The sequence below is a fragment of the Pseudomonas sp. TWP3-1 genome (genome assembly GCF_049896625.1).
GTDB lineage: Bacteria > Pseudomonadota > Gammaproteobacteria > Pseudomonadales > Pseudomonadaceae > Aquipseudomonas.
The window spans coordinates 1-57175 of the sequence record NZ_JAFCUQ010000005.1 but is presented as its reverse complement, the minus strand read 5'-3'; the positions used below and the strand labels follow the sequence as shown (position 1 = coordinate 57175).

Here is a 57175-nt window from a genome sequence, read left to right as displayed (position 1 = left end):
ACAAATGCACGCCCGGCGCCAGGCCCTGGCCGAGGGCGACCAGTGCGCCTCCAAGGTTTTCCCAGGCATCGCTGTCGGTGACCCCGGCCGGCAGCATCGAACCGGTGAAGCACACGCGGGCATGCAGGCCGAGCAATTGAAAACTCATGGCTGCCGCGCTGTACGCCAAGGTGTCGGTGCCGTGCAGGATCAGCACGCTGTCGCAGCCCTGCACATCCACCGCATCGACCACCGCTTCACGCAGTTGCTGCCAATAGGCCGGTGTCATGTTGGCGCTGTCGATCAGCGGCGACATCTCACGGAAACGCCACTGCGGCAGCACCAGCTCAGGCTGGCTGTGCAGGTAATCGCGCATCCGCGCTTCGAAACCGGAGGCCGGGGCCAGGCCGTTGGCGCTGGCCTGCATGCCGATGGTGCCGCCGGTGTAGAGCACCATGACGTGCTGAGCGGCAGGGTAGGTCGAGGAATTCATGGGGAGTTCTCCTGAACGATGACAGCGTGCGGTCGAGCATGACGCCGACCACACGCTGTGTCACGCCGGGCGCGTGGAGTGCGCCCGGTTTTTACCCGATCAGCGTTGCGCTGCGGGTACGCCTTGCGGCTGTTTTTCAGTCTTGGTGACAGCCGGCGGATTGGCTGGCCAGGCTTTCAGATCCAGGTCCAGATCCGGGAACTTGCTCGAATCAAACACCGGGGTCTTGATGCCCGCTGCGCGCTGGTCATCGTAGTCACGCAGGATGCGCATGCCGACCTTGAACAGCATGAACAGCGCGATCAGGTTGACGAACGCCAGCATGGTCATCGTGATGTCGGCGAACGCGAACACGGTGCCGAGGTTTTCGATGGCGCCCCAGAAGATCAACACCAGTACCAATGCGCGGTAGCCGATCAGCGCCTTGCGGTTTTCACCGATCAGGAAGCGCAGGTTGCTCTCGCCCAGGTAGTAGTTGTAGAGGATTGAGGTAAACACGAACAACGCCAGTGCGACCGAGATGAACATGCGGCCCCAGTCACCGACCACGGCGGCCAGCGAGTTCTGGGTCAAGGCAATGCCGTCGCCTTCGAAGCCCGGGGTGTAGAAACCCGAGAGCAGGATCAGCAACGCGGTGCAGGTGCAGATCACGAAGGTGTCGAGGAACACGCTGAACGCCTGAACCACGCCTTGCGCAACCGGGTGTTCAACCGAAGCCACGGCGGCCACGTTTGGCGCACTGCCCAGACCCGCTTCGTTGGCGAACACGCCACGCTTCACGCCCATCACGATGGCGCTGCCGATCAGACCGCCGAACGCCGGGTCGAGACCGAAGGCGCTTTTGACGATCGTCATCAACATGGCCGGCACGTGGTCGAATTGCAGCACGATCACGTAAACGGTCACGCCGATGTAGACCAGGGTTTTCACCGGCACCAGCAGGTCAGCGACCTTGGCGATGCGCTTGATCCCGCCGATGAACACCAGGCCCAGCAACACCGCCAGACCGAGGCCGGTGTAGGTAGTGTCGAGACCGAAGGCGTTGTTCAGCGAGTGCGTCACGGCGTGAGCTTGCAGGCCGTTGAAGGCGAAACCGAAGGTCACCAGCAACAGGAACGCCATGACCATACCCAACCAGCGCTTCTGCAGACCGTGCTGGATGTAGTAGGACGGGCCGCCACGGTAGGTGCCGTCGGCATCCGTACGTTTGTAGAGCTGGCCGAGGGAGCATTCGAAGAAGCTGCTGGACATGCCGACCAGTGCGGTCACCCACATCCAGAACACCGCACCTGGCCCACCGAGGGTCACGGCGATGCCGACACCGGCGATGTTGCCTGCACCGACGCGGCCGGCGAGGCTGAGCATCAGGGCCTGGAACGAGCTGAGTTGCCCGGCGCTGCTTTTCAGGCTGTCGCGGAACACCGCGAACATGTGGAAGAAGTGGCGCAATTGAACGAAACGCGAGCGAATCGTGAAGTAGCTACCGAGCCCGACAATGAGCACGATCAGTACTTTCCCTGAGAGGAAGTCGTTGATGACTTCGAGCATGGATTTTTCCTCGCTGTTTTTTGTGTAAGCAAATTCTGGATGTTCAGAAACATCGCGTTACACCGGTCTGCGCGCGGCACGACAGGCGAGGCGAGGGTTTCGTCCCGGATCCATTTCGCGGGTTTGTTATTAGTTCGGGTTTCGCATGGGTTGTGGCCTCGTTACCGACGACCGCTCACGCGAAGAGGGGCGGCACTATACCGATCAGTGCGGCGCCCGTCTGCACGGTAGTGGTGCAAGCGACGAAACGAGGTGCTGCAAAATCAACAGATCGCAGCCTTCGGCAGCCTCTACAGGTGTACGTCAAACTCTGTAGGAGCTGCCGAAGGCTGCGATCTTGGCGGTATCAAAAACACAAGTCATTCAGAGGCATATCCCGCAAACAAGTTAAAAAAAAGGGCTTGGAGACTGAGTCCCCAAGCCCTCAAAAGGTGAGAGGTGTCTAGTCCCTCGACCTGGTGAGCGGTGCTACCAATAACGCGTCGGCTCAGGCTTTGAGCGGAACCAGACGCGGAGCAATCATGTTTTCCGGGCGCAGGATGTCGGCGAGCATGGCTTCGTCGAGCAGGCCTTCTTCGCGCACCAGTTCCAGCACGCCGCGGCCGCTGGCCAGAGCGAGGCCGGCGATACGCGTGGCGTTTTTGTAGCCGATGTACGGGTTCAGTGCGGTAACCAGACCAATCGAGTGTTCGACCAGTTCGCGGCAGCGCGCTTCGTTGGCGGTGATGCCGACGATGCAGTGCTCACGCAGCATGTCCATGGCGCGTTGCAGCAGACGGATCGAGTCGAAGATCTTGAAGGCGATCAGCGGCTCCATCACGTTCAATTGCAGTTGGCCGCCTTCGGCCGCCATGGTCAGGGCCAGGTCGTTACCGATGACCTGGAACGCCACCTGGTTCACGGCTTCCGGGATAACCGGGTTGACCTTGCCAGGCATGATCGAGCTGCCGGGCTGACGTGCCGGCAGGTTGATTTCGTTGATGCCGGTGCGCGGGCCGCTGGACAGCAGACGCAGGTCGTTGCAGATCTTCGACAGCTTGACCGCGGTGCGCTTGAGCATGCCGGAGAACAGCACGAAGGCGCCCATGTCGGAAGTGGCTTCGATCAGGTCGGCCGCTGGCACCAGCGGTTGACCGCTGATCAGTGCCAGACGCTCGACAGCCAGTGCCTGATAGCGCGGGTCGGCGTTGATGCCGGTGCCGATCGCGGTACCGCCCAGGTTGACTTCAGTCAGCAGTTCCGGGGCCAGCGTCTTCAGACGGGCCAGGTCTTCGCCCATGGTGGTAGCGAAAGCACGGAATTCCTGGCCGAGGGTCATCGGCACGGCGTCTTGCAGCTGGGTACGACCCATCTTCAGGACGTGGTTGAATTCTTGACCCTTGGCTGCGAATGCCTGAATCAGGCTGTCGAGGCTGGCCAGCAGCGCGTCGTGACCCAGCAGCAGACCCAGACGGATCGCGGTCGGGTAGGCGTCGTTGGTCGACTGCGCCATGTTCACGTCGTCGTTCGGGTGCAGGTACTGGTATTCGCCTTTCTGGTGACCCATGGCCTCCAGTGCGATGTTGGCGATCACTTCGTTGGCATTCATGTTGGTCGAAGTGCCAGCGCCGCCCTGAATCATGTCCACCACGAACTCTTCGTGGAAATCGCCGCGGATCAAACGTGCACAGGCTTCGCTGATGGCAGCGTGTTTGGCTTCGCTCAGGTGACCCAGCTCACGGTTGGCGTCAGCGGCGGCCTGTTTGACCATCGCCAGGCCAACAACCAGTTTCGGGTAATGCGAAATCGGAACGCCCGAGAGGCGGAAGTTGTTCACCGCTCGCAGGGTCTGGATGCCGTAATACGCTTGAGCCGGTACTTCGAGGGCGCCAAGCAGGTCGTTTTCTGTGCGGAATGATGCAGCGGAGGACATGATGGAAATCATCTCGATATGGACCCGGTCTGTGCCGGAACGCTGCGAATGCTAGGCTTGTGGGAAATTTTGGGCCAATGCTGTTAAGCGCTGCCCTATGCATATTCGGCATAATGCCCGTGTGACGCCGCGTGTGCGGCAGACGTGTGACCTGTTTTGGTGCGTGTCCGGGAGGACAGGATGAATCTGGAAAGCAAATGGCTCGAGGACTTCAGTGCTCTGGCCGCCACCCGCAGCTTCTCGCAAGCAGCGGAGCGCCGCTTCGTGACGCAACCGGCGTTCAGTCGGCGCATTCGTAGTCTAGAAGCGGCGCTGGGGCTGACGCTGGTCAATCGCTCGCGCACGCCGATCGAACTGACGGCGGCGGGGCAGTTGTTTCTGGTGACCGCGCGCACCGTGGTCGAACAGCTCGGTGAAGTGCTGCGGCATCTGCATCATCTGGAGGGCGGGCAGGGCGAGGTGATTCAAGTGGCGGCGGCGCACTCGCTGGCATTGGGCTTCTTTCCGCGCTGGATCGCACAACTGCGCAACGACGGACTGAACATCGCCACGCGGTTGGTGGCAACCAACGTAGGCGATGCGGTCCACGCGCTGCGTGAAGGTGGCTGCGATCTGATGCTGGCCTTCTACGACCCGGACGCAGCGATGCAGATGGACCCGGAGATCTTTCCGTCGCTGCATCTGGGCCAGACCGAAATGCTTCCGGTGTGCGCGGCGGACGCCGATGGCAAGCCGTTGTTCGATCTCGAAGGCGAGCACAGTGTGCCGCTGCTGGCTTACAGCGCCGGGGCGTTTCTCGGTCGTTCGGTCAACGGTTTGCTACGCCAGCGTGGACTGCGCTTTACCACCATCTATGAAACCGCGATGGCCGACAGCCTTAAGAGCATGGCGCTTGAAGGTCTCGGCATCGCCTGGGTGCCACAACTGAGCGTGCGCAATGAACTCGCCCGTGGCGAACTGGTGGTCTGTGGCGGTCCGCAATGGCATGTGCCGCTGGAGATTCGCCTGTATCGCTGCGCGCTGGTGCGCAAGGCCAATGTGCGGTTGTTGTGGCGCAAGTTGGAGGGCGGTGCGGCGAGCGGTAATAACTGAGTGAAAGAAAGCAGAGGCGCAAGTTGTTTCTCGCCTCTGCCTGGCCGCTGGAAGAGCGCTCAGTCGCTGTTGACCAAAAGGGCTGTGTTTCCAGGTACCCCAGACAGCCTTTCTGGCTTTTTCTGTGGTTAACCCGGATGGGTACAGGTTGTCAGGGTAATTGTGATGTGGATTGGATGATCAGAAGTGCCACGGGTGTAAATCAGTTTCAGTCATCATCATCATCATCATCGGGACGTGGCGTACTTGTTCTGATGATTGGCCCGTTGAGATAGTTACGAATGTTCTGTCTGTTTTTATCGCTAAAACGGTTGGCATTACCACGTAATGGTGAGGATTCAGCAGTCATGACCGTTTCGCTCCACCAACCGTTGTACAGAACCTCGCTGTCTGCATGGGTTGCACCGAACATGTGGCCTGCTTCGTGAGCAGGGGTCATGTCACTTGTTATTGAAGCTATACCCGCATAGCCCTTGAATTGGGCGATACCCAGTATGCTTTGGTTTATATTATTGCGGGTCAGCAATAAATACTTGTTGAATCGTGTGTGCGAGTCATGCAGGAGTTGGGGGCCAAAATTGTTGTTTAACTTTTCTTTCCAGGCGGCCAAAGTAACAGTGGAAGAGATGTTTTTATAATCACAGTCACTCAAGGCCTTTGCTTCTGACGGAGCGAACATATTGACTGTTAATTTACGGTTGGAGCAGTTCTGGATTTCGTCGGCAAACCAGGAGAAATGGGTTTCGTACAATTTTTGTCTGCTGTAGTTCGATAAGTCCTCATGCATGAAGACATTCAGTGTTAAAGGCTGGTTGGCCATGTTCAAATCCTTTTGATGATTTCAATTAGCTTGGTAGTTGTGGGCAGGTCTGATGGTTTCGACTATTCTGCCATTGGGTTTTTGGAAGTGTTTTCAATATAGATTTGTTGGCTGTGCAATATCAGCATCCTTGTGTTTACTATTTGATTCCCTGTGTTTTAAATGTGGGGTTGCTTTATATCATTTGGTTTTTATTGATGCTCTGAGAATGTTTTGAATTTTATTGCATGACGTCATACGGAAGTTTAAGTACGCTCCTCCATTCAATGTGTAGACCATGCTTCACGCATGAAAAATCGAAGAAATATTCTTGAACCTCGAGTCAGCAAAATGTGTAGTTCCGGGCACAAGACAGATGGTCGTGACGGGGGCTGTTTATTGCTTTCATTGCGGTATACTGCGCGGCCTTCGGCCGGTTCGCCCGGCCATTTTTCCTACAACAAGCCACGCATTTCTGCGTGGCTTGTCGTTTTTGACGCGCCTGCGGGCGCCCAGAGAGAAGAGGCACGACGATGAGTGCACTGGTTGGCGTGATCATGGGCTCCAAGTCCGATTGGTCCACCCTTAGCCACACCGCCGATATGCTGGAAAAGCTCGGCATCCCTTACGAGGTGAAAGTGGTCTCTGCCCACCGCACCCCGGATCTGCTGTTCCAGTACGCCGAAGAGGCCGAAAGCCGTGGCATCGAGGTGATCATCGCCGGTGCCGGTGGCGCGGCCCACTTGCCAGGCATGTGTGCGGCCAAGACCCACCTGCCGGTGCTGGGCGTGCCGGTGCAGTCGTCGATGCTCTCGGGCGTTGATTCGCTGCTGTCCATTGTGCAGATGCCAGCAGGCATTCCGGTCGCTACTCTGGCCATCGGCAAGGCCGGAGCGATCAATGCTGCGCTGCTCTCGGCGAGCATCCTCGGCGCCAAGCATCCACAATTCCACGCGGTGCTGAAAACCTTCCGTGCCGAGCAGACAGACAGCGTCCTGGACAATCCAGACCCACGTATTGCCTGAGGTTGTTGAGATGAAGATCGGTGTAATCGGTGGCGGCCAGTTAGGTCGCATGTTGGCCTTGGCGGGCACTCCGCTGGGCATGAACTTCGCTTTCCTCGACCCGGCGCCGGACGCTTGCGCGGCCGCATTGGGCGAACACCTGCGCGCCGATTACGGCGATCAGGATCATCTGCGCCAGCTCGCCGATGAAGTTGATCTGGTGACCTTCGAATTCGAAAGCGTTCCGGCTGAAACCGTGGCATTCCTCTCGCAATTCGTCCCGGTCTACCCGAGCGCCGAAGCCCTGCGCATCGCGCGTGATCGCTGGTTCGAGAAGAGCATGTTCAAGGATCTGGGGATTCCGACCCCGGCATTTGCTGACATTCAGTCGCAAGCCGATCTGGATGCCGCAGTCGCTGCAATCGGTCTGCCGGCCGTGCTGAAAACCCGCACCCTGGGTTACGACGGCAAGGGTCAGAAAGTCCTGCGCAAGCCGGAAGATGTGGTCGGCACCTTCGCCGAGCTGGGCAGCGTTGCCTGCCTGCTGGAAGGCTTCGTGCCGTTCACTGGTGAAGTGTCGCTGATTGCTGTGCGTGCTCGCGATGGCGAAACGAAGTTCTATCCGTTAGTGCACAACACTCACGATAGCGGCATTCTCAAACTGTCGGTCGCCAGCACCGATCACCCGTTGCAGGCCCTGGCCGAAGACTATTCCAGCCGCGTGCTCAAGCAGCTGGATTACGTCGGCGTGATGGCGTTCGAGTTCTTTGAAGTCGACGGTGGCCTCAAGGCCAACGAAATCGCCCCGCGCGTGCATAACTCCGGGCACTGGACCACCGAAGGTGCCGAGTGCAGTCAGTTCGAAAACCATCTGCGGGCCGTTGCCGGTCTGCCGCTGGGTTCGACAGCCAAGGTTGGCGAAAGCGCGATGCTCAATTTCATCGGTGCAGTTCCACCGGTTGAAAAAGTCATCGCGATTGAAGATTGCCATTTGCACCACTACGGCAAGGCCTTCAAGGCAGGACGCAAGGTCGGTCACGCTAACCTGCGCTGCGCCGACATGGCGACCCTCAAGCAGCAGATCAGCAAGGTCCAGGCGCTGATCGCCGAGTAAAACAGTTTCATGTGGCAGCGGCGGAACCATTACGGGCCGCCGTTCTCTCATGGCAGGATGCCAAAGTCTGACTAGGCTTTGGCATATCTACCAAATCAGAGGGAAATGCCATGGGAATTATCGGAACCATCTTTATCGGCTTGATCGTCGGCCTGCTGGCTCGGTTCCTGAAACCGGGCGATGACAGCATGGGCTGGATCATGACCATCCTGCTCGGTATCGGCGGTTCGCTGGCGGCCACTTACGGCGGCCAGGCTCTGGGCATCTATCGCGCGGGCGAAGGCGCAGGTTTCCTCGGCGCGCTGGTCGGTGCGGTCGTGTTGCTGGTGATCTACGGCCTGATCAAAAAGAACTGATCCAAAGCGTCAAAGCCCTCTCGGCCAATCGGTTCGGGAGGGCTAGAATGCTCGGCGTTGTGCATACCCTTCTATATACCGAGCCCCCTCATGCGCCGTCTTTTATTGACTCTCCTTTTGCTGGGCAGCGGTCTGGCCCACGCCGGCGAATTGCCGGAAACCGACTGGCTCGACCTGATGCCCAAGTCGGATCAGAAAGCCCTCGAGGCCATGCCTGAAATCGACCACGACTCCCCGGAAGCTACCGGCACCTTCACCGAGAAGGGCGGGATGAAGCAGGCCAAAGGTCTGCCGGCGGTGATGTATTCCACCAAAACCGTGGCGTCGATGAACGACAAACACATCCGCATCGGTGGTTATCCGGTGCCGCTGGAATCCGACGCCAAAGGTCGCAGCACGCTGTTCTTCCTCGTACCGTATCCGGGCGCGTGCATCCACGTGCCACCACCGCCGCCGAATCAACTGGTGCTGGTGCGGTATCCGAAAGGTTTGAAGCTGGACGACATCTACACGCCGTTATGGGTGACAGGCACTCTGAAGGTCGAGAAGGTCAGCAATGATCTGGCCGATGCGGCGTATGCCCTGGATGCCGATAAAGTGCGGGTGGTTGAAGAATCTGATCTCTAACACGTACCGAACAAATCTAGAGTGAACCCCTCGCCACAAAGGCGCACTCCTACATTGGATTTGCGCTGTGGCCTAGAGCGGTTTCGAACCGATGCTGACGCCCATCGTGTGACTGGCGCCGGACGCCAGGCTCACTACATCACCCATCACATTCGCCGTCTCGATACACAACATCCGCTGCCAGCCGTCCTCGGCCATATCACTGAGTGCAGCGGCGCGGTCGATCCACGGATTCCAGATCACCGCCGTGCGCGAACCGGTGGTGGTCAGCACAATCTGCCGCTCCCACGCCGGATCGACGATGCTCAACTGCGGCGGCGCATTCAGATAGATGCGGTCGGTCTCCCCGGCAAAGCGCAGATCACCTTGCTGGGTATGCGTGTTCCAGTCGTCCAGCGTTTCGATGTAATCCAGACCATCCACACCTTCGACGCGCACATTGCGCACATCGCTGACGGCGAAGTAAGTGTGCAGCGCCTGACTGAGGCTGACGGTTTCGCTGCCACGGTTATGGCTGCTCAGGCTGATGTGCAACTGATCATCGAGACGCAACGTCAGCGTCAGATCCACCTGATGCGGCCAGCCGGGAAAACCGCCTTCAGGGTACGGCAGCTTGAATTCGACCTTCAGGCCATCGCCTTCAGCCTCGATGCCACCCAACTCCCAGTCCATCGCCCGGACAAAACCGTGAGCGCCAGCAGGTTCTGCGCTGGTGCGCATCGCCTGAACGCTTTCGGGGTTGCGCGCGAAGATGCCGAACCACGGCCAGCACACCGGCACGCCGGCGCGGATGCTCTTGCCGGTCTTGAACTCGGCCTTGTCGTTGAGCCAGATCAGCGGCGGCTGGCCGTCGACCTGATAACTGAGAATGTGCGCGCCTTGCTGGGCCACCAGCACTTCTGCCTGACCGTGGCGAATGCGCCAGCAGTTCAGTTCATCGAGTTTCACGGCTTCAACATTGGGCGTGCTCATGGGACGGCTCTCGATCAGACACTTGGACGACTATCGACCGCAGAACGGCCGCGATGTTTAACGCGCGCGCGGCGGAACCGACCGGGTGCGACCGCTGCCATCAATGGCGACGAACACAAACACCGCTTCGGTGACCTTGCGCCACTCGCTGGACAGCGGATCGTCGCTCCACACCTCGACCATCATCTGGATCGAGCTGCGGCCGATTTCCAGGGTCTGGGTATAAAAGGACAATTGCGCGCCAACGGCGACCGGCACCAGGAACGCCATGCGGTCAATCGCAACGGTGGCGACGCGGCCACCGGCCACGCGGCTGGCCATGGCCGTGCCGGCCAGATCCATCTGCGCTACCAGCCAGCCGCCGAAAATATCGCCAAAGCCGTTGGTTTCGCGCGGGAGTGCGGTGATTTGCAGGGCCAGGTCGCCTTGCGGGATCGGATCTTCTTGTTCGAGCTCTATCATGCCGGGGGTGCCTCTGACCCGTGACTCTTCTTTGGTGCTGCTGGTGGTAGCCGTCTTCGGGAAAAACGATTCAGCACCGAACATACTACGTTCGTCACGTTTTCCATAAGGCGCCTGAGAGGGAAACTCTGCGAAACCGACTGACGTCTCCAGCGACGTTTTCGCACAGCAACCCCTTACAAACCGGTGCAGGTTGCGAGTATATCGGTCGGTAGACTCCGCGACGACCGTCCGGTTCTCATTTCGACCGTCAATTACGCGCCTCTATGTGCTTTTTCGAACAATTTGCTATGGTGCCGAACCTGCCCGAGCCACAGCCAGCGTTGTTGTGGCGGCAGATCCGACTATAAGAGAAGACCTCGCCATGACCTCAGCGCCTTCGAGCCTCGCGCAGCCCGACCAACCCGCACGACCGTTGACCCGCAATGACTACAAGACTCTGTCGCTATCGGCCTTGGGGGGCGCGCTGGAGTTTTACGATTTCATCATCTTCGTGTTCTTCGCCACTGTAGTCGGCAAGCTGTTCTTCCCGGCCGACATGCCGGAGTGGCTGCGCCTGATGCAGACCTTCGGCATCTTCGCCGCCGGTTACCTCGCGCGGCCGCTGGGCGGCATTGTCATGGCGCACTTCGGCGACCTGCTGGGGCGCAAGAAAATGTTCACCCTGAGCATTTTCATGATGGCCGTGCCGACCCTGATCATGGGGCTGCTGCCGACTTACGCACAGATCGGCATGTGGGCGCCGATCCTGCTGCTGGTGATGCGCGTGATCCAGGGCGCGGCGATTGGCGGTGAAGTACCGGGCGCGTGGGTCTTCGTTTCCGAACACGTTCCGCAAAGGCACATGGGCTACGCCTGCGGCACCCTCACCAGCGGTTTGACTGCCGGCATCCTGCTCGGCTCGCTGGTCGCCACCGCGATCAACAGCATTTATACGCCAGTGGAAGTCTCGGACTACGCCTGGCGGATTCCATTCCTGCTCGGCGGCGTGTTCGGTCTTTTCTCGGTCTACCTGCGCCGCTGGCTGCACGAAACCCCGGTGTTCGCCGAACTGCAACAGCGCAAGGCGCTGGCTGAGGAAGTGCCGTTGCGCGCGGTGTTGCGCGATCATCGCGGGGCGATTGCAATCTCGATGCTGCTGACCTGGCTGCTGTCGGCCGGGATCGTCGTGGTGATCCTGATGACTCCGACCGTGCTGCAGACGGTCTATCACTTCTCGCCGACCATGGCGTTGCAATCCAACAGCCTGGCCATTGTGTTCCTGAGTATTGGCTGCATTATCTCCGGCGCACTGGCCGATCGCTTCGGCGCCGGTCGAGTGTTCGTTTTCGGTTGCCTTGGTCTGTTGATCAGCTCGTGGACCTTCTATCACAGCCTCGCCGATCACCCGGACTGGCTGTTCCCGCTGTATGCGCTGACCGGGTTCCTGGTCGGCACCATCGGCGCGGTGCCGTACGTGATGGTCAAAGCATTCCCGCCAGTCGTGCGTTTCAGCGGCTTGTCGTTTTCCTACAACGTCGCCTACGCGATCTTCGGCGGCCTGACTCCTATGGTCGTCAGCCTGCTGCTCAAAGAAAGCCCGATGGGACCTGCTTACTATGTGGCAGTGCTCTGCGGCATGGGGATTCTGGTGGGGGCGTGGCTGTGGAATAAGGGGCGCTGATCCGGAAATTATCGGCAGCTGTACCGGCCCAATCGCTAGCAGGCTAGCTCCCACATGGGAATGCATCTCCATGTGGGAGCTAGCCTGCTAGCGATTAGGGTCGAATGAATCATCCTGTAAAAACTCCGAATGCTGGCCTTTCATCCAATTGTCATATTTCAGCCATAGAGTGTTCACACGGCCTGCTGATACTTGGCCCCGACTTAACACACCCTATCTGCTAGGAGTAAGGCATGAAACTGAAGCGTTTGATGGCGGCAATGACTTTTGTCGCTGCTGGCGTTGCGACTGCCAACGCGGTTGCCGCTGTTGACCCTGCGATCCCGAGCTACACCAAGACCACTGGTGTGTCGGGCAACCTGTCCAGCGTCGGCTCCGATACTCTGGCTAACCTCATGACCCTGTGGGCTGAGAACTACAAAAAAGAATACCCGAACGTAAACATCCAGATTCAGGCCGCCGGTTCGTCGACCGCGCCACCTGCGTTGACTGAAGGCACCGCTAACCTGGGCCCGATGAGCCGCAAGATGAAGGACAACGAGCTGCAGGCTTTCGAAACCAAATACGGCTACAAGCCAACTGCAATCCCGGTTGCCGTGGATGCCTTGGCTGTATTCGTTCACAAGGACAACCCGATCCAGCACCTGACCATGGAACAGGTTGACGCGATCTTCTCGTCCACTCGTCTGTGCGGCGCAAAAGCCGACGTGAAAACCTGGGGCGACCTGGGTGTGACCGGCGACCTGGCCAACAAGCCGGTGCAACTGTTCGGTCGTAACTCGGTATCCGGCACTTATGGCTACTTCAAGGAAGAAGCCCTGTGCAAAGGTGACTACAAGCCTAACGTCAACGAACAACCAGGCTCGGCTTCGGTTGTGCAGTCGATCAGCTCTTCGCTGAACGGCGTTGGTTACTCGGGCATCGGCTACAAGACCGCTAGCGTGAAAACCGTTGCTCTGGCCAAGAAAGGCAGCACCGAGTTCATCGAAGACACCGAAGAAAACGCCCTGAACGGCAAGTACCCGCTGTCGCGTTTCCTCTACGTATACGTCAACAAAGCCCCGAACAAGCCTCTGGCCCCGCTGGAAGCCGAGTTCGTGAAGCTGATTCTGTCCAAGCAGGGTCAGGAAGTTGTGGTCAAAGACGGCTACATCCCACTGCCAGCCAAGGTTGCTGCAAAAGCACTGGCTGACCTGGGTCTGCAGGAAGGCGGCGCTGTCGCAAAGAAGTAACACCTTAGGTTCGGGCTAAGCCCCGAACCTGCAGGAACCCTGCAGGAGCTGTCGAGATTCACTCGACAGCTCCTGCACAGGTCCTGAAAACCTTCGAATTCTTCTGATCCTCCTCCAGTCCCGCTGGCGGTGGATTTGCTGCGTCACTGCATTGTCATCTTTCTGTCATACAGGATCGCTAGGGTGAGCGCATGAATGATCTGGCCAATTCCCAAATGACTAATAATCCTCCCAAGCGCATTGATTTCAATACGCCTGAGCTGCAACGCAAGCGCCGTATCCGTGCGCTCAAGGATCGCTTCACTCGCTGGTACGTCCTCGTCGGCGGTCTGGCGGTGCTGGCAGCGATCACGCTGATCTTCTTCTTCCTCGCCTACGTGGTTGCGCCGCTGTTCAAAGGTGCCGACCTGAGCGCGCAAGACGCGATCACCCCGGCCTGGATGCAGGACGCCGGCAAGCCGCTGATGATCTCGCTCGAAGAGCAGAATCAGGTGGCCATGCGCGTTTCCGACAAGGGCCAGGCATTGTTCTTCGACATCGACAGTGGCGCTGAATTAAGGCGCGTCGATCTGCCATTGCCGGCAGGCGCCAGCGTGACCTCCATCGGGGAAGACCAGCCAGGTCATCCGCTGGTCGCCGTGGGTCTGTCCAACGGCCAGGCGCTGGTGTTCCGCCACACCTACAAAGTCAGCTACCCCGATGGCAAGAAAACCATCAGCCCTGCTATCGAGTATCCGTATGGCGAAGCGCCGATTGCGTTGAATGAAAGCGGCGGTGCGCTGGAGCACGTCAGCGTCAACGCCACCGACACAACGCTGATGCTCGTCGGCTCCAGCGGTTCGCAGCTCAACGTGCTGTCGCTGACCAGCGAAGAAAACCTGATGACCGGCGAAGTCACCAACGAGCAGAAGCGTATCGATCTGCCGCAGATGACAGAGCCGGTGAAAAACATCTTCGTCGACCCGCGTCAGCAGTGGCTGTACGTGGTCAACGGGCGTGCTCAGGCCGACGTGTTCAGCCTGCGCGACAAGAGCCTCAACGGTCGCTACAAACTGCTGGAAAACGGCGACGCCGAAGTCACCGCCACCACGCAACTGGTCGGTGGTATTTCGCTGATCGTCGGTGACTCCACCGGTGGTCTCGCGCAGTGGTTCATGGCCCGCGACCCGGATGGCGAGCTGCGCCTGAAGCAGATTCGTACCTTCCAGATGGGCAAGTCGCCGATCGTTGAAATCTCTGCCGAAGAACGTCGCAAGGGCTTCCTCGCCCTCGACGCCAGCGGCAAGCTCGGCGTGTTCCACAGTACCGCGCACCGTACTTTGCTGGTCGATCAAGTGGTCGAAGGGCAGGGTGTGTTCGGTCTGTCGCCGCGCGCCAACCGCGTGATCGTCGAGGCCGGCGGCAAGCTGCAACCGCTGCTTTTGGAAAACCCGCACCCTGAAGTGTCGTGGAGTGCGCTGTGGAGCAAGGTCTGGTACGAGAACTACGACGAGCCTAAATACGTCTGGCAATCGACCGCGGCCAACACAGATTTCGAACCGAAACTGAGCCTGTCGCCACTGACCTTCGGCACCCTGAAAGCTGCGTTCTACGCGATGCTGCTGGCGGCGCCACTGGCGGTTGCCGCTGCGATCTACACCGCGTACTTCATGGCTCCGGGCATGCGCCGCAAGGTCAAGCCGGTGATCGAGCTGATGGAAGCGATGCCGACGGTGATCCTCGGTTTCTTCGCCGGTCTGTTCCTGGCGCCGTATGTGGAAGGGCATCTGCCGGGCATCTTCAGCCTGCTGATGCTGCTACCGATTGGCATCCTGGTCGCAGGCTTCGCTTTCAGCCGCCTGCCTGAGTCGATCCGTCTGCGCGTCCCGGATGGTTGGGAAAGTGCGTTGCTGATCCCGGTGATTCTGTTCGTCGGTTGGCTGTCGCTGTACATGAGCCCGTTCATGGAGAACTGGTTCTTCGGCGGCGACATGCGCATGTGGATCTCCCACGATCTGGGCATTACCTACGACCAGCGCAACGCTCTGGTAGTCGGTCTGGCCATGGGTTTTGCGGTGATCCCGAACATCTACTCGATTGCTGAAGACGCCGTGTTCAGCGTGCCGCGCGGCCTGACCCTGGGTTCGCTGGCACTGGGTGCCACGCCATGGCAGACCATGACTCGCGTGGTCATTCTGACCGCCAGCCCGGGTATTTTCTCGGCGCTGATGATCGGCATGGGCCGTGCGGTCGGCGAAACCATGATCGTGTTGATGGCCACCGGTAACACCCCGGTCATGGAAATGAACCTGTTCGAAGGCCTGCGCACGCTGGCCGCCAACGTCGCGGTGGAAATGCCCGAGTCGGAAGTCGGCGGCAGCCACTACCGCGTGCTGTTCCTCTCGGCGCTGGTGCTGCTGTTGTTCACCTTCGTCATGAACACCCTCGCGGAGCTGATTCGTCAGCGTCTGCGCAAGAAATACTCGTCGCTTTAAGCAAAGGTAGAAGTCTGTGAAACAGAACTCCCTGAAAGGATGGTTCAAGAGCGGCGCCCCGGGCGTCTGGATCAGCGGTGGCGCGGTGTCCATCGCGGTCATCATGACCATTGGCCTGCTGGCGGTGATTGCCGTGCGCGGTCTGGGTCACTTCTGGCCGGCGGATCTGATCCACGCCAGCTACGACGTGCCGGGCCAGGCCCAGCACCTTGTGGTCGGCGAAGTGGTGCAGAAGGAAGAAGTGCCGCGCGCCCGTCTGAAGAGCGCCGGCCTGCCGGTACCGGACGCCGGCCCGGAATTCATGACCCGCGAGCTGATCAAGGTCGGTAACCGTGACTTGAATGGCAACGACTTCACCTGGATCGTCGGTGACTGGTTGACCAACCAGACCACGCCGCCTGAGCTGATGGCCATCGAACGTCGCGAGTGGGGCAACTTCTACGGCTACCTGGTCAACGTCAAGCAGGACGGCAAGGTCATCGCCGAAGGCGAAGCGGCGTGGCCGGAACTGCAAGCGCGGATCAACCGTGTGAACGATCTCGCCGCGCAGCTCAAGTCGCTGGAAAAAACCGATATTGGCGCGATCAACGCCGGCCTCGAACGCATCCGTCTGCACAGCCGCAAACTGGAACTGGAAGGCAAGCTCGACGCCACCGCTCAGGCGGACATGGAGTCGGAGCGCGCCGAACTCAATGCGCGTTATCAGGACATCGAAGCGCGGCTGGCCGATCTGCATGCGCAGTTCAACCGCGACGCACTGACCGCTCGTGATGCCAACGGCAAAGAGCTGGAAATCAGTCTGGGCAAAGTGGTTCACGCCTACCAGCCGAACGGCATGGGCACGATGACCAAGATCGGCTTCTACTTCAGCAAGATCTGGGAATTCCTCTCGGATGACCCGCGCGAAGCGAATACCGAAGGCGGGATCTTCCCGGCGATTTTCGGCACGGTGATGATGACCCTGATCATGGCGATGATCGTTACCCCGTTCGGCGTGCTGGCGGCGGTGTACCTGCGTGAATATGCCAAGCAGAACACCCTGACCCGGATCATCCGGATTGCGGTGAACAACCTGGCGGGTGTTCCGGCGATTGTTTACGGCGTGTTCGGCCTGGGCTTCTTCGTTTACGTGTTGGGCGGCTCGGTTGACCGCTTGTTCTTCCCTGAAGCGCTGCCGGCACCGACCTTCGGTACGCCGGGTCTGCTCTGGGCATCGCTGACCCTGGCGCTGCTGGCGGTGCCGGTGGTGATCGTCGCGACTGAAGAAGGTCTGGCGCGTATTCCGCGTACCGTGCGTGAAGGCTCGCTGGCGCTTGGCGCAACCAAGGCCGAAACCTTGTGGAAGATTGTCATTCCGATGGCCAGTCCGGCGATGATGACCGGCATGATTCTCGCCGTGGCCCGTGCTGCGGGTGAAGTGGCGCCGCTGATGCTGGTGGGTGTGGTGAAACTGGCGCCGTCGCTGCCGGTGGACGGCAACTACCCGTACTTGCACCTCGATCAGAAGATCATGCACCTGGGCTTCCACATCTATGACGTCGGCTTCCAGAGCCCGAACGTCGAGGCGGCACGACCGCTGGTGTATGCCACGGCGCTGTTGCTGGTGCTGGTGATCGCGACGTTGAACCTGTCGGCCGTGTACATCCGCAACCACCTGCGCGAGAAATACAAAGCTTTGGACAGTTAACACAAACCCTGTGGGAGCTGGCTTGCCAGCGATGCAGGCAACTCGGTCTGCCAGTAGCACCGCGGTGATGCCATCGCTGGCAAGCCAGCTCCCACAAGGATCGGCGCAAGCCACAGATTTTTAGTACCCATTGGCCAGGCCAGTGGTTAAACGAACCGGATTTGTTAGCACAGGGGATTTCCCATGCAGCACGAAACACACTCTCACGGCATCAACATGTCCGCCCTGGGTCGCGACAAGCAGAGCCTGAACCTGGCGCAGGAAACCGTGGCCATCGAAGTGCCGGGCCTGAGCCTGTACTACGGCGAGAAACAAGCGCTGTTCGACGTCAGCATGAACATTCCGAAACAGCGCGTGACCGCCTTCATCGGCCCGTCCGGCTGCGGCAAGTCCACGCTGCTGCGCACCTTCAACCGCATGAACGATCTGGTTGACGGCTGCCGGGTCGAAGGCGCGATCAACCTGTACGGCAACAACATCTATCGCAAGGGCGAAGACGTTGCCGAACTGCGTCGTCGTGTCGGCATGGTGTTCCAGAAGCCCAACCCGTTCCCGAAAACCATCTACGAAAACGTGGTTTACGGCCTGCGCATTCAGGGCATCAACAAGAAGCGCATCCTCGACGAAGCGGTCGAGTGGGCGTTGAAAGGCGCGGCGCTGTGGGACGAGGTCAAAGACCGTCTGCACGAGTCGGCACTCGGCCTTTCCGGTGGTCAGCAGCAACGTTTGGTGATTGCGCGCACCATCGCCGTCGAGCCGGAAGTGCTGCTGCTCGACGAACCGTGCTCGGCCCTTGACCCGATCTCGACCCTGAAAGTCGAAGAACTGATCTACGAGCTGAAATCCAAGTTCACCATCGTCATCGTGACCCACAACATGCAGCAAGCTGCGCGGGTTTCGGACTACACGGCGTTCATGTACATGGGCAAACTGGTGGAATTCGGCGACACCGACACGCTGTTCACCAATCCGGCCAAGAAGCAGACCGAAGACTACATCACCGGTCGTTACGGCTAGCAGATGCTGGTTGTCGCTCACTGAATTGACGCTGCGGCCCGCCGCACCTTACCGGACGCTCCAAGGACGCCAAGATGATTAGTAAAGAAGGTCTTACCCACCACATTTCCGCGCAATTCAACGCCGAGCTGGAAGAGGTGCGCAGCCACCTCCTGGCCATGGGCGGTCTGGTGGAAAAGCAGGTCAACGACGCAGTCACCGCACTGATCGAGGCCGATTCGGGCCTGGCTCAGCAAGTGCGTGAGATCGACGATCAGATCAACCAGATGGAACGCAACATCGACGAAGAATGCCTGCGCATTCTCGCTCGTCGGCAGCCAGCGGCGTCCGACCTGCGTCTGATCATCAGCATTTCCAAGTCGGTAATCGACCTTGAGCGCATTGGCGACGAAGCGACCAAGATCGCCCGCCGTGCGATTCAGTTGTGCGAAGAAGGCGAAGCGCCGCGTGGTTACGTCGAGGTTCGCCACATCGGCGACCAGGTGCGCAACATGGTTCGCGATGCGCTCGATGCGTTTGCGCGTTTCGACGCCGACCTGGCATTGTCGGTGGCGCAGTACGACAAGATCATCGACCGTGAGTACAAGACCGCTTTGCGTGAGCTGGCGACCTACATGATGGAAGACCCGCGCTCTATCTCGCGGGTCTTGAGCATTATCTGGGTGTTGCGTTCGCTGGAGCGCATCGGCGATCACGCGCGTAACATCTCGGAACTGGTGATCTATCTGGTGCGCGGCACCGACGTGCGCCACATGGGCCTCAAGCGCATGAAGGAAGAAGTTGAAGGCACAAGTGGCGAAACCGCTAATGTTCCGGGCGAAGTTGACGATAAGTAAGATTGCCTGAGAAAAGCGCCCGGCCCTTTGGCCGGGCGTTTTTGTTTCCGGTGCTTTTCAATCAATCGAATTAAAAAGCAGCACCCGCGAACGAAAAGTCCCGGCGTGACTGAAGAGTTTTGGCAATGTGCCATCAGCCAGCGTTATGCTTGCCGGGATTTTAATAGGGGTGTTGGATGAGCAAGATCAGTGTGTTGGTCGTGGACGATGCTTCGTTCATTCGTGACCTGGTGAAAAAGTGCCTGCGTAATTACTTCCCGGGGATCCGCACCGAGGACGCCGTCAACGGTAAAAAGGCTCAGGCCATGCTGGCCAAGGAAGCGTTCGACCTGGTCCTGTGCGACTGGGAAATGCCGGAAATGTCCGGTCTGGAACTGCTGACCTGGTGCCGCGAGCAAGACAACCTCAAGACCATGCCCTTCGTCATGGTCACCAGCCGTGGCGACAAGGAAAACGTGGTGCAGGCGATTCAGGCCGGCGTTTCCGGCTACGTCAGCAAGCCGTTCACCAACGAGCAACTGCTGACCAAGGTCAAGCAGGCGTTGAACAAGGTCGGCAAACTCGACACCTTGATGAACAGCGCGCCAACCAAGATGAACTCGGCGTTCGGCAATGATTCCCTGAGCGCACTGACTGGCGGCAAAGCTGCTGTAGTCGGCGGCGCCCCGGCTGCTGCGGTGGTCAACCCGTTCGCCAAGCCTGTCGCTGCGGCCCCGGCACCTGCTGCCGCCCCGCAACGTGGCCTGCTGAACAGCCCGCCGGTCAAGGCGCCTGTGCCCGCGTCGTCGCCAGCCAGCGGTCGCGGCCAAGGCCAGTTGCGCCTGCCGAGCGGTACCCAGCAATGCGTGATCAAGGCCTTGAGCATCAAGGAAGCGCTGCTGGTGGTGAAACGCACCGACACCCTGCCACAGATCCTCGACAGCGCTGTGCTCGACCTGGAGCAAGGCGACAACGCCGAAATCGCCCGCCTCAACGGCTACCTGCACGCCATCGTCGCCTTCGAGCAGAAACCCGACAGCGACTGGCTGCAACTGACCTTCCGCTTCGTCGACCAGGACGCACAGAAGCTCGACTACATCTCCCGCCTGATCGCCCGCGGCACAGCGCAGAAGCACTTCGTTCCAGGCGCGTAATCGGGGCGCCCGAAAAGATCGCAGCCTCCGGCAGCTACAGGGATCGCATTCCAATGTAGGAGCTGCCGTAGGCTGCGATCTTTTGCTTTGCGCTCTGCCAGATTTGAAACATCTCTCCACTACCTTGGTCTGTCTCACCTGCTAGGCTCTTTTTCAGGCCTTACTCAGACAGAATCTTTGCCCATGCTCGCGCGCCTGCTGTTTTTCTGTGGTCTGTTCATGGCCTGCACCTCGGCTGTGGCCATGACTATCTACAAATCCACCGATGCCAACGGAGTGGTCTCGTACAGCGACCGTCCGAGCAAAGGCGCGAAGGTGTTCGTGTTTCAGGACCGCATGGTCGAGCGCCTTGAGCGTCAGGTGTATCTCGACATCAAGAAGCAGAAGGGCATGGACGTGGTGTTCGTGCGCAACGATCTGTATGCGCCGGTGGAGATTGCGCTGGCGTTCACCGGCCTGAGCAACGTGCGTGGTGTCCCGAAGCAAACCATTCGCCGGGTGCTGCCGGCGCGCAGCAACACACGGCTGGCGCTGCTGACGGCGATCACTGGCGGCAAGCCGTTGGTGTATAGCCCGCAATTCCAGTATTCGCTGGGCGACCCCGCAGGCGCCGCGCAGAGCTATCGCTATCCGTTACCGTGGCGTGGCGGGCCATTCCGTCTGAGTCAGGGCGCTGAGGGCCAGTACAGCCACTTCGGGCCGAAGAATCGCTATGCGATGGACATCGCCATGCCGGTCGGCACGCCGATCATTGCCGCGCGGGCAGGGGTGGTGGTGAAAACCGAGAACTCGCAGAGCGGGCGTGGCAGCGATCCATCGGGAAACTTCGTGCGGGTGCTGCACGACGACGGCACGATGGGCGTGTATCTGCATCTCAAGCAAGGGTCGGTGAGTGTGCGCGAGGGTCAGCGAGTAACGGTGGGCAGCGCGCTGGCGCTGTCAGGCAACACCGGCAACAGCAGCGGACCGCATCTGCACTTCGTAGTGCAGCGCAATACCGGGCTGGGGCTGGTGTCGATTCCGTATCAGTTCAACCAGCCACTGGGGGCATTGCCCAACTTTGCGTTGGGCAAAAAATAGCTACGATACGGCTCAAATGCAGAGGGCTTTTGTGGCGAGGGAGCTTGCTCCCGCTCGGCTGCGCAGCAGTCGTAATGCTGGTCTACGCAGTCTCACTGATTGAATGCCGTATAGGGTTTGGGGCTGCTTCGCAGCCCAGCGGGAGCAAGCTCCCTCGCCACAGGAGCCGGCTCTCAGCGATCAATCCAGCATCAACACCTTGGCCAGTACGATTTTCGGGCCTTTCATCTTCTTGATAATGATCCGCAAACCTTCGACTTCCAGTACTTCCTCTTCTTCCGGCACCCGTTTCAGGGTTTCGTAGACCAGCCCGGCGAGGGTTTCGGCTTCGATGTGGTCGAGGTCCACGCCGAGCAGGCGTTCGACCTTGAACAGCGGCGTATCACCGCGTACCAGAAGCTTGCCCGGCTGATACGCGAGGATCCCGCGCTCAGCCTTGCGGTGTTCGTCCTGAATGTCGCCGACCAGCACTTCCAGCACGTCTTCCATGGTCAGGTAGCCGATGATGTTGCCATCCGCCTCCTCAACCACGGCGAAGTGCGAGCCGCCCTTGCGGAACTGCTCCAGCAACTGCGACAGCGGCATGTGCCGCGATACGCGCTCCAGCGGACGGGTCAGTTCAGCAAGGTTGAACGACTCGGGAATGTGGTCCAGCGCGGCCAGTTCCAGCAGCAGATCCTTGATGTGCAGCAGGCCGACGAACTCCTGACGATCGCTGTCGTACACCGGATAACGGCTGAACTTGTGGCGACGGAACATCGCCAGGATTTCCTTCAGCGGCGCGTTGAACTCAAGCGTGATCAAGTCTTCGCGGGAGTTGGCCCAGTCGACCACTTCCAGTTCGCCCATTTCCACCGCCGAAGCCAATACGCGCATGCCTTGGTCGCTCGGGTCCTGGCCACGGCTGGAGTGCAGGATCAGTTTGAGTTCTTCGCGGCTGTAATGGTGTTCGTGGTGCGGGCCGGGTTCACCCTGGCCGGCGATACGCAGGATCGCGTTGGCGCTGGCGTTGAGCAGGTAGATCGCCGGGTACATCGCCCAATAGAACAGGTACAGCGGCACGGCCGTCCACAGCGACAGCAGCTCGGGTTTGCGGATCGCCCACGACTTGGGTGCCAGCTCGCCGACCACGATGTGCAGGTACGAAATGACGAAGAACGCGGCGAAGAACGACACGCCTTTGATCACTTCGGGCGACTGCACGCCAACGCTTTCCAGCAGGGGCTCGAGAATGTGCGCGAACGCCGGCTCACCGACCCAGCCCAGGCCCAGGGAGGCGAGGGTGATACCGAGCTGGCACGCCGAGAGGTACGCATCGAGCTGACTATGTACGGTGCGCAGGATATGCCCGCGCCAGCCGTTCTGTTCAGCGATGGCTTCGACCCGGGTCGAGCGCAGTTTGACCATGGCGAATTCCGCCGCAACGAAGAAGCCGTTGAGCAAAACCAGGATCAGAGCGAAAAGAATCATGCCGAAATCGGCGAATATCGTAGCGAGGGACAAGCCAGGGGAAGGGTCCATGATGGAGTTTTGCGGGTTCCGAGTAATTCAAAAGAGAGGTATTTCAGCGCCTGAAAGGCAGGCGCGAGTCAGCCAATGTAGCGGCTGACCGGCCGATTGCCTAGTGCCGCTCTACTCAGCGGCGCTGATCACTAGCGATTGCGCGACCTGCGCCGGGGCGAAATGGCAGGTGAAGGTGCTGCCGTGGCCCGGCACGCTGCTGATCTCCATGCGCGCGCGATGGCGCAGCAACACGTGTTTGACGATCGCCAGCCCGAGGCCAGTGCCGCCGGTATTGGAGTTGCGGCTGGAGTCGACGCGGTAGAAGCGCTCGGTCAGGCGCGGCAGGTGTTTGCTGTCGATGCCGATCCCGGAATCCTGCACGCTCAGGTGCGCACCCTGGTCGTCACCCCACCAGCGAATGCGAATATTGCCCTCGGCCGGGGTGTACTTGACCGCGTTGAACACCAGATTGGAAAACGCACTGCGCAATTCCGCTTCGCTGCCCTTGAGCAGAATTCGCGGATCGGCTTCCAGCGTGATGCTCTGGTTTTTCTGCCCGGACAATTGCTGCGCATCGCTTTTGATCGATTGCAGCAAGCCCTCGATTGGCACTGGCTGGTTGTCCGACGGGTAATCCGTGGCTTCCAGTTTGGCCAGCAACAACAAGTCATTGAGCAGGGTCTGCATGCGTCCGCCCTGTTGCTGCATCTGCTGCAAGGCGCGGGTCCAGCGTGGATTCACTTCTTCGACGTTGTCGAGCAGGGTTTCCAGATAGCCGCAGATCACCGTCAATGGCGTGCGTAGTTCGTGGGAAACGTTGGCGATGAAGTCTTTGCGCATCTGCTCAAGCTGATGAATACGCGTGACGTCGCGCACCAACATCAAGTGTTCGTTGTTGCCGTAGCGGGTGATGTACAGCTGAATGCGCAGGCGATCGTTGGTCGGCGAAGGGATTTCCAGCGGCTCGGCGTAGCTGTCCTGCTCGAAATATTCCTTGAAGCGCGGATGGCGCACCAGGTTGGTCACCGGCTGGCCGCTGTCTTGCGGAGTCTTCAGGCCGAGCAGGGTTTCGGCAGCGCGATTCCACCATTCGAGGTTGCCTTCGCTGTCGAGCATGATCACCGCGTCTTTCAGCGCGGCAGTCGATTCCTGAACCCGGTCGATCACCGCTTGCAGACGTCCGCGCACCCGCTGGTCGCGGCGTTGCAGGTGGTAGATGCTGTCGAACACCTCGCCCCACAGACCATAGCCATCGGGCGGTGCTTCATCGGGTTGGTGCAGGCGCAGCCATTCGTGCAGGCGCAGCAGTTGCTTGAGCGTCCAGGCCAGATACAGGCCCAGACCTACCGCCAGACTCCAGCCGTAGAAACCGGTGATCAGGCCGATCACCAGGCAGGCGGTGACCAGCAGCAGCATGTGGCGAATCAGGGTGCCATGCCAGTTTTGGTTCACGGAAAATACGGTCCTTGTCTGCGGGTCTGGGGCTTGGTTCAGGCTTTGGTGGAAAACCGGTAGCCAGTGCCGCGCACGGTTTGTACCAGACTTTCGTAGGCATCGCCGAGGGCTTTGCGCAGGCGGCGGATATGCACGTCGACGGTACGTTCCTCGACATAGACGTTGCCACCCCAGACCTGATCCAGCAACTGGCCACGGGTGTAGGCGCGTTCCTGGTGGGTCATGAAGAATTGCAGCAGACGATATTCGGTCGGGCCCATTTCGGCAGGTTTGCCGTCGATGGTCACGCGGTGGCTGATCGGGTCGAGCAGCAGGCCGCCGACTTCAATCGGCGCTTCACCATCGGTCGGGCCGGCGCGGCGCAGCACAGCTTTGAGGCGGGCAACCAGTTCACGCGGGGAAAACGGTTTGGTGATGTAGTCGTCGGCGCCGACTTCCAGACCCTGGATCTTGTTGTCCTCTTCGCCCTTGGCGGTGAGCATGATGATCGGGATATCCCCGGTCAGCTCGTCACGCTTGAGGCGTCGGGCCAGCTCGATGCCGGAGGTGCCTGGCAGCATCCAGTCGAGCAGGATCAGGTCCGGTTTGCGGTCGACAATGATGGCGTGCGCCTGCTGCGAGTTTTCCGCCTCGAGGCAGTCATAGCCGGCCATTTCCAACGCAACGGCGATCATTTCGCGAATGGGCGCTTCGTCGTCGACGATCAGAATGCTCCTGCCAACCATGCCTTAATCCTCTTGTCATTTAACTGTCTTGCGCCGCATTAGATAACGGAATTATTGCAGTCGTGTGACAGTATTTTCCTCCAGCGGCGATTGTGCAAATCCTCGACTAAGCTCTAAGTCCGAATCCTGACAACCACAAAAGAAGGTTTCCATGACTCAAATGACTGCTTCCTTCAAAGCATTGCTGATGGCCGCTGCGCTGACTCTACCTGTATTTGCGATGGCGGCCGAACCGGCCATGATGAAAGACGGCATGATGGTCGATCACAAGGGCATGACCCTGTACACGTTCGACAAGGACAGTGGCGGCAAGTCGATGTGCAACGATGATTGCGCGAAGAACTGGCCACCGCTGATGGCCCCGGCGGACGCCAAGGCTGAAGGTAAATGGACGGTCATCAAGCGCGACGACGGCATGATGCAATACGCCTACGACGGCAAACCGTTGTACACGTTCATGAAGGACACCAAACCGGGTGAGATGACCGGCGATAAAATGAAAAACATGTGGCACGTGGTTCGCGAATCGCAGAAATAACCACTCGTGTAGCGCAAATCTGCCCCGGTTTTGCGGGGCAGATTTCATTCAGCGCAACGCGTAATCCAGCACAATCCCGACGAAAATCGCCAGCCCGGCCCAGTGGTTGTGCAGAAAAGCCTTGAAGCAGCGCATGCGATCTTTGCCGCGGGTATACCAGAACTCCCAGGCAAAACAGCCGGCAGCTACCAGCAGGCCGAGGTGGAACCAGCCCCCCAGATCGAATTTCGACCCAGCCAGCAGCAGGCAACCCAAGGCCAGCCCCTGCAAGGTCAGGATGATTACCCGATCCGCCTCGCCGAACAGAATCGCCGTGGATTTCACCCCGATCTTCAAATCATCGTCGCGATCGGTCATCGCGTAATAAGTGTCGTAACCCACCGTCCACAGCAGATTGGCGATCCACAGCAGCCAGGCGGCGGCGGGCAACTCGCCGGTCTCGGCGGTGAACGCCATCGGCATGCCCCAGGAAAACGCCGCGCCCAGCACCACTTGCGGGTAGTAGGTGTAGCGCTTCATGAATGGATAAGTGAAGGCCAGCGCCAAGCCGCCGAATGACAGCCAGATCGTCGCAGCGTTGGTACACAGCACCAGCAGGAAACTCACACCCATCAGCAGCGCAAAGAACACCAGCGCCTCTTTCGAGCTGATTCTGCCGGCCGCCAGCGGTCGTTGTGCGGTGCGTTTGACGTGGCCGTCGACCTTGCGATCGGCCCAGTCGTTGATCACGCAGCCACCGGCGCGGGTCAGCACCACGCCGAGCACGAAGATCACGATATTGGCCAGCGACGGCGAGCCTTTGCCCGCGATCCACAGCGCCCACAAGGTCGGCCATAACAGCAGATAGATGCCGATCGGCTTGTCCATCCGGGTCAGTTGCACAAAATCCCAGGCGCGCGGGTTCAAGCGATTCAGCGACTTGAGCAGATTTTGGTACATCAGCAGTTCTCCGGGCAGGCGCGGGCGATTTCCCACAGGGTCGGCAGAAAAATCTCCGCCACCAGCACGCTCAGCGCGCCACGGTCGAAGCGCGAACGCCGGCCCCACAGACCTGTAGCGCGCGACGCTTGCGGCAACCATTGTTCGGGGTAGTGACAAACTTCAATAGCGCGGCGGGTGAAGGCCTGATCGCAGAACAGCAACTCCCCCAGCGAGCGGCTGCCCAGTTCATCCATGTGCAACCCGTCGCCCTGCAAGGCACTGCGCGAGGCCACGCTGCGGGCGAACACCCAGGCATCGCCGTGGCCACGCAAATACACTTCGCGAACCCAGCCTTCGCTGCCTTCGGCCAAGTCCAGCGCCGCACATTCGTCGGCGCGCAGGGTCTGCCAGCCTTCGAACAACGGGGTGACGCTGAAGCCGTCTTTCGACAGCCGGGTCAGACGCCGAGTCAGCGAGCCCTGGTCGAACAGCCAGTCCAGCGTCAACGGGTCGGGGAGGGGCGTCAGGCAGTTTTGCACAAGCCACAGCGGCGCCGGGCAGGAGGAATTTGTCTGTTGCACAATGAGTCATTATTGGCCGCAAATGAGGCGCCGAGCTTAACATGGCGATCCGCGATGTTGATTGATCCGGAGCGCAGTCGCGCCGATCAGGCTTGCATCTGCGCCGCCCGATCAGTACAAAACGCCCTGAGCCGGATGGCAGCGCTGCACCCATCGACCGTCTGTGCCGTAAAAAGCCTGAATCCTGAGGAAGTACCTGAATGAAGAAGTGGCAATGTGTGGTCTGCGGCCTGATTTATAACGAAGCCGACGGCTGGCCGGATGACGGCATCGCGCCGGGCACCTTGTGGCAGGACGTACCGGAAGACTGGCTGTGCCCGGACTGCGGCGTCGGCAAACTGGACTTCGAAATGATCGAAATCAACTAAGTTATCCAAAGGATCTAGCAATGAGCGCACCTGTAGTCATCATCGGCACCGGCCTTGCGGGTTACAACCTGGCCCGTGAGTTTCGCAAACTCGATAGCGAAACCCCGCTGCTGCTGATTACCGCAGATGACGGTCGCTCCTACTCCAAACCAATGCTCTCCACCGGTTTCGGCAAGAACAAGGACGCCGACGGCCTGAGCATGGCCGAACCCGGCGCCATGGCCGAGCAATTGAAGGCCGAAGTGCGCACCCACACGCGCATCAGCGGCATCGATCCGGGCCACAAGCGTTTGTGGATTGGCGAGGAAGCGGTCAGCTACCGCGACCTGATTCTCGCCTGGGGCGCCGAGACCGTGCGCGTGCCTATCGAGGGTGACGGCGCGGAGCTGGTGTTCCCGATCAACGATCTCGAAGACTACGCGCATTTTCGTGCTGCTGCGGCCGGCAAACGCCGAGTGCTGCTGCTCGGCGCCGGGCTGATTGGCTGCGAATTCGCCAACGACCTGATCCTTGGCGGTTACGAGGTGCAACTGGTCGCGCCGTGCGAACAAGTCATGCCGACCTTGCTGCACCCTGCCGCTGCCGCTGCTTTACAGGCCGGGCTGGAAAGCCTTGGCGCGCGCTTCCATCTCGGCCCGGTGTTGACCCGTCTGCACAAGGTCGCCGATGGACTCGAAGCGCAGCTGTCCGACGGTCAGGTCATTGCGTGCGATGTGGTGGTTTCCGCCATTGGCCTGCGCCCGCGCATCGATCTGGCGGCGGCTGCCGGGATTCAGGTCAATCGCGGCGTGGTCGTTGACCGCCATCTGCAGACTTCCCACGCCAATATCTACGCCTTGGGCGACTGCGCCGAGGTCGATGGGCTGAATTTGTTGTACGTGATGCCCCTGATGAGCTGTGCGCGTGCGTTGGCGCAGACCCTCGCGGGAAATCCTGCGGCGGTCAGCTACGGGCCGATGCCGATCACTGTGAAAACTCCGGTCTGCCCGCTGGTGGTTTCGCCCCCGCCACGCGGTACCGAGGGCGTGTGGACGGTTGAAGGGCAGGACGGCGACATCAAAGTGCTGTGCCACGATGCACAGGGCCAATTGCTCGGTTATGCGCTGACGGGTGCGGCGGTGCTGGAAAAACTCGCCCTGAACAAACAGCTTCCGGCACTACTGGCGTAAATACCGGTCGTTCTGTCGGAATCACCCCGCATTTGCCCCCACAAAGGTCGCGGGGAGACTGGCGCCGCCCTTAAGCGCGTGCCATCCTCACTCCCGTCTGCCGCAGAGTAGAGCCTGCGGCGCCTTGGGCGCTGTTCCAACGAGAACAGCACGGACATAACAACAATAAACCGTCAAAGGGGCTTCACTAATGCGTAAACCAGAACTCGCCGCTGCAATCGCTGAAAAAGCAGATCTGACCAAAGAACAGGCCAACCGCGTACTTAACGCCGTTCTCGAAGAAATCACCGGCGCCCTGCACCGCAAGGACAGCGTGACGCTGGTAGGCTTCGGCACTTTCCTGCAACGCCATCGCGGTGCCCGCACCGGCAAAAACCCGCAAACCGGTGAGCCGGTGAAGATCAAGGCCAGCAACACCGTCGCCTTCAAGCCAGGCAAGTCGTTGAAAGACAGCGTCAATCCATAATTGCGCCGAACTCCCTGAATAACGGGGAGAACCGCAATAAAAAATGGGCATTCCGATTCAGTCGGATGCCCATTTTTTATGCTTCAGGGAAACTGCGGCTCAAGCGGAGAAGAAGTACCGCGTCAGGTGAAAGAAGATTGGTGCCGCGAAACAGATCGAGTCCATGCGGTCGAGCATGCCGCCGTGGCCCTTGATCATCGTGCCCCAGTCCTTGGCACTCAGGCTGCGCTTGATCGCCGACATGACCAGCCCGCCGAGGAAGCCCATCACCACGATCACCAGCGACATCAGCAACGATTCCCAGAAGCTGAACGGCGTCATCCAGAACATGCAGCCGCCGATCAACGTCGCGGACAAACCGCCGCCGACCAGGCCTTCAACGGTTTTCGACGGGCTCACCAGCGGTGCAACCTTGTGTTTGCCAAAGAGCTTGCCGAATACGTACTGCAACACGTCGCTCATCTGCACCACGAACACCAGATAGAACAGCAGCAGCGCGTTCTGCCCGTGGAAACCTTGCAGATCCAGCAGCAACAGCGCCGGCGCGTGGCTGATGCAGTAGATGCAGATCATCACCCCCCACTGAATCTTCGCCGTGCGCTCGAGAAAGGCCTCGGTGTCCTGGCTGAGCACGGCAATTGCCGGCAGCAACAGGAACGCATACACCGGCACCAGCAAGGTGAACATCGAGTACCAGTGGCTGCCGATCAGCAGGTATTGCAGCGGGATCAGGATGAAAAACGCCGAGAACAGCGCGTTATGGTCTCCGCGCGCGGTCGGTGTCAGAGTGATGAACTCGCGCAGGGCAAACAGCGAGATGAATGCGAACAGCACCACCGTGGCATTCGGCCCAAGCAACCACGACACGAAGAAGATGATGACCATGCCCCACCAGGCATTTACGCGCTGGTTGAGGTTTTCGATGGTCGAGATCGAGCTCTCGGACGTCGCCCGCCGCGCCAGTACATAACCGACCAGCGACGCCACGGCCAGCAGGCCGGCGATGGCCGCGAAGAACCAGAGGAATTTGGTTTCCAGACTCATTTCGACAACCTCACAATGGCGTCACGCGCGCGCTCCAGGAATGCTTGCTTGTCCTCATCGGCAATCCTTGGCAGCGGATCGCCGATGCGGATGGTGCAGATGATCGGCAGCGGCACATGCTTGCCTTTGGGCATCGAGCGATGCAGGTTTTCCAGGTAGATCGGCACTAGATCGACGTCCGGGAAGCTCTCGGCCAAACGGAAGATTCCCGATTTGAATTCTGCCGGCAGTGCCTGAGTCGAGCGCGTACCCTCAGGGAAAATGATGATCGAATGCCCGGCACGGACCACGTCGAAAATCGGCTCCAGTACGTTGACGCCGGGCGCTGGATTGCGCTCGATCAGCACCGCGTTCAAACCCTTCTGCGAGATGTACGACAGGAAACGGTTCTTGCCCCAGTAATCGGCGGCGGCCACCGGCTTCACATTGCGACGCGCCTCGGGCGGCAGGGCTGCGATGATCGCCAGGGTGTCCATGTGGCTGGTGTGGTTGGCGTAGTAGATGCGCTGACGGCTGAGGTCTGGCGGACTCTCCCAGCGCGCCGTGACGCCAATCAACAAGCGCAGCACTGAAATCAGCGCATTACTGATCCACATGAGCGTTCTCCTTCAACTGTCTGGAGATGGCCAACGTGCGCGTTGCGCAAGTGACTACCGAACCAATGGCAATGATCGTCAGCGCGATCAGCAACACATAGTGCGTCGCGTACAGGCTCGCTTCGACCGCGTTCAACAGCAGCCCGACAGTCATCAGCGCCATGCGGTGCTGTTTGGCCATTGGCCCGATGAAACTCTGCTTGAGCCCGAGCGAACCGCCGAATACCCGTACATAAGCGGTAAGCGCCGCAGCCAGCGCAGCAAACCAACCCAGATCGGATTGGCCAATGGCGTAACCCAGCCCAACGATCAGCAGACTGTCTGCGACCCGATCGGGAAACTCGTTGTACAGACTGCCGATCGCTGATTGCTTGCCGCCTTCAATCGCCACCATGCCATCGAACAGATTGCACAACAGCCGCAACTGAATGGCGACAGCGCAGCAGATCGAGCCGACCACGCCGTTGTCGATGTTCAGCGCCAGCGCGCCGACCAGCGCAAAGACCATGCTCACCACGGAAATCTGATTCGGGGAAATGTCTCTGTTCACCAGTACTTCGGTGAAGCGCTTGGCCCAACCCGCCGAGCGCGTGTTGATGGGCCTTCTGTTTTCATCCATTTGCCAATGTCCATATCAATGATGAGCAATCGCCATCAAGTGACGGCGGGCGACAATATAAGGGCTTTCTTGTTCGGCAACGCTATTAAGTCAAGAAACAATTCGATGTAAGTACATTCGTCGGTAACTGTCAGATCATTTTCGAGAAAAGTGTTCTCTTTCGGTAAGTCTGTAAGTGTCCGCGACATGTGCGAGGCGGCCTGACGAAGCACTAGAGATTGTATGCAATATAAAATGGCATCAAATTGATGGCACTTTTCCCGGGTGCTGCTGTCTTGCACGATTTGTTGATAGAAGCTCGTCGGTTTTAGGAATATTCCTACTTCTATTTCTTACCAGTGTTGTCATGATGTTGCCCGCCGTTGTGGAACGAACGTTCGAAGTCATGGGGTTGCGAGGCCCTCTAGCTCAAGGCTTGCGGAGGATTGGTCGAATTTGGTCAAATTCAAACGGGCATCGGGGAAAACCCTGCGCGATATAGGGCGATCTCCTACACACTCCAATGAACACTTCGTCTTGTTGTTTAATCGGATGCTTGCTAGTGGCCATCATTGTGATTACGATGCGCGCACTTGAAAGAGCACAAACTCAATTGGATGAGTCTCCAAACTGCTCTTCGATACAGTCCCGCGCCGCGGCAATTCCAATAGGCGCACGACCGTTATCCAAATCAAAGGCCATGGATGTCCTACTCAAGCAAACTTTCCGCCCATTACCTCGAACTCGCCAAAGTCTCTGTTTCCAAAGAGAATTTCGCGGGCGAAGACGTTCGTTTTTCGAGCGAATTCGAGGCGCTGGAAAGTGAGCTGGCCAAAGCCTCGTCAATGCACGAAAGCGGGCAGATCGACTGGCTGAAAATCCGCGAAAACAGTGAATCCCTGCTGCGCACCCAATCCAAGGATTTGCGCGTCGGTGCCTGGCTGACGTGGGCGCTGTATCAGCGCGAATCCTTCCCCGGACTGCTCGCCGGCCTCGGTTTGCTGCACCACTTGTCGGAAAACCACTGGGCCGACATTCACCCGCTCAAGGCCCGCACCCGTGCCGCCGCCATTGGCTGGCTGGTGCCGCGTCTGGAGCAAGTGCTCACCGAAAACATTGCGATCAAAGAACAGCTGCCGATGTTCCGGCAGTTGTCCGAGCATCTGGCCGGCCTCGAAGCGGCATGCACCGAACATCTGGGTGATGACGCGCCGCTGTTGCTGCCGATCTCCCGACGCCTGAAGTCGATGATCCAGCGTGCCGCCGACAACCAGCCGGAGCCGGGCATGGTCGGCGCGGCCGTGGCTCAGGTGAAACAGGCCGCCGCCCAGTTGCTCACCCCCGGCGCGCCGATCGACAACGAAAAAGATGCCTACAAAGCCCTGCGCGCCCAGCAAGACAGCGCGCGCCCGTTGTGCGCCTGGTGGCTCAAGCAAAAAGCCACTGACCTGCGCGCCCTGCGCCTTAATCGCACTTTGCTGTGGATGACCATCGACCAGGTGCCTGAGCGTAACGCCGAGCAGATCACCGTGTTGCGCGGGCTGCCGGTCGACAAGCTCAAGCAGTATCAGGATCGCTTCGATCAGGGCAAATACGCTGATCTGCTGGTGGAACTGGAGGCGAGTCTGGCGAAGGCGCCGTTCTGGTTCGACGGCCAGCGAATGGTCTGGGAGTGCCTCCAGAACCTCAACGCCGAGCTGGCCATGCGCGAAGTGGAAATCCACTTCGCGCTTTTGATTCAGCGCCTGCCCGGCATCGCCGAGTTGCGTTTCCATGACGGCGCGCCGTTTGCCGATCCGTCCACCCGGGCGTGGATCGCCGCCAACGTCATGCCGCACCTGCAAAGCGCCAGTGCGCCGCGCAAGGTCGAGACCGACGTCGCAACCCAGCCAGCCTGGGAAAAAGCCCTCGAAGAAGTCCTGCCGATCCTGCGCAAGGAAGGCCTCAAACCTGCCGTGCAAATCCTCAAGCAGGGCCTGCAAGCTGCCCAAGGCGGGCGAGTGCGCTTCTTCTGGCAGTTCGCCCTCGCACGGCTGTGCTTCATGGCCAAGAAATACGAACTGGCGAAAAACCAGCTGGAAACCCTCGATCAGACATTACAGGACTCAGGCCTGCACGCCTGGGAGCCCGATCTTGCATTGGAAGTGCTGCACCTGCTGCACAGTTGCTGCGAGTTGTTGCCGCAGAACCATGCCGTACGTGAACGCAAGGAAGAGATTTATCGCAGGCTGTGCCACCTCGATCTCGAAGTGGTACTCGAATAGGCCCCAGGGCCACAACCGCAAGGAGAAAAGCCATGGCCAAAGAAGGCTCGGTAGCCCCCAAGGAACGCATCAACGTCACTTTCAAACCCGCCACCGGCGGTGCACAGGAAGAGATCGAACTGCCGCTTAAACTGCTGGCAATCGGTGACTACACCCACCGCAAGGACGAGCGCAAGATCGAAGATCGCAAGCCGATCAGCATCGACAAGATGACCTTCGACGAAGTGCTGGCCAAGCAAGAGCTCAGCCTGACGATGAACGTGCCGAACCGTCTGCAGGAAGAAGGCAGCACTGAAGAATTGGGCGTGCAACTGCGCGTCAATTCGATGAAGGACTTCAACCCGGCCAGCCTGGTCGAGCAAGTGCCTGAGCTGAAAAAGCTGATGGAACTGCGCGACGCGCTGGTGGCCCTCAAAGGCCCGCTGGGTAACGCCCCTGCTTTCCGTAAAGCCATCGAAGGCGTACTCGCCGACGACGAATCCCGCGGTCGCGTACTCGGTGAGCTGGGCCTGAACGCCGCAGCCACGGACGCCTGAACCCAGCAGCCAAGGAAGCCAACAAATGAGCACTAGCGCAGCACAAGAGAAAGGCGCCGCCAGCGGCGAGTACAGCATTCTCGACAGCATCATCGCCGAAACCCGCCTGACGCCGGACGACGAAGCCTACGACATCGCCAAACGCGGTGTGTCGGCTTTCATCGAAGAGCTGCTCAAGCCGCAGAACAACGGTGAGCCAGTCAAGAAAGCCATGGTTGACCGCATGATCGCCGAGATCGATGCCAAGCTCAGCCGTCAGATGGACGAAATCCTGCACCACCCGGACTTCCAGGCGCTGGAATCGGCATGGCGTGGTCTGCAGTTGCTGGTCGATCGCACCAACTTCCGCGAAAACATCAAGATCGAAATCCTCAACGTTTCCAAAGAGGATCTGCTGGACGATTTCGAAGATTCGCCGGAAGTCATGCAGTCGGGCCTGTACAAGCACATCTACACCGCTGAATACGGCCAGTTCGGTGGTCAGCCGGTTGGCGCGATCATCGCCAACTACTACATGTCCCCAAGCTCGCCGGACGTGAAACTGATGCAGTACGTGTCCAGCGTAGCCTGCATGTCCCACGCGCCGTTCATCGCCGCTGCCGGTCCGAAGTTCTTCGGTCTGGAAAGCTTCACCGGCCTGCCGGATCTGAAAGATCTGAAAGACCACTTCGAAGGCCCGCAATTCGCCAAATGGCAGAGCTTCCGTACTTCGGAAGACTCCCGCTACGTTGGCTTGACCGTGCCACGTTTCCTGCTGCGTAACCCGTACGACCCGGAAGAAAACCCGGTCAAATCGTTCGTGTACAAGGAAACCGTTGCCAACAGCCACGAGCACTACCTGTGGGGCAACACGGCCTACGCGTTCGGCACCAAGCTGACCGACAGCTTCGCCAAATTCCGCTGGTGCCCGAACATCATCGGCCCGCAGAGCGGTGGTGCTGTTGAAGACCTGCCGTTGCACCATTTCGAAAGCATGGGCGAAATCGAAACCAAGATTCCTACGGAAGTTCTGGTTTCCGACCGTCGTGAATACGAACTGGCCGAGGAAGGCTTCATCTCCCTGACCATGCGTAAAGGCTCCGACAACGCGGCGTTCTTCTCCGCGAGCTCGGTGCAGAAGCCGAAGTTCTTCGGCATCAGCGCAGAAGGCAAGGCCGCAGAGCTGAACTACAAGCTCGGCACCCAATTGCCATACATGATGATCGTCAACCGCCTGGCTCACTACTTGAAAGTGCTGCAGCGCGAGCAACTCGGTTCGTGGAAAGAACGTACCGACCTCGAGCTGGAACTCAACAAGTGGATCCGTCAGTACGTTGCCGACCAGGAAAACCCAAGCGCCGAAGTACGTGGCCGTCGTCCGCTGCGCGCTGCGCAAATCATCGTCAGCGACGTTGAAGGCGAGCCTGGCTGGTACCGCGTGAGCTTGAACGTGCGTCCGCACTTCAAGTACATGGGTGCCGATTTCACCCTGTCGCTGGTTGGCAAGCTGGACAAAGAGTAAGAGCGACTCATGGACGGATACGGCAGCCTTTTCGAACGCCTCAATGGCGATGCAGAAAAACGCAAAGGCAGGAGCCTCGAAGCTTCTGCCATGGCGTCTGTGGCTGCCCATCTGGCCAAAATGCTCAGCACCCGGGCCGGCAGCGTGCAAACGCTGTCCGACTACGGGTTGCCCGATCTCAATGACATGCGCCTGAGCCTGCACGACTCCCTGAGTCAGGCCCGCCTGGCCATCGAAAGCTTCATCGAAGCCTACGAACCGCGCCTGAGCAACGTGCGTGTCATTTCCCTGCCGCGTGACAACGACCAACTGCGCCTCGCCTTCAGCATCGAAGGCCTGCTCGAAGTGGCCGGTTTCAAACGTCAGGTCAGTTTCGCCGCGCGCCTGGATGGCAGCGGTCAAGTAAAGGTCAACTAAGGAGAACCCCGATGTCTGGCAAACCCGCAGCACGTTCCACCAGAAAATCCGGGTTTGTTCTCCTGATAGCGGTGCCCCTGTTTCTGCTGATGTTCATTGTATTGAAGGTGTTCAGTTCGCTGGCTGCAAAGCCATTGAAAACCTATGCGAGTGAATCGGGTAAATGCCACATCTCCCGATATGCACCTGATTACGCGTTCCTGGGCGCGATGGGCAGTATTTTCGAGCTGTTCAGCAGTCAGTTTTTCTACCGTGTTTACGCAACAGATGGACGGCTCTTGAAAACGTCGGAATGGAATCTGTGGATGAGGGAAGGCGATCCAGGTGTTGCCCCTGAGTTTCAGGGCGAGATGATTCTATATCCGGGCTCTGAGGGCTGGGAAAGTTGGATCATTCCAGAATGCCGTTGAGAAAAGTCATCGGGGGTTTGATTGTGTACCTGCTGGTCGGTGCTCTGTATGTGTTCGTCCATGATTTTGGTGTTGGTTTTTATAAAGCGCACATGGGTGATTTTATGGATCGAGGTGTGGGGATTGGCATCACTGCCGAGCTGACGTTCTATTTTTTTATTGTGGTCAATGCGGCTGTTTTTTTTATTCCCGGTTTTTTGGCAAAGCTTGTGTCGATCGCGTTGATGGTGGGCGTGATCATGCTTTATTTCATGCCTGACAACCCGGTAAGAGCCATGGCTTACAGCGCCCTCACCAGTGGCATGAGTCTGTTGGCCTTGAGCGTTCGATGGATGGTCGAGCGGCAAATCTCGCGACGTTGGCAGGAAGCGTCGTGAGTTTCTCCTCGGTGGTGACGTGGGGGCGTAGGGCGTTGGTGCTGATCGTCCTGGCTGTCGTTGCATTGTTTGCAGCGGCCTGTTACCTGAAAACAACGGCGGCGCGGCTTGCTCACGTGTACTCCACGGACTGGAACGACGCCGGGACTTGCTACATCCAGTCCTACATTCCGCAGTATTCGACGCTTGGCGTCGCGGGGAGCATTGCGAAGCTGTTCACCAGCGAAGCGTTTTTCCGGGTTTATGCCAAAGACGGCACCTTGTTGAAATCATCGGAATGGCTGCTCTGGCAGAACGAGTTCACCACCGATGAGCGCTCGCAGTGGGTATATGGTCACGCGATCTACCCGACAGCGACGGGTTACGAGGGCTGGAATATTCCGGCGTGTGGTCAAGAAATAAACAGTCATCAAGTGAAGGTTAACTAAGGAGATTCCCGATGTCTGGCAAACCCGCAGCACGCGTATCCGACCCCACTGCTTGCCCGCTCCCCGGCCACGGCACAAACCCGATCGCCGCCGGTTCCGGCGACGTGTTCTTCGACGGCCTCGCGGCCGCCCGTGAAGGCGATGCCTCCGCGTGTGGTGGTGCGATGGTCGGCGATCTTGCCACTACCGTTTTGATCAACGGCAAACCGGCTGCGACAGTAGGTTCGGTAGGCGCCCATGGCAACAAAGTCACTGCCGGTTCCGGGACGGTGATTATCGGCAATTCCCATTCGCCGGCGCCGTTTGTGCCGCCGGAGCCGGTTATCATTCCTGGAATATTCAATCGTGTCTTTGAATTCAAAACCGCAGATGGAAGGACGGTTACAAATTTAAACTACACCGTGCGCTCCGAGAGCGGGATTGAAAAAATAGGCTCAACGTCTACAGGTATGTCAGGTGGTTTTTCAACTGGAAAAACGGCAGAGCCTGTCACTATATATATTTCGGCGGACTAATAAACATGGAGACCATAATTAATATTGATGGTGTCGCTTACACGTTTGTGACGCAGGATGAAGTGACTACGCTTAAAGTCCTTGCTGAAACAACTGAAAGCAAAGATACGAAGCCAAAGAAAGTTGATCTCCCTTCTGTGTGGATTATTACCAGGAAAAGTGGAGTTCCTCTCTTCGCTTTGAAACCAGGCAAGGATGACTCTGCATTCAGAATTATCACCGCAGAAAAGCTATACGCAGAAAAAGGTCAGTGGTTTGAACCGTTGGCTAGGTATTACAGAGAACTTATCTGGCTTAATCCTGAGACAATGCAGGCTGGAACAGAATCAAATACCGCATATAAACATGTCACTTGGCAGGAGCTGATTGACTTTGCCGTAGTTGATCGTTTTTCTTTTACCTTTCACTCCGGACTGCCAGGCGACTGGAAATTCCAGAGCGCTGGTGGTGACGAATTCCTGATGGTGTTCATGGAGGATAAACCCTATTGGACTGACGGAATCGGCCAAGTGCCTTTTGCGGTTAATACCTATAGAAAATATCTGCGAGAAACAAAGCAGGTAGATCTCGCAATAAAGATGGCTGGCGAAACGGGCGTGGAGTGGGGCGACGGCAAAGCTTATACTGGCGCAGAGAGAGGGCCGAAAGACGTTTACGACAACTTCATCATATTGCGAGGGATATTGTGGGCGAAGGAAAACTGTAAGTTGGTGGTAAAAAAAGACACGGTATATGATAAAGGTATTCCTCATACAATTGAACTTGCTGACGCACCTTACGTGCCTGTGTCTAATGCGAAGTTGGTAAATTCTATTTCGCAAGCCGATATGGATCAATATGGGACATGGAATAAATGAATATTCGTCGCTGGATTGGTCTTGTGCCACATTTGATAGTGTGTGTCATTTACATCCCTTTGCATAATTACGGCGTCGATTTATATATAGATATGTATGGTGGGCTGACATCTAGAGGCGTCGGTATTGGAATGACACCGGATCTGATGGTTCAGTATTTTGTATTGATGAACGCAATAACTTTTTTTATTTCCAGTCTTAAGTTAAAGCTTGTTTTTGTCGCATTTATGCTGGCGCTTATTTTGTTTTATTTTTTGCCGCACTATCCCGTTCGTGCGATGGCGTACACATTACTGGGCGGCATTTTGACTGTTTCGGCGATATTCGCTGGTCAGTTAATTGATCGCCATTTTTTTTCGAAAAGAACAGTTTAAACATGACCGTAGGGCGTCATCGCCGATGTTGCCCGCGGGGATTTCTTAGCCCGCATGAGCCGTTCTGCTGTTTTTTAATGAGTTCCACTACCAGGCAGGTAACCCGTGTCCTTTAACCACTACTACCAAAGCGAACTCACCGCGCTGCGCCAACTCGGTCGCCGTTTCGCCGAGCGTAGTCCGGCGTTGGCACCGTTTCTGGGCCAGGCCGGGCGGGATCCGGATGTGGAGCGCTTGCTCGAAGGCTTTGCGTTTCTCACTGGGCGTCTGCGTCAGAAGCTCGATGACGAGTTGCCGGAGCTCAGCCATTCGCTGATGCAATTGCTCTGGCCGAACTACATGCGTCCGCTGCCGGCGTTCAGCATTTTGCAGTTCGATCCGCTCAAGCGTTCCGGGCCGGCGCTGCGGGTCGAGCGTGATACGCCGATTGAAAGCGTGCCGATTGAAGACGTGCGTTGCCGTTTCCGCACCTGCTACCCGACCGAAGTCCTGCCGCTGGAACTGGCCGGGCTGGTGTATTCGGTGAAGGGCGATGGCTCGCTGCTGAGCCTGCGGCTGGACATGACTGCCGACGGCCACCTCGGCGAGTTGGAACTGAGCAGACTGCGCCTGCACTTTGCCGGTGAGCGCTACATCAGCCAGATGCTTTACCTGAGCCTGCTGCGCAACCTCGAAGGCATCGAGCTTATCCCGCTCGACGGCGCCGGCAAGCCAATCGATGGTGTCGGTGGCAAGCCGATGGCGTTCAAGATCTCCGGTGACAAGGTCAAACCGGTGGGCTTTGCCGAAGAAGAAGCGTTGATCCCGTATCCGCTGAACACCTTCCGTGGCTATCGCTACCTGCAAGAATATTTCGCCTTCCAGGACAAGTTCCTGTTCGTCGATGTCCACGGTCTGGACATCCTCAAGGCGCTGCCGGAAGACACCCTCAAGCAGATGCGCGGCCTGGAAATACGCTTCGACATTCGCAAGAGCGGCATCATGCGCATGCGTCCGACGCTGGATAACGTGAAGCTGTTCTGCACGCCGATCGTCAACCTGTTCGAGCACGACGCGCTGCCGATTCGCCTCGATGGCAAACAGGATGAATACCTGCTGCTGCCAGCCGAATACGATCTGGAAAACTGCGGCGTGTTTTCGGTGGAAACCGTGACCGGCTGGAAGCCCGGTGGTCTCGGCTATCAGGATTACGTGCCGTTCGAGTCATTCGAGCACGACCCGAGTTTCGACGTGCCCAACAGCCGCCCGCATTACAGCATCCGCCAGCGTTCGTCCCTGCTGCACGACGGCCTCGACACCTACTTGAGCTTCGGCATCCGCCACACCGAAGCCCACGAAACCCTGTCGATCGAGCTGACCTGCACCAACCAGAACCTGCCGCGCAAGCTCAAGCTCGGCGACATCTGCATGGCCTGCGAAGACACCCCGGAGTTCTTGAGTTTCCGCAACATCACGCCAGCCACTTCAAGTTTTGCGCCGCCGCTGAATCGCGACTTCCTGTGGAAGCTGATCAGCAACATGTCGCTTAACTATCTGTCGCTGGCCGACGTCAATGCGTTGAAGGTGATTCTCGAAACCTACGACCTGCCGCGCTATTACGACCAGCACGCGGAGAAGGTCAGCAAACGCCTGCTCGGCGGGCTCAAACACATCAAACATCATCACGTCGATCGGCTGCACCGTGGCTTGCCGGTGCGCGGTTTGCGCACCGAACTGACCATCGACCCGGAAGGGTATATCGGCGAAGGCGACCTGTTCGTTTTCGCTTCGGTTCTTAACGAGTTTTTCGCGCTTTACGCCAGTCTCAATTCGTTTCACGAGCTGCGGGTAAAAAGCACACAGGGAGAGGTGTACCAATGGACACCACGTATGGGCCTGCAGCCCCTGCTTTAAGCGGGCTGACCCGGGTAATACGCGAGTACTCGCTGTTTCAGGCCGTGCTGCTGGTCATCGATCGGCTGCGCGATGCACACCCGCACCTGAGCGAAGACGATTTGTACGATCAGGTCGAGTTCCAGGCCAACCCGAGCCTCGGATTTCCGCGCAGCGACGTCGATCGCGTGGAGTTTTTCGAAGAGCACGGGCAGTTGCGCGCGCGCGTGCGTTTCAACCTGATCGGTCTGGTCGGTTCCGGTTCGCCGCTGCCGGCGTTCTACGGCGAACAGGCGTTGGGCGACAGCGAAGACGGCAACCCGACGCGCAACTTCCTCGACCTGTTCCACCATCGCCTGCAACGTTTGATGCTGCCGATCTGGCGCAAGTATCGCTATCGCGCCAGCTTCCAGAGCGGTGCAATCGACCCGTTCTCGTCGCAGCTGTTTGCGTTGATCGGTCTGGGCGGCGAAGAGATTCGCAAGGCCAAGGAACTCAACTGGAAACGCCTGCTGCCGTACCTCGGTTTGCTCAGCTTGCGCGCGCACTCGGCGGCGTTGATCGAAGCCGTGTTGCGTTACTACTTCAAGCACGAAGACCTGGTCATCGAGCAGTGCATCGAGCGCCGCGTCGACATTCTCGAAGAGCAGCGCAATCGTTTGGGCCGCGATAACAGCGTGCTTGGCGAAGACCTGGTGCTCGGCGAGCAAGTACGCGACCGCAGCGGCAAATTCCGCATTCACATCACCCAACTCGACTGGCAGCGTTTTCACGAATTCCTGCCGATCGGTTTTGGTTACCAGCCGCTGTGCGCGCTGGTGCGGTTCACCTTGCGTGACCCGCTCGATTACGACATTCGCCTGGTGCTGCGCCAGGAAGAAATCCGCGAACTGCGCATCGGTGAGCAGAACGCCTGTCGCCTCGGCTGGACCAGTTGGCTGGGCCGCGAAAAAGCGGACGGCGTGGTGACCCTGGGCAGCAAAATTCATTAAGGACGTGAGCCATGATCAACGTAGACCTGCAACAACTCATCCAGGCGCTGGACGCCGAAACCCGTCGTGATCTTGAGCGTTCGGCCGAGCGTTGCGTCGCCCGTGGCGGCAGCAAGATTCTGGTTGAAGACATGCTGCTGGGCTTGCTCGACCGTCCGAACGGCCTGCTCACGCGCGCGCTGCAAGATGCCGACGTCGACGCCGGTGAACTCAGCGCCGCCCTGCAATCGCGGGTTGAACACAGCGCTTCGCGCAACCCGGTGTTCGCCCCGGAACTGGTGCAGTGGCTGCAAGACGCGCTGCTGGTAGCCAACCTCGAACTGGGACAGACCCAGGTCGAAGACGCCGCGCTGATCCTCGCGCTGCTGCGCAACCCTATGCGTTACGCGGGCAGCCGTTACCAGCCGCTGCTGGCCAAGCTGAACATTGATCGCCTGAAGGAATTTGCCTTGTCGCAACAGCCGCAATCGGCTGGCAACGGCAAGCCGGCAGCGCAGGGCGAATCGCTGCTCGAACGCTTCACCCACAACCTGACCCAACAGGCGCGCGACGGCAAACTCGACCCGGTGCTGTGCCGCGATGGCGCGATCCGCCAGATGGTCGACATCCTTGCGCGTCGCCGCAAAAACAACCCGATCGTGGTCGGTGAAGCCGGTGTCGGTAAGACCGCCATCGTCGAAGGCCTGGCTTCGCGCATCGCTGCCGGTGAAGTGCCACAAGTGCTCAAGGGCGTTGAGCTGTTGTCGTTGGACATGGGTCTGTTGCAGGCCGGCGCCAGCGTCAAAGGTGAGTTCGAACGGCGTTTGAAAGGCGTGATCGACGAGGTCAAAGCCTCGCCGAAGCCGATCATCCTGTTCATCGACGAAGCGCATACGCTGATCGGCGCGGGCGGCAATGCCGGCGGTTCCGACGCGGCCAACCTGCTCAAACCGGCACTGGCGCGTGGCGAGCTGCGCACCATCGCCGCCACCACCTGGGCCGAGTACAAGAAATACTTCGAGAAAGACCCGGCGCTGGCCCGTCGCTTCCAGCCGGTGCAACTGCATGAACCGACCGTCAGCGAAGCAGTGACCATTCTGCGTGGTCTGGCTCAGGTCTACGAGAAGAGCCACGGCATCTACCTGCGTGATGACGCGGTGGTTGCGGCTGCTGAACTGTCCGCGCGTTATCTGGCCGGTCGGCAACTGCCGGACAAAGCCGTCGACGTGCTCGACACCGCGTGCGCCCGAGTGCGCATCAGCCTCGCCGCCGCCCCGGAAAGCCTGGAGCGTCTGCGTGGCGAACTGGCTGAAGGCGGCCGTCAGCGTCAGGCGCTGCGTCGCGATGCGGAAGCCGGTCTGCTGATCGACCACGAAGCGCTGGATGCACTGGAAGCGCGGCTGGAAGAAGCCGAAGACGAAATGGTCGCACTGGAAGCCCTGTGGACCGAGCAAAAGGCCCTGGCCGAGCGCTTGCTGGATCTGCGTCAGCAACTGGCCAAGGCGCGTGAAGCCGCCACTATCGAGCCGACTGTCACCGTTGAAGAAGACGCCGAAGGCACCGTGATTGAAACCCACGCTGCCGAAGTCGACGAAACCCAAAGCGTGGCAGCGCTGGAAGCTCAACTCAACGAAACCCACAGCGCCCTGACTGCCGCTCAAGTCAAAGAACGTCTGGTCAGCTTTGAAGTCTGCCCGCGACTGGTGGCCGAAGTGATCAGCGCCTGGACCGGCGTGCCATTGGCGCAATTGGCCCGCGAGCACAACGCCAAGGTCGCGAGTTTCGCCACCGATCTGCGCACGCGCATTCGTGGTCAGGAGCAAGCGGTACACGCACTGGATCGCTCGATGCGCGCCACGGCTGCTGGCCTGAACAAGCCTGACGCGCCGGTTGGCGTGTTCCTGCTGGTCGGCCCGAGCGGCGTCGGCAAGACCGAAACCGCGCTGGCACTGGCTGACTTGCTGTACGGCGGTGATCGTTTCATCACCACCATCAACATGTCCGAATTCCAGGAGAAGCACACCGTTTCGCGCCTGATCGGCGCACCACCGGGCTACGTCGGTTACGGCGAGGGCGGCATGCTCACCGAAGCCGTGCGGCAGAAACCGTACTCGGTGGTGCTGCTCGACGAAGTCGAAAAGGCTGATCCGGACGTGCTCAACCTGTTCTACCAGATCTTCGACAAAGGCGTGGCCAACGACGGCGAAGGGCGCGAGATCGACTTCCGCAACACGCTGATCCTGATGACCTCCAACCTCGGCAGCGACCGCATCAGCGACCTCTGCGAAAACGGCGCGCGGCCGACCGCCGAAGTGCTCGAAGAAACCATCCGCCCGGTACTCAGCAAACACTTCAAACCGGCGCTGCTGGCGCGGATGAAAGTGGTGCCGTACTACCCGGTCGGCGGCCCGGTATTGCGCGAGCTGATCGAGATCAAACTCGGCCGTCTCGGCGAGCGACTGAACCGTCGTCAGCTGGAATTCACCTGGTGCCAGAACCTCGTCGATCACCTGTCCGAGCGCTGCACGCAGAGCGACAGTGGCGCGCGTCTGATCGACCATTTGCTCGATCAGCATGTGCTGCCGTTGGTAGCCGACCGCTTGCTCGATGCCATGGCCACCGGTGAAAGCCTCAAGCGCGTGCACGCCACGCTCGACGGCGACGCCAGCGTGATGTGCGAGTTCGCCTGAGGTGGGTGTGATGTTCACTCGAGTGCCGCAGCCACTGGCCTACGCCGAAGCCTTGCTGGCGCAGTTCGCCAGCCTGTCGCGGGCGGCGGACGGTGCTGCGTTGCTGGGTGAATTCGTGCGCGGTCTGGCCGAGCTCAGCGGTTGCGAATTGACGCAGCTGTATCTGCTCGACGCCACGCACACTTGCCTGGGGATGAATGCCGAGTGTCTCGGTGGCCAGCTACAACCGCGCGGATCGGCGAGCCTGCCGGCAGACTACAACGGTGAGCAATTGCTGCAGTTTGCTCTGTGCCAGAACCGCGTGGTCTGCCTCAGCGAGTTGAGCGGCAGCGTGCACGAAACCAGTTTCCTGCCGGCGGCGGTTTTGCCGTGGCAGTCGCTGCTGTGTGTGCCGCTGGTCAATCAGCAGAAGTCGGTCGAAGGCTTGCTGCTGTGCGCCAGTCATCGTGACATCGACCTGCAAGGTTTTGCCGATTCCCTTGGGCAACTGGGTTCTTTCGTGCTCGGCCAACTGCATTTGCTGCAACGCCTGCGTCAGCCAACGGGCGATTCGCGGCCAGCCTCGCACAGCGTGCCGAGCGCCAGCGGTTATGGATTGATCGGCAAAAGTCCGGCGATGCGCCAGACCTATTCGCTGATCAGCAAAGTCCTGCACAGCCCGTACACCGTGCTGTTGCGTGGCGAAACCGGCACCGGCAAGGAAGTCGTGGCGCGGGCGATTCACGATTGCGGCCCGCGTCGCTCGCAGGCATTCATCGTGCAGAACTGCGCGGCGTTCCCGGAAAACCTGCTGGAAAGTGAACTGTTCGGCTATCGCAAAGGTGCCTTCACCGGCGCCGACCGTGATCGTGCCGGGCTGTTTGATGCAGCTAACGGCGGCACTTTGTTGCTGGATGAAATCGGCGATATGCCGTTGTCGCTGCAAGCCAAATTGCTCCGCGTGTTGCAGGAAGGCGAGATCCGTCCGCTGGGTTCCAACGACACGCACAAGATCGACGTGCGCATCATCGCCGCCACTCACCGTGATCTGTCGGTGCTGGTCAGCGAGGGAAAATTCCGCGAGGACTTGTACTACCGTCTCGCGCAATTCCCGATCGTACTGCCGGCGCTGCGTCAGCGCGAAGGCGACATTCTCGATCTGGCGCGGCACTTCGCCGACAAGGCTTGCGCGTTTTTGCAGCGTGACCCGGTGCGTTGGTCCGAAGAGGCGCTGGAGCATCTGTCCAGTTACACCTTCCCCGGCAACGTGCGCGAACTCAAAGGTCTGGTCGAACGCGCGGTGTTGTTGTGCGAAGGCGGCGAGTTGCTCGCCGAGCATTTCTCGCTGCACATGGAACCGATGTTCGAGGACAACAGCAGCCTCAATCTGCGCGAACGCATGGAGCAGGTCGAACGCAGTTTGCTGCTCGATTGCCTGCGCAAGAACGACGGCAACCAGACCCTCGCCGCCCGCGAACTGGGCCTGCCCCGGCGCACCCTGCTGTACCGCCTCGGCCGCTTGAACATCAACCTGGGTGACTTCGATGGTTGATCTGAAAACCTATCTGAAGGTGAGCAATTCCCCTGTGGCGAGGGAGCTTGCTCCCGCTCGGCTGCGCAGCAGTCGCAATCGGGGTAACTCGGGTTTCCTGCACCGATCGGATCGCAGGTCTTGGGGCCGCTTCGCAGCCCAGCGGGAGCAAGCTCCCTCGCCACATTGGTTTGGCGCAATGGCTCGATGTAGAGCCTTCGCGCCTCCTTCAAATACTTATTTCAGCGCCGCCCGCAAGGGTCGGCGCTTTGTGCTTTGTCTAGCCCTGGAGACCCTCTGATGTCTGTTCGTCACTGGCACGCCGTCCTGCTGACCCTTGTCGTTCTATGCGGCCTCGGCGGCTGTAGCGGCAATTACAAATTCAACGACAACGATTATCGCCCGTTGGGTGATCCGCAGGCGGTCAATCGCGGCAAGTGACCGCAAGGAGCATCAAACATGGAATTGGTTTTCGAAATGCTGAACACCAAGCAGTTCGTGCCCACCGAGTTGTGCCAGAAGACCTTCAAACAGGCCGGCGGCGTAATCGGGCGGGGCGAGGACTGCGACTGGATCATCCCGGATCGCAAGCGGCATCTGTCCAACCACCACGCGATTGTCAGCTATCGCGAAGGTACGTTCTTCCTGACCGATGCCAGCAGCAACGGGATTCAGGACGGCGGCAGTGGCGCGCGCCTGCACAAGGGCGAACCGGTGCGGATCGAGCACGGCAGCACTTACGTGCTCGGCGACTTCGAGATTCGTGCGCGGCTGGTGCGTGACCCGGCGACCTTCGACGGTGAAGCCGGGCGCCCACGTGCCGCCGGCAGCATCATTCCGGACGACGCGTTTCTGGATCTCGATCCGTTGAATGCCATGGATCAGCAGGAGCGCGTGTACTCGGAAATCGACGAGCTGCTGGCGCCGACGGCCAAACCCGAAGACTCCCGTCAGCGTGCCGACTACGCGCGCATCGACATGGAAAGCCTGATGGTGCCGGAGCTGATCGACGCGCCCGCCGAACCTGCACCCGCGCCGGCGCCGAAAGCCGTCGAGCGTCAGGCCGAAGGTTTCTGGGAGCATTTCGGCGCAGCGCTGGGAGTGAATCTGAAGAACCTCAGCCACGACGAACGCGAAGCCATGGCGCTGAACGCTGCACGTCTGCTGCGCCAAAGCATCGGCGGTTTGCAACAGAGCCTGCGCACCCGTTCCGAGCTGAAAAACGAGCTGCGTCTGGCGCAGACCACCGTGCAAGGCACCAACAAGAATCCGCTGAAATTCGCCGTCGATCCGAGCGAAGCGCTGGACATTCTGTTGCAGCCAAGCAAGCCGGGTCACTTGCCGGCCGAGCAAGCGATATCCCGTGCGTTCCGCGATTTGCAGGCGCATCAGGTAGCACTGCTGACCGCCAGCCGCGCGGCAGTTCGTGGCACGCTGGAGCACTTCTCGCCGCAACAACTGACCCTGCGTTTCGAGCGCGACAACAAGCCTTTACTCGCGACGTCCGGCAGCCGCTGGAGAGCTTACGGCCGTTATCACCAGGCACTGCGTCAGGACGATGACTGGAGCGAACGCCTGTTGGCCCGCGACTTCGCTCAGGCCTACGAAGAACAGATCCGCCTGATCTCCACCCTCCACACCGACCACCAAGGATGATGCGCATGTCTCGCCGCTCGACCGCTTTTATCAAGACGCTGACTGCGCTCACCGTGCTGGTGCTGCTCGCCGGCTGCTCGTCGCTGTCGCCGTACTCGAAAGTGACCAAGCTCAATCTGAAGCTGACCGGTAGCGATCAGCTCAACCCGGATCTCAACGGCCGCCCTTCGCCAATCGTCGTGCGCCTGTTCGAACTCAAGCACCCGGTGACCTTCGAGAACGCTGATTTCTTCAGCCTCTACGAACGCGCCAAGGAATCCTTGAACCCGGATCTGGTGGCCAGTGAAGAAATCGAACTGCGCCCGGGCGAAACCGTAGAGATGAAGCTCAGCGTGGAGGAGGGCAGCCGTTACGTCGGCATCCTCGCCGCCTACCGCGACCTGCCGGAAACCAAGTGGCGCTACACGATCCAGATCACTCCGCTGGAAGCCACCGATGCGGATGTGACGCTGGATCAGGCCGGCATTCGCAACACCCATGAAGTGCTCGCCAAGGCGGATGACTGATCATGAATACCCATAAAGTCATTTGGCAGGAAGGCATGCTGCTGCGTCCGCAGCACTTCCAGCACAACGATCGCTATTACGATCACCAGATGAAAACCCGCACCAAGTTGCTGGGTGGCTACACCTGGGGTTTTCTTAATCTGGAGATCGACCTGCAGTTCCTCAACATGGGCAAACTGGTGATCAGTGGCGCCTCGGGGATTCTGCCGGACGGCAGCCTGTTCGAACTCGGTGGCAACACCGAACCGCTGGCGCTCGACGTGCCGCCGAACACCGGTAACACGCCGATCTATCTGGCGCTGCCATTGGTCACCGGCAACCACATCGAGTCGCGCCGTCCGGAGCAATCCGACGTGCTCGCGCGTTACACCGCGTACGACGCGGAAGTGGCCGACTCCAACGCCGGTGATGATTCCGCCAGCCAGGTCAGCTGCGGCCGCCCGGACTTCAAACTGTTGCTCGGCGAGCAGCAGAGCGATCAGGCTTACGTGAAGCTGAAGATCTGCGACGTGCTCGACACCACGCCCGACGGCGTGATCAGCCTCGATCCGGATTTCGTGCCGACCTACATTCAGGCCCACGCCTCCAGCTATCTGCTGTCGTGCCTGAAAGAAGTGATCAGCATGCTTGGTCACCGTGGTGACACGATTGCCGAGCGCATTCGTTCGAACGGCAAGGTCGGCGGTGCTGAAGTCGGCGACTTCATGATGCTGCAGCTGATCAACCGCACCGAACTGCTGCTGCGCCATTATCTGGGGCTGGAGCAGGTGCATCCGGAAGAGTTGTATCGCACGCTGCTGACCATGCTCGGCGATCTGGCGACCTTCTCCAGCGACAGCAAACGCCCGCGTCTGGACAGCCGCTATTCCCACGCCGATCAGGGCGCAAGCTTCCGCAAACTGATGGAGTCGATCCGTCAGGTGCTGTCGATGGTGCTCGAACAGCACGCCATCGAACTGGTCCTGCAAGCGCGTCAGTACGGCATCATCGTCTCACCGTTGCACGACCACAAACTGCTCGGCTCGGCGTCGTTCGTGCTGGCAGCCAGTGCCAACTGCGACTCCGAAGAACTGCGTCACCGCTTGCCGGCGCACCTCAAGGTCGGCCCGGTGGAGCGCATCCGCCAACTGGTCAACCTGCACTTGCCGGGGATCAAGGTCAAACCGTTGCCGGTGGCCCCGCGGCAGATCGCGTTCCACTCGAACAAAACCTATTTCATCCTCGAACTCAGTTCCGAAGACCTGGCACAACTCGAGCGCTCCGGCGGCTTCGCGTTCCACGTGTCGGGCGAATTTGCCGAGCTTGAACTGAAATTCTGGGCCATCAGGAACTGACCGACATGATCAAGGACATGGAACACAACCAGGACGACAAAACCGTCCTGCTCGACCGTCAGGGCCACGGCCCGGCGTCGAGTCCGCTGACCGACTTCGCCGCGCCGCCGCGATTCGAGCAACTGGAAGAACGCATGATCTACGCCGCGCGCCTGCGCCCGGCCGAAGCGTTCAACATCAGCCTCAATTCGCTGGTGGCCGCGTCGTCCGAACTGCTCTCGGAAGTGGTGCGGCTCAAGCACAGCGAAACCCGCGAAGACCTGTATGCGCTCAACGAGCGCCTAACCGCCGGGCTCAAGCTGTTTGAGGTGCGCGCGCTGCACAATGGCGCCGAAAGCAGCCAGGTGATGGCCGCGCGCTACGTGCTGTGCACCGTGGTCGACGAAGCTGTCGTGACCACGCCGTGGGGCAACGAAAGCGAGTGGTCGCAGATGAGCCTGCTCAGCAGCTTCCACAACGAAACCTTCGGTGGCGAGAAGTTCTTCCAGCTGCTGGATCGCTTGTCGAAAAATCCGGTCAAGCACCTGCCGATGCTCGAGCTGATGTACCTGTGCCTGTCCCTCGGTTTCGAGGGCAAGTATCGGGTGCAGGCACGCGGCATGCTCGAACTCGAAGGCATCCGTGATGCTCTCTACCGGCAGATCCGTCAGTTGCGTGGCGACGTGCCGCGCGAGTTGTCGCCGCACTGGGAAGGCCTGAACGATCAGCGCCGCAGTCTGGTGCGCATCGTGCCGGCGTGGATGGTGGTGCTGTTCACCCTCGTCTGCCTGGTGGTGATGTATTCGGGCTTCGCCTGGGTCTTGGGCGAGCAGCGCGAAACCGTTCTGCAACCATATCAGCCGCTTGATCCGGCCGCGGTTCAGCCGCAGTCGCAGCCGTAAACAGGGACGTGTGATGAAAAAGTTTTTCAAGAAAGTCGGCGCCTTCCTGCGCCAGACCTGGGTCTGGACCTTGCTGCTGGTGCTGTTCGTAGCGCTGCTAGTGTGGTTTGTCGGCCCGCTGTTGGCGGTGAATGACTACAAGTTCTGGGAAGGTGCGACCTCGCGTCTTCTGACCATCAGCGTGCTGTTCCTGATCTGGGGCCTGACCATGGTCTTCGTCAGCTGGCGCGCCGGTGTGCGCAAGAAAGCCGTCGAAGCAACCGAAGATGGCCAGGACCGCATTCGTCGCGAAGAGATGATCGACGAAGAGCAGAAAGAGTTGAAGGCGCGTTTCAAGGACGCCCTGAAAACCCTCAAGACCTCAAGCCTGTATCGCGGGCGCAGCGAGCGCTGGCGCAGTGACTTGCCGTGGTACTTGCTGATCGGTCCGCAGACCAGTGGCAAAACCAGTCTGCTGGACTTCTCCGGTCTGGAATTCCCGATCAACAAGATCGATCGCAAGCTGACCCGCGACACCCTCGGCACCCGTCATTGCGACTGGTACTTCGCCGACCACGGTGTGCTGATCGACACCGCCGGGCGCTACCTGACCCAGCCGGATGCCGAAGTTGACGGCAGCGCCTGGAGCACCTTGCTCGAGCTGTTGCGCAAGCGTCGTCGCGGCCGTCCGTTGAACGGCGTGTTGGTGACCATTCCGGTGGAAGCCCTGCTCGGCGGCAGTGAGCAAGACATCGACACCCTGGCGCGCCAGGTGCGTGCGCGTCTGCAAGACGTGCATCAGAAACTGCACGTCGATGTGCCGGTGTATCTGGTGCTGAGCAAGGCTGACAAGCTGCTGGGCTTCGACGAGTTCTTCGATCAACTGACCCGCGAAGAAAGCGATCAGGTGCTGGGTACCAGTTTCCGCAAGGATCAGGTTGGCACCGACGTGGCTGTGCTGCGCGGCGAGTTCGAAGAGCTGCTGCGTCGCCTCAACAGCCAGGTGATCATGCGCATGCACTCCGAGCGCGATACTCAGCGCCGGGGCCGCATCCTCGACTTCCCGCATCAACTGGGGCAGATCGGTGAGCGTCTGTGCCTGTTCGTCGACATGGCGTTCACCGGCAACCGCTACCAGCGCGCCACGCAGCTGCGCGGTTTCTACCTGACCAGCGCACCGCACCTGACCCAGGAAATGGACGCGACCACCGCCGGCATCGGCGCGAATCTGGGCATGAACGCCGGCGTGCTGCCGACGTTGCGCAGCGGTCGTTCGCGCTTCATCCATCACTTGCTCAGCCGAGTGATTTTCCCGGAAGCCGATCTGGCCGGTCTGGACAAACGCGAGCGCAGCCGCATCCATTGGGGCCAGCGTGCGTTGTACGTCGGCGCACTGGCGGCGCTGGCACTGTTCGGCATGCTCTGGGCGGGTGGTTTCTCGGCCAACTACGAGCGTCTGGAAAACCTGCGCAACCTCGCACAGAACTGGGGTCAGCAGCGTTCGGCACTCACCCCGCGTGATGACGCAATGGGCGTGCTGAAAACCCTCGATACCAGCTACGCCGCGACTCAGGTATTCCCGAAAAAGGGCGACGTTTCGTATCACGAGCGTGGCGGTCTGTATCAGGGTGAAGACGTCAATCCAGTGGTCAAAGTGGCTTACGAGCACGAGCTCGAACAGCAACTGCTGCCACGGGTTGCCACTCAGCTCGAAGGGCAGATCCGCGCCAACATGAAGGATCGTGATCGGCTGATCAACAGCCTGCGCGCGTACCTGATGCTGAACATGAAGGATCGTCGCGACGCCGCCTGGCTCAAGGACTGGATCGCCACTGACTGGTCGCAGCGCTACACCGGCAACACCGCGGTGCAGAACGGTTTGAACACGCATCTCGAGCGTTTGCTGCAGCAGCCGTTTATCTACCCGCTCAACGATCAACTGGTGGCTCAGGCGCGTCAGGTTCTGCGTGCCGAATCGCTGGCGACCGTGGTTTACCGCATGCTCCGCGAGCAGGCGCGCAACCTGCCGGAATACCGTTTCAGCCAACACCTCGGCCCGCAGGGATCGCTGTTTGTCGGCACCGATTACGTGATTCCGGGCTTCTACACCCAGCAGGGGTATCAGCAGTATTTCTCGGTACAGGGTTCGGCGCTGGTTACCGACATCCTGCGTGACAACTGGGTGCTGGGCGAAGGCGCGGGCATCAGCGACATGGACTTGCGTCGCCTGATGGTCGAGCTTGAGCAACTGTACTTCCGCGATTACGCCAACTTCTGGAGCGAGGCCGTTGGCCAGGTGGCATTGCCGCCGATCAACGATGCGGGTGAGGGCGCCGAGCAACTGGCGGGCCTGACTTCGGCCAACTCGCCGGTACTCGCGCTGCTGACTGAAGTGCGTGAAAACACCCGCTTCGAGGCGACTGCAGATCCGGTTGATGAAGCCGGTGATGCCGCTGATGCATTGGCGGGTCAGAAGGGCAAACTGGGTAAAGTGGGCAAACTGGCGTCGGCCGTCGCGGACAAGGCTTCGGCCCTGAACGTGGCGAAAAACCTGCCGGACACCGCCAAGAAATCCCTGCAACGTCGCTTCGAACCGCTGCATCGTCTGCTCGATGAGAACAACGGCCCGGCGGCTGACCTGACGCCGGCGCTGAGCGCGCTCAACGACCTGCAACTGCAACTGGCCAGCCTCGCGCGGTCCAGCTCGCCGGAGCAAGCTGCGTTCGAACTGGCCAAGACCCGCATGAGCGGCCAGCGTGATGCGCTGACCAACCTGCGTAATGCGTCCGGTCGTCTGCCGCGTCCGCTGAGCGTGTGGTTCAACGTGCTGGCCGAAGACTCCTGGCGTCTGGTGCTCAACGATGCTTACCAATACCTGAATGGCCGTTATCAGAACGAGCTGTACAGCGTGTATGGCAAAACCATCAGCAAGCGTTATCCGTTCAGCGCGTCGAGCACCAGCGATGTGGCGATCAGCGATTTCCGCGAGTTCTTCAAGGCTCAAGGCATCGTCGACCGCTTCTTCGACAGCTACATGCGTCCGTTCGTCAGCGGTGATCCGGGCAACTACCGGATGCGCAGCGTCGACGGTCACAGCCTGCCGGTGTCCAAGCTGTACCTCGACCAGATGGCCGCGGCGCAGACCATTCGTCAGAGCTTCTTCTCGATCAACCCGGCCGAGCCGACCGTGCAGTTCAAACTGGAGCCATACACCCTCGATCCGGCGGTCAGCCGTTCCGAGTTCAAGTTCGGCGACAAGACCATGGAATACCGCCACGGTCCGATTCTGCCGATGACCTTCAAATGGCCGACCGATGCTGAAGACGGTCGCACCAGTCTGGTGATGGACAAAATGGCCGGGCGCCCGATCGGCATCGAGAAGAACTCCGGCCCGTGGTCGCTGTTCCGTCTGTTCGACCTGATGCAGACCGAGTACCTGAGCGGTCGCGACGTGCTGGTGCTGAAAGCCGATGTCGGTGGCCTGCGCGCCAACTACCTGCTGACCAGCCAACGCTCGCCGAACCCGTTCGATCTGGGCGTGCTGCGCACCTTCCGTATGCCGGTGCAGCTCTGATGCTGGTGGCCAGCCCTTGGCGCAGCGCGGCGCGCACCGACCCGGGCAAGGTACGGGCGCGCAACGAAGATGCCTTCCTCGACACCCCGCAGCATGGGCTGTGGGTGGTCGCGGACGGCATGGGCGGTCATCAGGGTGGCGACATCGCCAGCCAGTTGATCGTCGCCAGCCTGGCCGAGTTGCCGCAGCACGAGGATTTCGACGAACGCCTCAAAGCCATCCGCCAGTGCCTGCACTGGTTGAACCGGCGTTTGGGGCAGGAGTTGACGGTCACTGCCGGGCGTCACGACAGCATCATGGGCAGCACCGTCGTGGCGTTGCTGGTGGACGGCAATCGCGCGGCCTGTATCTGGGCCGGCGACAGCCGCTGCTATATGTGGCGCGGCCAGCGTCTGTATCAGCTGTCCAAGGACCATTCGCTGCAACAGCAACTGATCGACGAGCAACAAATGAGCGTCGAACAGGCTGCTGCGCACCCGGCGGCCCAGGCATTGACCCGGGCAGTCGGCGCGGCGGAACAACTGACCCTGGATGTGCTGGAACTCGAGGTGTATCCGGGCGATGTGTTCTTGCTGTGCAGCGATGGTCTGTATCAAGGCCTGAGCAGCGACGCCCTCGGCAACGCCCTGAGCCTGACTGCGCCGCATGTGGCGCTGGAACGTCTGTTCGACGGCGCCCTGCGTGGCGCCGCGCGCGACAACCTGACCGCCGTGGTGATCCGCCAATGACTGAAATCGAATCCTCAGTCGATGACTTGATGATGAGTGAAGAGCAGGCCAACAACCTGACCTACTTCGCCTTCGCGCCTATCAACAAAAAGCAGCACAACGCCGAACCCGCGCTGGCGCCCACTCGGGCCAGCGTCGGCGAACTGCCAGATGTCTTGGCAGGCCGCTACCACCTCGAGCGTCTGCTCGGGGCCGGTGGCATGGGGGCCGTTTACCGGGCACGGGATCTGCTGCACGAACAATTCGGCGATCCCGATCCTTACATTGCGCTGAAAATTCTCAGCGAAGAATTTGCCGAGTCGCCGGACGCCAGTGCCTTGCTCTACAGCGAGTTCGCCCTGACCCGACGCCTGCGCCACGACAACGTGCTGCGACCGCACACGTTCGAAGTGGACACCGATTGCCAGCGGGCATTCATCACCATGGAACTCATGCGTGGCCTGACCCTGGACAAATTGCTCTGCGAGCGGCCCCTCGGCCTGCCGTGGAAAGAACTGCGCGACATCGTGCTGCCGCTGCTCGACGCGCTGGCCTACGCCCACCGTCGCGGCGTGCTGCACGGCGACATGAAACCGAGCAACGTCATGCTCAGCGAAGACGGCGTGCGCCTGTTCGACTTCGGTCTCGGGCAAGCCGAGGAGGGCATCCTGCCCGGCCTGCCGCACCTGAGTCGCGAGCGCTTCAACGCCTGGACACCGGGCTACGCCGCCCCCGAACTGCTTGAGGGCCAACCGTTGTCGGCCAGCGCAGACGTGTACGGCGTGGCTTGCGTGATCTTTGAGCTGGCGGGCGGCAAACACCCGTTTCGCCGCTTGCCCTCGACCCAGGCCCGCGATGAGCATCTGGAGCGCGAGCTGCAAGCACCGCAGAATCTACCGAAACACTGTTGGCCAGCGCTGCGTACTGCGCTGGCTTTTGATCCGGCAGAACGCACCATCACTGCCGACCAATTGCGTGACGCCATGGGCGCCACTTCGTCCTGGCTGCAACGTCTGCGACTGCGGGCGTAACGGATGACATTCGAACAGGGAGCACTTTATGTTCAACCCCGCTAACGAAACGCACTTCAGCCTTAAGGTCGAAGACTACGTGGGCGACCTGCAAGTCCTGTCGTTTACCGGCACCGAGGGCATCAGCCAGCCGTATCGCTTCGACCTCGAACTGGTCAGCGAAAACCCCGATCTGGACCTGGAAAAACTCCTGCACAAGCAGGCGTTCCTTGCCCTCGATCCACAAGGCTCGGGCATCCACGGCCAGATCTATCGCGTCGCTCAAGGCGATGCCGGCAAGCGCCTGACCCGCTACAAAGTCTCGCTGGTGCCGCAACTGCAATACCTGCATCACCGCACCAACCAGCGCATCTATCAGCAGATGTCGGCGCCGAAAATCATCGCGCTGATCCTCGACGAACACGGGATCAAGGGCAACGCCTACAGCTTTCAATTGAGCCAGCCGTGCCCGGATCGCGACTACTGCGTGCAGTACGACGAAACCGACCTGCACTTCGTCCAGCGCCTGTGCGAAGAAGAGGGCATTCACTACCACTTCCAGCACAGCGACAAAGGTCATCTGCTGGTGTTCGGCGATGACCAGACCGTGTTTCAGAAACTCGGCCAGCCGACCGCGTATGTGCAAGGCAGTGGCATGGTCGCCGACGAACCGGTGATCAAAAGCTTCAAACTGCGCCTGGAAACGCGCACCGGCCGCATCACCCGCCGCGACTACGACTTCGAAAAACCGCGCCTGCAAATGGAAGCGGCCTACAAACCAGAAACCGCGCCCGACAGCGAAAGCAACGAACCGGATCTGGAAGACTACGACTACCCCGGTCGCTTCATCGACCGCGCGCGTGGCAAATTTCTCAGCCAGCGCGCACTCGAACGTCACCGCGCCGACTACCGCCAGGCCGAAGGTCGCGGCGACCAGACCAAACTGGTCAGCGGCCACTTCATGGAACTGTCCGACCATCCGCGCAGCGAGTGGAACGACCTGTGGCTGCTCACGGAAATCTTCCACGAAGGCAAACAGCCGCAAGTCCTCGAAGAATCGGTGACCAGCGACACCACTGACAACAAAGATGACTTCCACCAGGGCTACCGCAACACCTTCCTCGCCACCCCGTGGGACGTGTTCTACCGCCCGGCGCTGGAACACACCAAACCGCGCGTACTCGGCAGCCAGACCGCCCACGTCACCGGCCCCAAAGGCGAAGAAATCCACTGCGACCAATATGGCCGCATCAAAGTCCAGTTCCACTGGGACCGCGAAGGCCTGGCCGACGACAAAACCAGCTGCTGGCTACGCGTCTCCAGCTCCTGGGCCGGCGACCGCTACGGCGCCATCAGCATCCC

Annotated in this window: 54 protein-coding genes (1 of these 54 cut by a window edge); 40 read left to right on the top strand and 14 right to left on the bottom strand. The window is 59.7% G+C overall.

The features are described from left to right. The 3 genes from ACP7BN_RS09125 to ACP7BN_RS09115 all read right to left on the bottom strand — a co-directional run. Positions 1-472, bottom strand: the start of a protein-coding gene (locus ACP7BN_RS09125; protein ID WP_426203375.1) for an asparaginase. 533 nt of this gene lie to the left of the window's left edge; the window shows 472 of its 1005 coding nt (coding positions 1-472); the start codon lies at positions 470-472; its stop codon lies off the left edge, out of view. Between the two features lie 99 nt (positions 473-571). Continuing rightward, a complete protein-coding gene (locus ACP7BN_RS09120) occupies positions 572-2020 on the bottom strand; it encodes an alanine/glycine:cation symporter family protein (RefSeq protein WP_420649324.1) in 1449 nt (482 codons plus the stop codon). Positions 2021-2507: 487 nt separating this feature from the next. Beyond that, entirely contained in the window at positions 2508-3932 is a 1425-nt protein-coding gene (locus ACP7BN_RS09115; RefSeq protein WP_420649323.1) for an aspartate ammonia-lyase, read from the bottom strand. A 180-nt stretch (positions 3933-4112) separates the two neighbouring features. Between ACP7BN_RS09115 and ACP7BN_RS09110 the strand changes: the two genes are divergently transcribed. Beyond that, on the top strand, positions 4113-5024 hold the full coding sequence (locus ACP7BN_RS09110) for a LysR substrate-binding domain-containing protein (protein ID WP_426203372.1): 912 nt from the start codon (positions 4113-4115) through the stop codon (positions 5022-5024). Between the two features lie 208 nt (positions 5025-5232). On the opposite strand, the gene ACP7BN_RS09105 is transcribed toward ACP7BN_RS09110, so the two are convergent. Then, positions 5233-5844 (bottom strand): reprolysin-like metallopeptidase, encoded by a 612-nt coding sequence (locus ACP7BN_RS09105; protein ID WP_426203370.1) that lies wholly within the window; start codon positions 5842-5844, stop codon positions 5233-5235. A 512-nt stretch (positions 5845-6356) separates the two neighbouring features. On the opposite strand from ACP7BN_RS09105, the gene purE reads away from it, so the two are divergent. The 4 genes from purE to ACP7BN_RS09085 all read left to right on the top strand — a co-directional run bounded on the left by purE (position 6357) and on the right by ACP7BN_RS09085 (position 8924). After that, the gene (gene purE / locus ACP7BN_RS09100) at positions 6357-6848 is read left to right on the top strand and encodes a 5-(carboxyamino)imidazole ribonucleotide mutase (RefSeq protein ID WP_095081226.1); all 492 of its coding nucleotides are present in this window, start codon (positions 6357-6359) and stop codon (positions 6846-6848) included. A gap of 10 nt (positions 6849-6858) precedes the next feature. Then, entirely contained in the window at positions 6859-7941 is a 1083-nt protein-coding gene (locus tag ACP7BN_RS09095; protein ID WP_426203368.1) for a 5-(carboxyamino)imidazole ribonucleotide synthase, read from the top strand. A gap of 110 nt (positions 7942-8051) precedes the next feature. Beyond that, complete coding sequence (locus ACP7BN_RS09090; protein ID WP_426203366.1) at positions 8052-8297, top strand: GlsB/YeaQ/YmgE family stress response membrane protein; 246 nt, start codon at positions 8052-8054, stop codon at positions 8295-8297. A 90-nt stretch (positions 8298-8387) separates the two neighbouring features. Next, positions 8388-8924, top strand: a complete 537-nt coding sequence (locus ACP7BN_RS09085; protein ID WP_426203364.1) for a DUF3299 domain-containing protein — start codon at positions 8388-8390, stop codon at positions 8922-8924. 72 nt (positions 8925-8996) lie between these two features. Here ACP7BN_RS09085 and ACP7BN_RS09080 read toward each other — a convergent pair whose 3' ends face one another. Together ACP7BN_RS09080 and ACP7BN_RS09075 are read right to left on the bottom strand one after the other, a co-directional pair. Next, positions 8997-9896: a D-hexose-6-phosphate mutarotase gene (locus tag ACP7BN_RS09080; RefSeq protein WP_426203361.1), complete on the bottom strand. Its 900-nt coding sequence runs from the start codon at positions 9894-9896 to the stop codon at positions 8997-8999. Between the two features lie 57 nt (positions 9897-9953). After that, positions 9954-10358, bottom strand: coding sequence for an acyl-CoA thioesterase (locus ACP7BN_RS09075; RefSeq protein WP_003229628.1), 405 nt, complete (start codon positions 10356-10358; stop codon positions 9954-9956). Positions 10359-10722: 364 nt separating this feature from the next. On the opposite strand from ACP7BN_RS09075, the gene ACP7BN_RS09070 reads away from it, so the two are divergent. From ACP7BN_RS09070 to ACP7BN_RS09035, 8 genes are all read left to right on the top strand, one after another. After that, complete coding sequence (locus ACP7BN_RS09070; RefSeq protein WP_426203359.1) at positions 10723-12021, top strand: MFS transporter; 1299 nt, start codon at positions 10723-10725, stop codon at positions 12019-12021. Positions 12022-12254: 233 nt separating this feature from the next. After that, positions 12255-13253: a phosphate ABC transporter substrate-binding protein PstS gene (locus ACP7BN_RS09065; RefSeq protein WP_426203356.1), complete on the top strand. Its 999-nt coding sequence runs from the start codon at positions 12255-12257 to the stop codon at positions 13251-13253. 191 nt (positions 13254-13444) lie between these two features. After that, on the top strand, positions 13445-15727 hold the full coding sequence (locus ACP7BN_RS09060) for an ABC transporter permease subunit (RefSeq protein ID WP_426203353.1): 2283 nt from the start codon (positions 13445-13447) through the stop codon (positions 15725-15727). Between the two features lie 16 nt (positions 15728-15743). Then, complete coding sequence (pstA, locus tag ACP7BN_RS09055) at positions 15744-17414, top strand: phosphate ABC transporter permease PstA (protein WP_426203351.1); 1671 nt, start codon at positions 15744-15746, stop codon at positions 17412-17414. Between the two features lie 183 nt (positions 17415-17597). Beyond that, the gene (pstB, locus tag ACP7BN_RS09050; protein WP_186531116.1) at positions 17598-18431 is read left to right on the top strand and encodes a phosphate ABC transporter ATP-binding protein PstB; all 834 of its coding nucleotides are present in this window, start codon (positions 17598-17600) and stop codon (positions 18429-18431) included. A gap of 74 nt (positions 18432-18505) precedes the next feature. Continuing rightward, positions 18506-19267, top strand: a complete 762-nt coding sequence (gene phoU, locus ACP7BN_RS09045; protein ID WP_420649314.1) for a phosphate signaling complex protein PhoU — start codon at positions 18506-18508, stop codon at positions 19265-19267. A gap of 176 nt (positions 19268-19443) precedes the next feature. Continuing rightward, positions 19444-20400 (top strand): response regulator, encoded by a 957-nt coding sequence (locus tag ACP7BN_RS09040; protein WP_426203349.1) that lies wholly within the window; start codon positions 19444-19446, stop codon positions 20398-20400. Between the two features lie 183 nt (positions 20401-20583). Next, a complete protein-coding gene (locus ACP7BN_RS09035; protein WP_426203346.1) occupies positions 20584-21480 on the top strand; it encodes a peptidoglycan DD-metalloendopeptidase family protein in 897 nt (298 codons plus the stop codon). A 180-nt stretch (positions 21481-21660) separates the two neighbouring features. Here the strand turns inward: ACP7BN_RS09035 and ACP7BN_RS09030 are convergent, their stop codons facing one another. The 3 genes from ACP7BN_RS09030 to phoB form a co-directional block, all read right to left on the bottom strand. Beyond that, positions 21661-23001 (bottom strand): hemolysin family protein, encoded by a 1341-nt coding sequence (locus ACP7BN_RS09030; protein WP_426203344.1) that lies wholly within the window; start codon positions 22999-23001, stop codon positions 21661-21663. A gap of 111 nt (positions 23002-23112) precedes the next feature. After that, positions 23113-24399, bottom strand: coding sequence for a phosphate regulon sensor histidine kinase PhoR (gene phoR, locus ACP7BN_RS09025; RefSeq protein ID WP_426203750.1), 1287 nt, complete (start codon positions 24397-24399; stop codon positions 23113-23115). Between the two features lie 74 nt (positions 24400-24473). Continuing rightward, positions 24474-25163 carry a phosphate regulon transcriptional regulator PhoB gene (gene phoB, locus ACP7BN_RS09020; RefSeq protein WP_310844182.1) on the bottom strand — a complete coding sequence of 230 codons (690 nt, stop codon included), beginning with the start codon at positions 25161-25163 and terminating at the stop codon, positions 24474-24476. Positions 25164-25314: 151 nt separating this feature from the next. Between phoB and ACP7BN_RS09015 the strand changes: the two genes are divergently transcribed. Continuing rightward, positions 25315-25701, top strand: a complete 387-nt coding sequence (locus ACP7BN_RS09015) for a hypothetical protein (RefSeq protein WP_420649310.1) — start codon at positions 25315-25317, stop codon at positions 25699-25701. A 48-nt stretch (positions 25702-25749) separates the two neighbouring features. Here ACP7BN_RS09015 and ubiA read toward each other — a convergent pair whose 3' ends face one another. Continuing rightward, complete coding sequence (gene ubiA / locus ACP7BN_RS09010) at positions 25750-26640, bottom strand: 4-hydroxybenzoate octaprenyltransferase (protein WP_426203343.1); 891 nt, start codon at positions 26638-26640, stop codon at positions 25750-25752. Next, complete coding sequence (locus ACP7BN_RS09005) at positions 26640-27203, bottom strand: chorismate--pyruvate lyase family protein (RefSeq protein WP_426203342.1); 564 nt, start codon at positions 27201-27203, stop codon at positions 26640-26642. Before ACP7BN_RS09005 ends, ubiA begins: the two co-directional genes overlap by 1 nt. A gap of 200 nt (positions 27204-27403) precedes the next feature. On the opposite strand from ACP7BN_RS09005, the gene ACP7BN_RS09000 reads away from it, so the two are divergent. The 3 genes from ACP7BN_RS09000 to ACP7BN_RS08990 all read left to right on the top strand — a co-directional run bounded on the left by ACP7BN_RS09000 (position 27404) and on the right by ACP7BN_RS08990 (position 29206). After that, positions 27404-27571 carry a rubredoxin gene (locus ACP7BN_RS09000; RefSeq protein WP_034152097.1) on the top strand — a complete coding sequence of 56 codons (168 nt, stop codon included), beginning with the start codon at positions 27404-27406 and terminating at the stop codon, positions 27569-27571. A gap of 20 nt (positions 27572-27591) precedes the next feature. Further along, complete coding sequence (locus ACP7BN_RS08995) at positions 27592-28740, top strand: NAD(P)/FAD-dependent oxidoreductase (RefSeq protein WP_426203339.1); 1149 nt, start codon at positions 27592-27594, stop codon at positions 28738-28740. A gap of 190 nt (positions 28741-28930) precedes the next feature. Continuing rightward, a complete protein-coding gene (locus ACP7BN_RS08990) occupies positions 28931-29206 on the top strand; it encodes an HU family DNA-binding protein (protein ID WP_003213368.1) in 276 nt (91 codons plus the stop codon). A gap of 99 nt (positions 29207-29305) precedes the next feature. On the opposite strand, the gene ACP7BN_RS08985 is transcribed toward ACP7BN_RS08990, so the two are convergent. From ACP7BN_RS08985 to ACP7BN_RS08975, 3 genes are read right to left on the bottom strand one after another with little or no spacing between them, the layout of a single operon-like run. Then, positions 29306-30250: a phosphatidate cytidylyltransferase gene (locus tag ACP7BN_RS08985; RefSeq protein WP_420649306.1), complete on the bottom strand. Its 945-nt coding sequence runs from the start codon at positions 30248-30250 to the stop codon at positions 29306-29308. Next, on the bottom strand, positions 30247-30846 hold the full coding sequence (locus ACP7BN_RS08980; protein ID WP_420649305.1) for a lysophospholipid acyltransferase family protein: 600 nt from the start codon (positions 30844-30846) through the stop codon (positions 30247-30249). Before ACP7BN_RS08980 ends, ACP7BN_RS08985 begins: the two co-directional genes overlap by 4 nt. Further along, on the bottom strand, positions 30833-31465 hold the full coding sequence (locus ACP7BN_RS08975) for a CDP-alcohol phosphatidyltransferase family protein (RefSeq protein ID WP_426203336.1): 633 nt from the start codon (positions 31463-31465) through the stop codon (positions 30833-30835). The genes ACP7BN_RS08980 and ACP7BN_RS08975 overlap by 14 nt, the downstream gene beginning before the upstream one ends. 683 nt (positions 31466-32148) lie before the next feature. On the opposite strand from ACP7BN_RS08975, the gene tssA reads away from it, so the two are divergent. The 23 genes from tssA to tssI all read left to right on the top strand — a co-directional run. After that, positions 32149-33708: a type VI secretion system protein TssA gene (gene tssA / locus ACP7BN_RS08970; protein ID WP_426203334.1), complete on the top strand. Its 1560-nt coding sequence runs from the start codon at positions 32149-32151 to the stop codon at positions 33706-33708. 32 nt (positions 33709-33740) lie between these two features. After that, positions 33741-34244, top strand: coding sequence for a type VI secretion system contractile sheath small subunit (tssB, locus tag ACP7BN_RS08965; protein WP_042561805.1), 504 nt, complete (start codon positions 33741-33743; stop codon positions 34242-34244). A 25-nt stretch (positions 34245-34269) separates the two neighbouring features. Beyond that, positions 34270-35745, top strand: a complete 1476-nt coding sequence (gene tssC, locus ACP7BN_RS08960; protein WP_420649302.1) for a type VI secretion system contractile sheath large subunit — start codon at positions 34270-34272, stop codon at positions 35743-35745. Between the two features lie 9 nt (positions 35746-35754). Next, positions 35755-36162, top strand: a complete 408-nt coding sequence (gene tssE / locus ACP7BN_RS08955) for a type VI secretion system baseplate subunit TssE (RefSeq protein WP_426203332.1) — start codon at positions 35755-35757, stop codon at positions 36160-36162. An 11-nt stretch (positions 36163-36173) separates the two neighbouring features. Next, positions 36174-36572 (top strand): hypothetical protein, encoded by a 399-nt coding sequence (locus tag ACP7BN_RS08950; protein ID WP_426203331.1) that lies wholly within the window; start codon positions 36174-36176, stop codon positions 36570-36572. Next, on the top strand, positions 36563-36949 hold the full coding sequence (locus tag ACP7BN_RS08945; protein WP_426203330.1) for a hypothetical protein: 387 nt from the start codon (positions 36563-36565) through the stop codon (positions 36947-36949). The genes ACP7BN_RS08950 and ACP7BN_RS08945 overlap by 10 nt, the downstream gene beginning before the upstream one ends. After that, positions 36946-37377, top strand: coding sequence for a hypothetical protein (locus tag ACP7BN_RS08940; protein ID WP_426203329.1), 432 nt, complete (start codon positions 36946-36948; stop codon positions 37375-37377). Before ACP7BN_RS08945 ends, ACP7BN_RS08940 begins: the two co-directional genes overlap by 4 nt. Before the next feature lie 11 nt (positions 37378-37388). Beyond that, positions 37389-37892: a PAAR domain-containing protein gene (locus tag ACP7BN_RS08935; protein WP_426203327.1), complete on the top strand. Its 504-nt coding sequence runs from the start codon at positions 37389-37391 to the stop codon at positions 37890-37892. A 5-nt stretch (positions 37893-37897) separates the two neighbouring features. Beyond that, positions 37898-38749, top strand: coding sequence for a hypothetical protein (locus ACP7BN_RS08930; RefSeq protein WP_426203326.1), 852 nt, complete (start codon positions 37898-37900; stop codon positions 38747-38749). Beyond that, on the top strand, positions 38746-39123 hold the full coding sequence (locus tag ACP7BN_RS08925; RefSeq protein WP_426203324.1) for a hypothetical protein: 378 nt from the start codon (positions 38746-38748) through the stop codon (positions 39121-39123). The genes ACP7BN_RS08930 and ACP7BN_RS08925 overlap by 4 nt, the downstream gene beginning before the upstream one ends. 105 nt (positions 39124-39228) lie before the next feature. Continuing rightward, the gene (gene tssF, locus ACP7BN_RS08920; RefSeq protein ID WP_426203322.1) at positions 39229-41016 is read left to right on the top strand and encodes a type VI secretion system baseplate subunit TssF; all 1788 of its coding nucleotides are present in this window, start codon (positions 39229-39231) and stop codon (positions 41014-41016) included. Further along, on the top strand, positions 40980-41987 hold the full coding sequence (gene tssG / locus ACP7BN_RS08915; RefSeq protein ID WP_420649293.1) for a type VI secretion system baseplate subunit TssG: 1008 nt from the start codon (positions 40980-40982) through the stop codon (positions 41985-41987). Before tssF ends, tssG begins: the two co-directional genes overlap by 37 nt. Positions 41988-41998: 11 nt before the next feature. Further along, positions 41999-44656: a type VI secretion system ATPase TssH gene (gene tssH, locus ACP7BN_RS08910; RefSeq protein WP_426203321.1), complete on the top strand. Its 2658-nt coding sequence runs from the start codon at positions 41999-42001 to the stop codon at positions 44654-44656. A 10-nt stretch (positions 44657-44666) separates the two neighbouring features. Then, positions 44667-46187: a sigma-54 interaction domain-containing protein gene (locus ACP7BN_RS08905; RefSeq protein WP_426203320.1), complete on the top strand. Its 1521-nt coding sequence runs from the start codon at positions 44667-44669 to the stop codon at positions 46185-46187. A 279-nt stretch (positions 46188-46466) separates the two neighbouring features. After that, positions 46467-46607 carry a hypothetical protein gene (locus ACP7BN_RS08900; RefSeq protein WP_003229566.1) on the top strand — a complete coding sequence of 47 codons (141 nt, stop codon included), beginning with the start codon at positions 46467-46469 and terminating at the stop codon, positions 46605-46607. 18 nt (positions 46608-46625) lie between these two features. Then, on the top strand, positions 46626-47822 hold the full coding sequence (gene tagH / locus ACP7BN_RS08895) for a type VI secretion system-associated FHA domain protein TagH (protein WP_426203319.1): 1197 nt from the start codon (positions 46626-46628) through the stop codon (positions 47820-47822). A gap of 5 nt (positions 47823-47827) precedes the next feature. Further along, a complete protein-coding gene (gene tssJ / locus ACP7BN_RS08890) occupies positions 47828-48328 on the top strand; it encodes a type VI secretion system lipoprotein TssJ (protein ID WP_420649289.1) in 501 nt (166 codons plus the stop codon). A gap of 2 nt (positions 48329-48330) precedes the next feature. Beyond that, the gene (tssK, locus tag ACP7BN_RS08885) at positions 48331-49662 is read left to right on the top strand and encodes a type VI secretion system baseplate subunit TssK (protein ID WP_420649288.1); all 1332 of its coding nucleotides are present in this window, start codon (positions 48331-48333) and stop codon (positions 49660-49662) included. A 5-nt stretch (positions 49663-49667) separates the two neighbouring features. Then, positions 49668-50543, top strand: a complete 876-nt coding sequence (icmH, locus tag ACP7BN_RS08880) for a type IVB secretion system protein IcmH/DotU (RefSeq protein WP_426203316.1) — start codon at positions 49668-49670, stop codon at positions 50541-50543. Positions 50544-50556: 13 nt separating this feature from the next. Continuing rightward, entirely contained in the window at positions 50557-54096 is a 3540-nt protein-coding gene (gene tssM / locus ACP7BN_RS08875; RefSeq protein ID WP_426203315.1) for a type VI secretion system membrane subunit TssM, read from the top strand. Beyond that, positions 54096-54824, top strand: a complete 729-nt coding sequence (locus ACP7BN_RS08870) for a PP2C family protein-serine/threonine phosphatase (protein WP_420649286.1) — start codon at positions 54096-54098, stop codon at positions 54822-54824. The genes tssM and ACP7BN_RS08870 overlap by 1 nt, the downstream gene beginning before the upstream one ends. Beyond that, a complete protein-coding gene (locus ACP7BN_RS08865) occupies positions 54821-55834 on the top strand; it encodes a serine/threonine-protein kinase (protein ID WP_426203313.1) in 1014 nt (337 codons plus the stop codon). Before ACP7BN_RS08870 ends, ACP7BN_RS08865 begins: the two co-directional genes overlap by 4 nt. A gap of 28 nt (positions 55835-55862) precedes the next feature. Then, positions 55863-57175 (top strand): type VI secretion system tip protein TssI/VgrG (gene tssI, locus ACP7BN_RS08860; protein ID WP_426203312.1); only part of this gene is annotated, 1313 nt, incomplete at its 3' end.

Bases quoted from the DNA above. Each gene is read 5' to 3' on its own strand.
- ACP7BN_RS09120 (WP_420649324.1), bottom strand. From the start codon at position 2,020: ATGCTCGAAGTCATCAACGACTTCCTCTCAGGGAAAGTACTGATCGTG.
- ACP7BN_RS09115 (WP_420649323.1), bottom strand. From the start codon at position 3,932: ATGTCCTCCGCTGCATCATTCCGCACAGAAAACGACCTGCTTGGCGCC.
- ACP7BN_RS09110 (WP_426203372.1), top strand. From the start codon at position 4,113: ATGAATCTGGAAAGCAAATGGCTCGAGGACTTCAGTGCTCTGGCCGCC.
- ACP7BN_RS09105 (WP_426203370.1), bottom strand. From the start codon at position 5,844: ATGGCCAACCAGCCTTTAACACTGAATGTCTTCATGCATGAGGACTTA.
- purE (WP_095081226.1), top strand. From the start codon at position 6,357: ATGAGTGCACTGGTTGGCGTGATCATGGGCTCCAAGTCCGATTGGTCC.
- ACP7BN_RS09095 (WP_426203368.1), top strand. From the start codon at position 6,859: ATGAAGATCGGTGTAATCGGTGGCGGCCAGTTAGGTCGCATGTTGGCC.
- ACP7BN_RS09090 (WP_426203366.1), top strand. From the start codon at position 8,052: ATGGGAATTATCGGAACCATCTTTATCGGCTTGATCGTCGGCCTGCTG.
- ACP7BN_RS09085 (WP_426203364.1), top strand. From the start codon at position 8,388: ATGCGCCGTCTTTTATTGACTCTCCTTTTGCTGGGCAGCGGTCTGGCC.
- ACP7BN_RS09080 (WP_426203361.1), bottom strand. From the start codon at position 9,896: ATGAGCACGCCCAATGTTGAAGCCGTGAAACTCGATGAACTGAACTGC.
- ACP7BN_RS09075 (WP_003229628.1), bottom strand. From the start codon at position 10,358: ATGATAGAGCTCGAACAAGAAGATCCGATCCCGCAAGGCGACCTGGCC.
- ACP7BN_RS09070 (WP_426203359.1), top strand. From the start codon at position 10,723: ATGACCTCAGCGCCTTCGAGCCTCGCGCAGCCCGACCAACCCGCACGA.
- ACP7BN_RS09065 (WP_426203356.1), top strand. From the start codon at position 12,255: ATGAAACTGAAGCGTTTGATGGCGGCAATGACTTTTGTCGCTGCTGGC.
- ACP7BN_RS09060 (WP_426203353.1), top strand. From the start codon at position 13,445: ATGAATGATCTGGCCAATTCCCAAATGACTAATAATCCTCCCAAGCGC.
- pstB (WP_186531116.1), top strand. From the start codon at position 17,598: ATGCAGCACGAAACACACTCTCACGGCATCAACATGTCCGCCCTGGGT.
- phoU (WP_420649314.1), top strand. From the start codon at position 18,506: ATGATTAGTAAAGAAGGTCTTACCCACCACATTTCCGCGCAATTCAAC.
- ACP7BN_RS09040 (WP_426203349.1), top strand. From the start codon at position 19,444: ATGAGCAAGATCAGTGTGTTGGTCGTGGACGATGCTTCGTTCATTCGT.
- ACP7BN_RS09035 (WP_426203346.1), top strand. From the start codon at position 20,584: ATGCTCGCGCGCCTGCTGTTTTTCTGTGGTCTGTTCATGGCCTGCACC.
- ACP7BN_RS09030 (WP_426203344.1), bottom strand. From the start codon at position 23,001: ATGGACCCTTCCCCTGGCTTGTCCCTCGCTACGATATTCGCCGATTTC.
- phoR (WP_426203750.1), bottom strand. From the start codon at position 24,399: ATGCTGCTGCTGGTCACCGCCTGCCTGGTGATCGGCCTGATCACCGGT.
- phoB (WP_310844182.1), bottom strand. From the start codon at position 25,163: ATGGTTGGCAGGAGCATTCTGATCGTCGACGACGAAGCGCCCATTCGC.
- ACP7BN_RS09015 (WP_420649310.1), top strand. From the start codon at position 25,315: ATGACTCAAATGACTGCTTCCTTCAAAGCATTGCTGATGGCCGCTGCG.
- ubiA (WP_426203343.1), bottom strand. From the start codon at position 26,640: ATGTACCAAAATCTGCTCAAGTCGCTGAATCGCTTGAACCCGCGCGCC.
- ACP7BN_RS09000 (WP_034152097.1), top strand. From the start codon at position 27,404: ATGAAGAAGTGGCAATGTGTGGTCTGCGGCCTGATTTATAACGAAGCC.
- ACP7BN_RS08995 (WP_426203339.1), top strand. From the start codon at position 27,592: ATGAGCGCACCTGTAGTCATCATCGGCACCGGCCTTGCGGGTTACAAC.
- ACP7BN_RS08990 (WP_003213368.1), top strand. From the start codon at position 28,931: ATGCGTAAACCAGAACTCGCCGCTGCAATCGCTGAAAAAGCAGATCTG.
- ACP7BN_RS08985 (WP_420649306.1), bottom strand. From the start codon at position 30,250: ATGAGTCTGGAAACCAAATTCCTCTGGTTCTTCGCGGCCATCGCCGGC.
- ACP7BN_RS08980 (WP_420649305.1), bottom strand. From the start codon at position 30,846: ATGTGGATCAGTAATGCGCTGATTTCAGTGCTGCGCTTGTTGATTGGC.
- ACP7BN_RS08975 (WP_426203336.1), bottom strand. From the start codon at position 31,465: ATGGATGAAAACAGAAGGCCCATCAACACGCGCTCGGCGGGTTGGGCC.
- tssA (WP_426203334.1), top strand. From the start codon at position 32,149: ATGTCCTACTCAAGCAAACTTTCCGCCCATTACCTCGAACTCGCCAAA.
- tssB (WP_042561805.1), top strand. From the start codon at position 33,741: ATGGCCAAAGAAGGCTCGGTAGCCCCCAAGGAACGCATCAACGTCACT.
- tssC (WP_420649302.1), top strand. From the start codon at position 34,270: ATGAGCACTAGCGCAGCACAAGAGAAAGGCGCCGCCAGCGGCGAGTAC.
- tssE (WP_426203332.1), top strand. From the start codon at position 35,755: ATGGACGGATACGGCAGCCTTTTCGAACGCCTCAATGGCGATGCAGAA.
- ACP7BN_RS08950 (WP_426203331.1), top strand. From the start codon at position 36,174: ATGTCTGGCAAACCCGCAGCACGTTCCACCAGAAAATCCGGGTTTGTT.
- ACP7BN_RS08945 (WP_426203330.1), top strand. From the start codon at position 36,563: ATGCCGTTGAGAAAAGTCATCGGGGGTTTGATTGTGTACCTGCTGGTC.
- ACP7BN_RS08935 (WP_426203327.1), top strand. From the start codon at position 37,389: ATGTCTGGCAAACCCGCAGCACGCGTATCCGACCCCACTGCTTGCCCG.
- ACP7BN_RS08930 (WP_426203326.1), top strand. From the start codon at position 37,898: ATGGAGACCATAATTAATATTGATGGTGTCGCTTACACGTTTGTGACG.
- ACP7BN_RS08925 (WP_426203324.1), top strand. From the start codon at position 38,746: ATGAATATTCGTCGCTGGATTGGTCTTGTGCCACATTTGATAGTGTGT.
- tssG (WP_420649293.1), top strand. From the start codon at position 40,980: ATGGACACCACGTATGGGCCTGCAGCCCCTGCTTTAAGCGGGCTGACC.
- tssH (WP_426203321.1), top strand. From the start codon at position 41,999: ATGATCAACGTAGACCTGCAACAACTCATCCAGGCGCTGGACGCCGAA.
- ACP7BN_RS08905 (WP_426203320.1), top strand. From the start codon at position 44,667: ATGTTCACTCGAGTGCCGCAGCCACTGGCCTACGCCGAAGCCTTGCTG.
- ACP7BN_RS08900 (WP_003229566.1), top strand. From the start codon at position 46,467: ATGTCTGTTCGTCACTGGCACGCCGTCCTGCTGACCCTTGTCGTTCTA.
- tagH (WP_426203319.1), top strand. From the start codon at position 46,626: ATGGAATTGGTTTTCGAAATGCTGAACACCAAGCAGTTCGTGCCCACC.
- tssJ (WP_420649289.1), top strand. From the start codon at position 47,828: ATGTCTCGCCGCTCGACCGCTTTTATCAAGACGCTGACTGCGCTCACC.
- tssK (WP_420649288.1), top strand. From the start codon at position 48,331: ATGAATACCCATAAAGTCATTTGGCAGGAAGGCATGCTGCTGCGTCCG.
- icmH (WP_426203316.1), top strand. From the start codon at position 49,668: ATGATCAAGGACATGGAACACAACCAGGACGACAAAACCGTCCTGCTC.
- tssM (WP_426203315.1), top strand. From the start codon at position 50,557: ATGAAAAAGTTTTTCAAGAAAGTCGGCGCCTTCCTGCGCCAGACCTGG.
- ACP7BN_RS08870 (WP_420649286.1), top strand. From the start codon at position 54,096: ATGCTGGTGGCCAGCCCTTGGCGCAGCGCGGCGCGCACCGACCCGGGC.
- ACP7BN_RS08865 (WP_426203313.1), top strand. From the start codon at position 54,821: ATGACTGAAATCGAATCCTCAGTCGATGACTTGATGATGAGTGAAGAG.